39 protein-coding genes are annotated in these 50,406 nt (G+C 56.3%); 21 read left to right on the forward strand and 18 right to left on the reverse strand.

Going from position 1 to position 50,406, the window contains the following annotated elements; translation table 11 throughout:
• The first annotated feature begins 255 nt into the window (after window positions 1-255).
• The 3 genes from PKC81_RS07830 to PKC81_RS07840 all read left to right on the forward strand — a co-directional run bounded on the left by PKC81_RS07830 (window position 256) and on the right by PKC81_RS07840 (window position 7,692).
• Entirely contained in the window at window positions 256-3,489 is a 3,234-nt protein-coding gene (locus PKC81_RS07830) for a DNA methyltransferase (RefSeq protein ID WP_324334802.1), read from the forward strand.
• A complete protein-coding gene (locus PKC81_RS07835; RefSeq protein ID WP_324334804.1) occupies window positions 3,489-4,100 on the forward strand; it encodes a hypothetical protein in 612 nt (203 codons plus the stop codon). The genes PKC81_RS07830 and PKC81_RS07835 overlap by 1 nt, the downstream gene beginning before the upstream one ends.
• 640 nt (window positions 4,101-4,740) lie before the next feature.
• Complete coding sequence (locus PKC81_RS07840) at window positions 4,741-7,692, forward strand: TonB-dependent receptor (RefSeq protein ID WP_324334806.1); 2,952 nt, start codon at window positions 4,741-4,743, stop codon at window positions 7,690-7,692.
• Window positions 7,693-7,712: 20 nt separating this feature from the next.
• On the opposite strand, the gene PKC81_RS07845 is transcribed toward PKC81_RS07840, so the two are convergent.
• From PKC81_RS07845 to PKC81_RS07865, 5 genes are all read right to left on the reverse strand, one after another.
• Complete coding sequence (locus tag PKC81_RS07845; protein WP_324334808.1) at window positions 7,713-8,624, reverse strand: glutathione S-transferase family protein; 912 nt, start codon at window positions 8,622-8,624, stop codon at window positions 7,713-7,715.
• 90 nt (window positions 8,625-8,714) lie between these two features.
• The gene (locus tag PKC81_RS07850) at window positions 8,715-9,833 is read right to left on the reverse strand and encodes a putative sulfate exporter family transporter (RefSeq protein WP_324334810.1); all 1,119 of its coding nucleotides are present in this window, start codon (window positions 9,831-9,833) and stop codon (window positions 8,715-8,717) included.
• Between the two features lie 11 nt (window positions 9,834-9,844).
• The gene (locus tag PKC81_RS07855) at window positions 9,845-11,068 is read right to left on the reverse strand and encodes an MFS transporter (protein WP_324334812.1); all 1,224 of its coding nucleotides are present in this window, start codon (window positions 11,066-11,068) and stop codon (window positions 9,845-9,847) included.
• 114 nt (window positions 11,069-11,182) lie between these two features.
• Entirely contained in the window at window positions 11,183-13,540 is a 2,358-nt protein-coding gene (locus PKC81_RS07860) for a TonB-dependent receptor (RefSeq protein WP_324334814.1), read from the reverse strand.
• Window positions 13,541-13,576: 36 nt separating this feature from the next.
• Window positions 13,577-14,665, reverse strand: coding sequence for a Gfo/Idh/MocA family oxidoreductase (locus PKC81_RS07865; protein ID WP_324334816.1), 1,089 nt, complete (start codon window positions 14,663-14,665; stop codon window positions 13,577-13,579).
• A gap of 117 nt (window positions 14,666-14,782) precedes the next feature.
• Here PKC81_RS07865 and PKC81_RS07870 point away from each other — a divergent pair, with 117 nt between their 5' ends.
• The 6 genes from PKC81_RS07870 (at window position 14,783) to ribB (ending at window position 20,663) form a co-directional block, all read left to right on the forward strand.
• Window positions 14,783-15,787: a LacI family DNA-binding transcriptional regulator gene (locus PKC81_RS07870; protein WP_324334818.1), complete on the forward strand. Its 1,005-nt coding sequence runs from the start codon at window positions 14,783-14,785 to the stop codon at window positions 15,785-15,787.
• A 161-nt stretch (window positions 15,788-15,948) separates the two neighbouring features.
• Entirely contained in the window at window positions 15,949-16,785 is an 837-nt protein-coding gene (locus PKC81_RS07875; RefSeq protein WP_324334877.1) for an aldo/keto reductase, read from the forward strand.
• Window positions 16,786-16,886: 101 nt separating this feature from the next.
• Entirely contained in the window at window positions 16,887-17,975 is a 1,089-nt protein-coding gene (locus PKC81_RS07880; RefSeq protein ID WP_324334820.1) for an LLM class flavin-dependent oxidoreductase, read from the forward strand.
• Between the two features lie 23 nt (window positions 17,976-17,998).
• A complete protein-coding gene (gene glpD / locus PKC81_RS07885) occupies window positions 17,999-19,480 on the forward strand; it encodes a glycerol-3-phosphate dehydrogenase (RefSeq protein ID WP_324334822.1) in 1,482 nt (493 codons plus the stop codon).
• A complete protein-coding gene (locus PKC81_RS07890) occupies window positions 19,477-20,055 on the forward strand; it encodes an NAD(P)H-dependent oxidoreductase (protein ID WP_324334824.1) in 579 nt (192 codons plus the stop codon). The genes glpD and PKC81_RS07890 overlap by 4 nt, the downstream gene beginning before the upstream one ends.
• Window positions 20,052-20,663, forward strand: a complete 612-nt coding sequence (gene ribB, locus PKC81_RS07895; protein WP_324334826.1) for a 3,4-dihydroxy-2-butanone-4-phosphate synthase — start codon at window positions 20,052-20,054, stop codon at window positions 20,661-20,663. The genes PKC81_RS07890 and ribB overlap by 4 nt, the downstream gene beginning before the upstream one ends.
• Window positions 20,664-20,798: 135 nt before the next feature.
• Here ribB and PKC81_RS07900 read toward each other — a convergent pair whose 3' ends face one another.
• Together PKC81_RS07900 and PKC81_RS07905 are read right to left on the reverse strand one after the other, a co-directional pair.
• Window positions 20,799-21,098: a hypothetical protein gene (locus tag PKC81_RS07900; protein WP_324334829.1), complete on the reverse strand. Its 300-nt coding sequence runs from the start codon at window positions 21,096-21,098 to the stop codon at window positions 20,799-20,801.
• A gap of 43 nt (window positions 21,099-21,141) precedes the next feature.
• A complete protein-coding gene (locus PKC81_RS07905) occupies window positions 21,142-28,737 on the reverse strand; it encodes a putative Ig domain-containing protein (protein ID WP_324334831.1) in 7,596 nt (2,531 codons plus the stop codon).
• A gap of 254 nt (window positions 28,738-28,991) precedes the next feature.
• On the opposite strand from PKC81_RS07905, the gene PKC81_RS07910 reads away from it, so the two are divergent.
• From PKC81_RS07910 to PKC81_RS07935, 6 genes are all read left to right on the forward strand, one after another.
• Window positions 28,992-30,026, forward strand: coding sequence for a DUF1176 domain-containing protein (locus tag PKC81_RS07910; protein ID WP_324334833.1), 1,035 nt, complete (start codon window positions 28,992-28,994; stop codon window positions 30,024-30,026).
• Between the two features lie 106 nt (window positions 30,027-30,132).
• A complete protein-coding gene (locus tag PKC81_RS07915; protein WP_324334835.1) occupies window positions 30,133-30,714 on the forward strand; it encodes a hypothetical protein in 582 nt (193 codons plus the stop codon).
• A 156-nt stretch (window positions 30,715-30,870) separates the two neighbouring features.
• Window positions 30,871-31,551 (forward strand): hypothetical protein, encoded by a 681-nt coding sequence (locus PKC81_RS07920; RefSeq protein WP_324334837.1) that lies wholly within the window; start codon window positions 30,871-30,873, stop codon window positions 31,549-31,551.
• Window positions 31,552-31,560: 9 nt separating this feature from the next.
• Entirely contained in the window at window positions 31,561-31,986 is a 426-nt protein-coding gene (locus tag PKC81_RS07925; protein ID WP_324334839.1) for a DoxX family protein, read from the forward strand.
• A gap of 13 nt (window positions 31,987-31,999) precedes the next feature.
• Window positions 32,000-32,524: a hypothetical protein gene (locus PKC81_RS07930; RefSeq protein WP_324334841.1), complete on the forward strand. Its 525-nt coding sequence runs from the start codon at window positions 32,000-32,002 to the stop codon at window positions 32,522-32,524.
• A 199-nt stretch (window positions 32,525-32,723) separates the two neighbouring features.
• Window positions 32,724-33,785 carry a hypothetical protein gene (locus tag PKC81_RS07935; protein ID WP_324334842.1) on the forward strand — a complete coding sequence of 354 codons (1,062 nt, stop codon included), beginning with the start codon at window positions 32,724-32,726 and terminating at the stop codon, window positions 33,783-33,785.
• Window positions 33,786-33,915: 130 nt separating this feature from the next.
• On the opposite strand, the gene PKC81_RS07940 is transcribed toward PKC81_RS07935, so the two are convergent.
• Window positions 33,916-34,614, reverse strand: a complete 699-nt coding sequence (locus PKC81_RS07940; RefSeq protein ID WP_324334844.1) for a hypothetical protein — start codon at window positions 34,612-34,614, stop codon at window positions 33,916-33,918.
• Between the two features lie 172 nt (window positions 34,615-34,786).
• Here PKC81_RS07940 and PKC81_RS07945 point away from each other — a divergent pair, with 172 nt between their 5' ends.
• Entirely contained in the window at window positions 34,787-35,464 is a 678-nt protein-coding gene (locus PKC81_RS07945) for a response regulator transcription factor (RefSeq protein ID WP_324334845.1), read from the forward strand.
• On the opposite strand, the gene PKC81_RS07950 is transcribed toward PKC81_RS07945, so the two are convergent.
• From PKC81_RS07950 to PKC81_RS07965, 4 genes are all read right to left on the reverse strand, one after another.
• The gene (locus PKC81_RS07950; protein ID WP_324334848.1) at window positions 35,430-37,103 is read right to left on the reverse strand and encodes an ATP-binding protein; all 1,674 of its coding nucleotides are present in this window, start codon (window positions 37,101-37,103) and stop codon (window positions 35,430-35,432) included. The genes PKC81_RS07945 and PKC81_RS07950 overlap by 35 nt on opposite strands.
• A 61-nt stretch (window positions 37,104-37,164) precedes the next feature.
• Entirely contained in the window at window positions 37,165-37,665 is a 501-nt protein-coding gene (locus PKC81_RS07955; protein WP_324334850.1) for a hypothetical protein, read from the reverse strand.
• 52 nt (window positions 37,666-37,717) lie between these two features.
• Window positions 37,718-38,491 carry a hypothetical protein gene (locus tag PKC81_RS07960; protein WP_324334852.1) on the reverse strand — a complete coding sequence of 258 codons (774 nt, stop codon included), beginning with the start codon at window positions 38,489-38,491 and terminating at the stop codon, window positions 37,718-37,720.
• A gap of 85 nt (window positions 38,492-38,576) precedes the next feature.
• Entirely contained in the window at window positions 38,577-39,389 is an 813-nt protein-coding gene (locus tag PKC81_RS07965; protein WP_324334854.1) for a hypothetical protein, read from the reverse strand.
• Between the two features lie 235 nt (window positions 39,390-39,624).
• Between PKC81_RS07965 and PKC81_RS07970 the strand changes: the two genes are divergently transcribed.
• Entirely contained in the window at window positions 39,625-40,458 is an 834-nt protein-coding gene (locus PKC81_RS07970; protein ID WP_324334856.1) for a DUF4189 domain-containing protein, read from the forward strand.
• Between the two features lie 15 nt (window positions 40,459-40,473).
• On the opposite strand, the gene PKC81_RS07975 is transcribed toward PKC81_RS07970, so the two are convergent.
• The gene (locus PKC81_RS07975; protein WP_324334858.1) at window positions 40,474-41,007 is read right to left on the reverse strand and encodes an ankyrin repeat domain-containing protein; all 534 of its coding nucleotides are present in this window, start codon (window positions 41,005-41,007) and stop codon (window positions 40,474-40,476) included.
• Between the two features lie 105 nt (window positions 41,008-41,112).
• Here PKC81_RS07975 and PKC81_RS07980 point away from each other — a divergent pair, with 105 nt between their 5' ends.
• Complete coding sequence (locus PKC81_RS07980) at window positions 41,113-41,598, forward strand: DUF4189 domain-containing protein (RefSeq protein ID WP_324334860.1); 486 nt, start codon at window positions 41,113-41,115, stop codon at window positions 41,596-41,598.
• A 27-nt stretch (window positions 41,599-41,625) separates the two neighbouring features.
• Here the strand turns inward: PKC81_RS07980 and PKC81_RS07985 are convergent, their stop codons facing one another.
• From PKC81_RS07985 to PKC81_RS07995, 3 genes are all read right to left on the reverse strand, one after another.
• Window positions 41,626-42,363 carry a DUF4189 domain-containing protein gene (locus PKC81_RS07985; protein ID WP_324334862.1) on the reverse strand — a complete coding sequence of 246 codons (738 nt, stop codon included), beginning with the start codon at window positions 42,361-42,363 and terminating at the stop codon, window positions 41,626-41,628.
• Window positions 42,364-42,552: 189 nt separating this feature from the next.
• Window positions 42,553-43,821 (reverse strand): hypothetical protein, encoded by a 1,269-nt coding sequence (locus PKC81_RS07990; RefSeq protein ID WP_324334864.1) that lies wholly within the window; start codon window positions 43,819-43,821, stop codon window positions 42,553-42,555.
• The gene (locus PKC81_RS07995; RefSeq protein WP_324334866.1) at window positions 43,781-44,359 is read right to left on the reverse strand and encodes a hypothetical protein; all 579 of its coding nucleotides are present in this window, start codon (window positions 44,357-44,359) and stop codon (window positions 43,781-43,783) included. Before PKC81_RS07995 ends, PKC81_RS07990 begins: the two co-directional genes overlap by 41 nt.
• Window positions 44,360-44,927: 568 nt before the next feature.
• On the opposite strand from PKC81_RS07995, the gene PKC81_RS08000 reads away from it, so the two are divergent.
• Together PKC81_RS08000 and PKC81_RS08005 are read left to right on the forward strand one after the other, a co-directional pair.
• Entirely contained in the window at window positions 44,928-46,322 is a 1,395-nt protein-coding gene (locus PKC81_RS08000) for a hybrid sensor histidine kinase/response regulator (protein ID WP_324334867.1), read from the forward strand.
• A gap of 181 nt (window positions 46,323-46,503) precedes the next feature.
• The gene (locus PKC81_RS08005; RefSeq protein ID WP_324334869.1) at window positions 46,504-48,204 is read left to right on the forward strand and encodes a hybrid sensor histidine kinase/response regulator; all 1,701 of its coding nucleotides are present in this window, start codon (window positions 46,504-46,506) and stop codon (window positions 48,202-48,204) included.
• Window positions 48,205-48,214: 10 nt separating this feature from the next.
• Here PKC81_RS08005 and PKC81_RS08010 read toward each other — a convergent pair whose 3' ends face one another.
• Complete coding sequence (locus PKC81_RS08010) at window positions 48,215-48,841, reverse strand: hypothetical protein (protein ID WP_324334871.1); 627 nt, start codon at window positions 48,839-48,841, stop codon at window positions 48,215-48,217.
• A gap of 192 nt (window positions 48,842-49,033) precedes the next feature.
• Here PKC81_RS08010 and PKC81_RS08015 point away from each other — a divergent pair, with 192 nt between their 5' ends.
• Window positions 49,034-49,519, forward strand: coding sequence for a DUF3703 domain-containing protein (locus PKC81_RS08015; RefSeq protein WP_324334873.1), 486 nt, complete (start codon window positions 49,034-49,036; stop codon window positions 49,517-49,519).
• Between the two features lie 36 nt (window positions 49,520-49,555).
• On the opposite strand, the gene PKC81_RS08020 is transcribed toward PKC81_RS08015, so the two are convergent.
• A complete protein-coding gene (locus PKC81_RS08020) occupies window positions 49,556-50,095 on the reverse strand; it encodes a DUF4189 domain-containing protein (RefSeq protein ID WP_324334875.1) in 540 nt (179 codons plus the stop codon).
• Window positions 50,096-50,406 lie beyond the last annotated feature (311 nt).

Consider the following 50,406-nt stretch of genomic DNA (forward strand, 5'->3'; position numbering starts at 1 on the left):
AAATGTTCGCGAATTGCATGGGAACAAGAGCTGGGGATGGCAGGATGTGGACCCAAGCCGTGGGGCAAAGTTGTGAGACATTCGGAAAGCGGCTGGCACTGTGGCAGGGATGGCGATTACTAAAATAGGCGCAAATAGAAAGCCGATTGTTCCCTGATGTCCCAAACAGCCAAATTGCCTGATGATTTAGGAAAATATTTGGCGCGGCTCGAATCGAAACCTAAAGCGTAAATAGGGAAGTATTGGAGTATCCAATTGCAACTGTTCAATTCCAAGACGGTTAAGCGTCATATCGACCGTGCTGCTGCACCCGATCCCGCAAAGTTGGAAATCTTGCGCCGGTGGGGCGATACTATTCGCGACCGCTCAATTGAAACCCAGTCGGAAACTGAAATTGAAGACCAGTTCAAACAGCGGATTGTGTGTGATGTTCTAGGCTTTACGCCTTTCAACGGCGGGGGCGAATGGACCGTTGCCTCTAAAGCAAGCATCGGGGCGGGGGCAGTGGACCTTGCGCTTGGTTACTTCAAGCCGGACAATCGCCGAATTATCGCCCCTTTCGAGTTGAAGGGCGCGAAGACAAAGAACCTTGATGCAATCATGCCGGGCCGCGCCAAGACCCCGGTCCAACAGGCATGGGAATACGCCAGCGACAACGTGGGCACCAAATGGGTATTGGTATCCAACTATCTGGAAATCCGCCTCTACAGCTATGCGGACGGGCGACAATTTCATGACAGCTTCGATCTGGCGAAGCTCCATGATCCAGCCGAATATCAGCGGTTCATGCTGCTTTTGTCAGCAGACAACCTGCTGTCCGGCCAGACCTTGGCGATTCTGGAGGAAAGCCGGAAGGAAGACCGCGACATTACCGCGCGGCTATATGCCGACTATCGCACCCTGCGCAGCGATCTGATTGGGGCGGTGCGCACTGCCCTGCCTGAAGGCGACCCGCTGGAGGCTATCCGACTGGGCCAGACCATTCTGGACCGGGTGCTGTTCATCGCCTTTGCCGAAGACAATGGCCTGTTGCCCGATGACAGCCTGTTGAACGCCTTCCAGCACCACGACCCCTACAATCCCAAGCCCGTCTGGCAGACGTTCCTGGGCCTGTTCAACGCGATTGATCGGGGCAACGACCAGCTCCAAATTCCGCGCTACAATGGCGGCCTGTTCCAGCCGAACGCCACCATTGATGCGCTGGCCGTGCCGGACCATATCTGCGAGGGCTTCAAGCGGCTGGCGGAATATGACTTTGCTAGCGAAATTTCCGTCACCGTGCTGGGCCACATATTTGAGCAGTCGATTGCCGACGTGGAACAGCTTCAGGCCGAAGCGCTGGGCGAAGCGCCGGTGGAAAAGAAAGTCAGCGGCACCAGCGGACGGCGCAAGCGTGATGGCGTGGTCTACACTCCGGACTATGTGGCGCGCTTCATTGTCGATCAGACGCTGGGCACGCACTGCAGGGAGATATTTGCCGAAATCCTAGGCCGATATGCCGCCAAGGGAGCGAAGGCCGATGACGAGGCGATTGCGTGGAAATCGGCCAAGGCCGAACGGCAGGCTTGGGCTGAATACCGCGACCGGTTAACCGCGCTGCGCATTGTCGATCCGGCCTGCGGATCGGGCGTGTTCCTGATCATGGCTTTCGACTACCTGAAGGCTGAACTTGGGCAGGTGAACACCAAGCTGGCCGAACTGTCCGGCACCGGCATGGCGGGCGATCTGCTGGACCCTGATAGCGAAATCCTGACACACAACCTGTTCGGCGTGGACGTTAACAGCGAAAGCGTGGAAATCGCCAAGCTGAGCCTGTGGATCAAGACCGCGCGGCGCGGCAAGGTGCTGGACAGTCTGGACGCCAATTTGCGCGTTGGTGACAGCCTGATCGAAGATTCCAGCTTTGCCTATCGCAGCCACGGCTTCGAATGGAAAACTGCCTTCCCGGATATTTTTGCGGCGGGCGGCTTCGACGTGGTGCTGGGCAATCCGCCCTATGTGCGGCAGGAATTGTTAAAAGACTTGAAGCCGTATCTAGAGAAGCGCTTTGCAGTCTACCATGGGGTAGCTGACCTTTATGCCTACTTCTTCGAGCGTGGATTGCGCATTTTGAAACCCGGTGGACGGCTGGGCTATATCAGCAACTGCACTTTCTTTAAGATTGCATCGGGTGCGCCGTTACGGGATTTCCTGCGCGCGAACGCCACTTTTGAAACGATTGTAGATTTCGGCGACAACCAGATTTTTGAGGGCGTTACCACCTATCCCGCAATTCTAACAATGCAGGCAGGAAGTCCGCCTCCGGGCCATGACCTGCAAATCTGGAAGATTGGCGAAATGCCAAGCGGCAGTTTTTCAGATGCCTTTGGCGACCTCGCCAAACCGTTCCCGCAAGAAGCGCTTGGGTCCGGGTTATGGGAGTTGGAGGGCGAAAGTTTGCGCGCTCTAAGGGCCAAAATCGCAGAGAAAAAGATTCAATTGCGCACCGTGTATGGGAAGGCCTTTAGAGGGGTAACGACTGGTAGGAATGATGCCTTTGTCATCGATCAGGCTACCCGCGACCGACTGGTCGCGCAGGACGGTGCGTCTGATAACCTGTTAAAGCCATGGCTTGAGGGCAAAGACCTTGAGCGATGGCATCAGGTTTGGCCAAACCAATGGATAATCTTTGCGCGCCAAGGTCTGGATTTGTCGGATTATCCGGCGATAGTCGAATACCTGTCAGCGTATCGAGAAAAGTTAGAACCTAGGCCAGACGGCTGGAGGCCATCACGCCCCGATGAAAAATGGCCGGGTCGAAAGCCCGGAACTTACCGTTGGTCAGAAATTCAGGACAAAACCGCATACTGGAACAATTTTTCAAACGAAAAGGTTGTCTCCACTAAAATATCATCCCGCCCAACTTTCTCCGTTGACCAGTCTGGCTCCATACTGAGCAATACAGCCTACATGATTGATGCGGGTTCCGACAATTACTTCGTCAGTGCTTTGCTCAATTCGAATCTGGCAAGTTTTTTGTTTAAGAGCATATTTGCTGTCAAAGCAGGGGGGTTCTTCGAAATTCAGCCTGAGGGGCTTGGTGCTTTCCCGATACCGTCCGCTAACCCTGCACAGAAGGATGAAGTTAGCAGCCTCGCGCGGGCGGCGCAGTTGACAGCGCAAAAGCGCCATGGCGTGCAACAGGCGATCATCCGACGCATTCCAGACCTTGCCACCAATCCGGCCAGCGCCAAGCTCACCACCCGGCTTAAGGAATGGTGGAACCTGCCCGACTTTGCCGCTTTCCAGAAGGAAGTGGAAAAGGCGCTGAAAGCCAAAATTCCGCTTCAGGAACGCAACGATTGGGAGAACTGGATTGCCGCCAGCCGCGCCGAAATCCACGCCCTGACAGCCGAAATCGCTCGGCTGGAAGCCGAGATCAATGCCAAGGTCTATGCGCTGTTCGATCTGACCGCCGATGAAATCGCCTTGCTGGAGGCCAATGTCTAATGGGCGGCTGGGGATCAGGACGGCAATATGGCGGGCCGGTCGCAGAGGAATGCCTTCGCGTCGATCTGCCATGGATGTTGCGCCGCCAATTAGCTGTCCCTTTCGCCAATAGGGTTGGAACACTTAGCTGGAGTAGTGGTGGGCAGCCTTCCGGCTGGATCAGCTATCAGGCGAATATGGCTGACCCGGACAATTCTTGGCTGATTCTGACATACACACTTGGCACGGGGGCGGACGCTGAAAAGGTTCGTCAGGAAATTCGCCTCACCTATACCAAGCCTCATTATGGCGGGCGGCGATGGTGGATGATCTGCCCCTTTCGCGGTCACCGTGTTTCGATCTTGTATAAGCCGGGAAATGGAGACCGCTTCGCTTCTCGCAAGGCATGGCGCGTCCATTACAAAAGCCAGCGCGTAGCAGACCGCGACAAGCCCTTTGAGGCGCTGTTCAAAATCCAAAAGCGTCTTGGGTGCGAAGAGGGATGGGAAATGCCCATACGCCGCCCCAAGGGCATGTGGCACCGAACCTATCAACGGCTGGAGGATCGATACCATAGGTTGAATGACGAATGTGCCATCCAAATGATGGCGCTAGTCGGCCTGTTTCGATAGCACCGCCATAGGAAAATTTAGGGGGTAGCTAGCTGGTCTGGGGGTATTTTTGGGGGTATTATTAGGAGTCAGCTTAATAAAATACTGATATAATAATGCATTATATCAAATATGCGGTGCACGTAAGCGGCACCAGTCCTTTCAGTAGGGAAATCCGAAACATACGGCGGAATGGCCTTTTAAAGGGCAGTGCCTTTGGATTGTGTTTTTAAGCTTTGAAAGCGCCGAAAATAGTATTTTACATTTCAGGCCTTTTGAACAGCCGCGATTTTTGGGCAAGTCCCACTGATAGCGCTATTGAAGCGCAAGCGTTGCAGCTCGCCGTGGTCGTACTTGGCAGGCGGACCTTTGAGCGACATGCTGCGCACCAAGTGCTGCTCTAAAAAGCTCTGAAAAACGGTTTATTGAAAGACTGTTTGCGCGTAGCGGTGGCCGACGATTGGCTGCGCAAGCGAACTTCCACGATCTGGCTAACAGGCACGATCTGGAGCAAGCAGATTAGCGCCGCGAACCCAGTAACAACAGGCCCGACACTTATCCGGAGACAAAAGTGCGCCCCCCCTCCTCTCAATCAATATGTATTGGATTGGCCGCGGCATTATGTGCTGTTTCAACGCCGGCCGGGGCGCAACAGGCCGGGTTGCAGATCGCATTGCTAGACGCCACGACCGGCGAACCGATAGTCGACAGCGAAGTCCTCGTCGAAAATAGCGACATCGGCTATTCGCGGACAGTTCGCTCCGATTCAAATGGCTTCGTCAGGGTCGAGGGCCTGACAACCGCAGGGCGGTATAGGGTTTCGGCTCGTGGCTCAGGCTCCTCTGCGGACGAATCGCAGGCAATTGTCACTCTGCGATCATATTTCACCAGCAGCATTACCTTAAGGCTCAATCCTGTTGGTGCCGATGGCATCATAGTGACAGGAAGCCGCGGCATCACCGCGTTGAATCCGGTCAATGCAGAAGTATCGAGCTCGCTTGGTGCGCAAGAGTTGGCAGGTCTTCCAATCGAGGGACGTGATGTCCTGGGCGCCTTGATCCGCCTGCCCAATGTGGTTCCGTCAACCGGCTTCTTTCCGGAATCGCCATCGATATCGATCAATGGTTCAAACGGCCTTGATACAAATTACCTTATCGACGGCCTCGACAATAACGAGAATTTTCTGGGTGGCATCAAATTTCCCGTTCCGCTCGGATTCACCCGTGAAGTGACCGTTCTCGCCAACTCTTATTCAGCGGCCTATGGTCGCACGGCCAATGGCATCGTCAATTACACCTCTCCTTCGGGCAGCAATGACTATCATGGCGAAGTTTACGCGCTGATGCGCCCGGGGCGTCCGCTCGATTCAAAGTCGCCCTTCCCTCGCCGTGACCTGTCGGGAAATGCCGTCGGCGAAAGTTTCGAGCGATATCAGGCAGGCGCGAGCCTTGGCGGACCGATTACCCGCGACACAACCTTTTTCTACGCCAATTTGGAATATACGCGCGACCGCAATATCAAGATTGTCGATGCGCCGGCATTGGGCGTGGTTGATACCGTTACCGGTCGTAGCGAATTTTATCTGGGATCTGTCCGACTCGATCACCGATTGACCGACGACTGGACACTTGGGCTGCGCGGTAATTTTGGACGTGTCACGATTGATCGGCCCGGTGGCGGCCTTGGCGGCGGCAATGTTACCTTTCCGTCAGCGGGATCGGATCAGGACCGCTTTTCGACACTGGTCGCGGCAACCGCCAGTTATTCTGGCGACGAGTGGAGCTACGATGGCGCACTCCAGTTCAGCCGGTTTCGCTGGAATTATGGCCAGCCAAAGGGTCCCGCAGGCCCACAGGTCGTCATACGCGACCCCAGCGGACTGACGGCAGCGATTGTCGGCCACCCCGGCTTCATATTCAATGACCTTGAGAAAAGCTGGCAGACCAGCCACAGGTTGCAGCGCAAACTGGGTAACCACAAACTCAGCTTCGGAGCCGATATTATCAGGTCGGATTTTGCCTTGTTAGGGGGCGGAAATCCGGATGGCAATTTTACCGTCGACCTGACTTCGGCGCAGATCGCGTCTCTGGCAGCGAGCGGCATTGGCCTCAGCCTTGGTGCACAAGACATTCTCGGCCTTAACCCAAGCGTTGCCAACTACTCGGTCGAACTGCGTCCCCAGGCATTCGGCACCGAACAAACCCAGGCCACCCTCTACGTCGAAGATGAATGGCAATTGAGCCCGAAATTGACCGCAACGCTGGGCGTGCGTTGGGACTCTGACAGTCTTACCGCCAAGGGCGGACAGGGCGGAGACTATGATAATTTTGCCCCGCGTTTCTCGCTTAACTACCGACCGGACGCACGCTCGACGCTGCGCTTTGGGGCAGGTCTGTTCTACGGCAAGCTATCCTATGCGGTGATCTCCGACGCGCTTCAACGCAACAGCAGAGCGCCCGGATTTCTTGCCCAATTGGGACAGTTGCAATCGCTCGGCCTGATTCCTTCGGGAACCGACTTGTCTAAAATCACATTCGAAGGAAACCTTACCGTCTCGCCGCTTTGCACCGCCGTCACGAGCTGCCCTGCGCCTTCGCAGGCGCAAGGCTTGCGCGATACTGCGACGGTCAATGAAGCCCGGATTCTGAATCCCGATGGCTACCAAAGCCCATGGAGCTTGCAGTTGAGCGGTGGGTATCAGTTTCAGGTGACTGATTTGGTCAGCCTGAGCGCGGATTTGATCTACAGCCGTTCGCACAATTTGGTGCGTTTGCTTGACCTGAATGCACCTGCGCCATTCACCCCCAATCGCGCCAACCTCACCGATTCAAATATCGCGATACTGCGCAGCCTGCCCGACAATGCGGCACGGCTGGCATTGGCCCAATCGCTGGGACTGGTAAGAACGCAAGCAGCAGCGGACGCGACACGTCCGGTAGCACTGGTGCCCGGCGGGGCGCGACAAATTACGGTTTCGGAAACCGAGGGCGAGTCAGAGTATAAGGCCGTCATCCTGCAAGCGCAAAAGATGCGCGGAAATGATGGTTACGCATTCCGCCTTTCCTACACCTTCTCCAAGCTGACCAACGACACCGACGATATCAATTTTCGTGCTGCCAATAGCAATGATTTTAGTACTGAATGGGGGCCTTCGGCCAATGATCGGCGCCATGTAATTTCGGCAATTGGCTATCTCTATCCGTTTGACGGGGCCAGCCTGAGCATTGCCGGGCTTTTCCAGTCGGGTCAGCCAGTCAATCTTGTACCCGACGCGCGGATTTTCGGCACGCAGGACCTGAATGGCGATGGCGCCTCCTTCGGCGAAAATTTTGTTGGCAATTCGGATCGCTACCCTGGCGCTGCACGCAACTCGGCCAGACTGCCTTGGTCGGCGACTGTCGATCTGGGCGCGCGCTATGCGATTCCCGGATTTGGCGGTAGATTTGAATTGAGTGCCGACATATTCAACCTGTTCAATTCAAATAATGAATCCGGCTTCGCTAACGCTGCTACAACCTCCAACCAGATCCAGTTCGGCGGTAGTGCGCCATTTGTGCAGCGCAATGCCGGACCCCCGCGACAGTTCCAGTTCGGTGCCGCGTACAAATTCTGATACCCGATGCGGTGAGGCGGCTAAACCGCGGTTATAGAATAGCCGAGCCGCGGCACATGGACACCGATTTTGCCCAGTTCCGGATCATCGCGCAGCACCGAAAGGCTGTAAGGGGTAGAGCCCGCAAATATGCCGATAATTGGATCGCGGCCATAGTCCGCCGCTGCCAGCATCACATTCTTGCCCAGCATTTGTGCGTCGCCGGGCAAACAGTCGACCGTATCGGGCATCGCAGCCTTCGCAATTGTCAACGCATCAGCCGGCTGAAGGTTGGATCGCACGCCATGGCCGATCGCTGCAACGCGATCATACCAGCCGTCAAGCCCTGCAACGTCTGGCAGCCGGTCGATCAGACCTGCGCAAAATGTGCGGATGAACCAGAAATTATAATAGGCTGCGGCGTCTGCCAGCCCCGGATTTTCGCCTTCCAGAAAGGCCCGGCCATCTGCAAGCTGCTCCGCAAGAAGCGTAGCCTGCGCCTTGATCTGGGTGAGCGCAAATGGTGCCAGAGCCTTCATCGCGGCGACATTGAACGGCTGGCCGCTTAGAGCCTCACGATCCTTGATGAAGGCCGGATCAACGCCATCACCCAGGGTGCCGAAAATAGCCATGACGGCTGACTGGAACAGCACCTTGTCACCCCAGATTTCAAAAGCATTGGCCACACCCCGAATGCCCGTCGGGTATAAAGAAGGCTGCTCAAAGCGGCGGTCGATTTCACGTACTATAAGCGCGCTGTCGCAATAAATGTCAGCACCAATTTGAAGCACGGGGATGCGCCGATAGCCCCCGGTTAGAGGAACCAGGTCAGGCTTTGGCATGATCACCGGCTGGTCGACCGCCTGCCAGGACAGGCCCTTTATCCCAAGACAGACGCGCACTTTTTCAGAAAAGGGGGAGGAATCATATTGGTGGAGAATGATTTCTGACATTGCCTTGGGTTCCTTGCATGCCTTGATATACCGATTATGCGACCACAGGGTTGCAGTGCCCCACGCCGCAAGTCAATCGCACGGCAATGCTCACATGAAGAGCAGCACAAAGAGCAGGGCTGACAGGAAGCTGACCACGGTGGCGCTGAGCACCGGTATCGTTGCGCGCCAACCCATATCGAGCAAGAGGTCCATCCGGCTCCGCATTGCGGTAGCGGTGACCGCGAGCAGCAGCAGCCCCTTCGAAGCCGAAAGGGCTGTTTCGGCGAATTGGGATGGAACCTGGACCAATGAGTTGAATGCTACTGCCGCCAGAAAGGCGGTGATAAACCAGGGCAAGGCAAGGCGACGCCACTGTGCCTGTCCTGTCGGTGCGCCCGACGCGCCAATCGCCAAAGTAACCAGCGCCACAATCGGGGCGAGCAAAGCAACACGTGCCAGTTTGACGATCGTTGCATGGCTGCCTGCGGGATCGGAAAAGGCATAGCCGCCGCCAATCGCCTGCGCGACGTCGTGGATCGAGGCGCCGATCAGGAAGCCTGCCTGCCTGTCGCTGAGGGCAAAATAGGACGCAAGTATCGGATAGACCGACATGGCCAGCGCGCTGGCTAGCGCTATGCCGACAAGTGTGAGCGCAAATTGCGCCTGCGACAGCCGGTCCTTGCCGATTACGCCATAAAGGGCCAACGCCGCACTCGCCCCGCAAATCGCCGTCGCACCACCTGCAAGCAGGCCCGCGTAGCTCGACTGACCGAACAGGCGGGCACTCGCGATGCCAGTGAACAAGGTCAGGCCCATAACCACAACGAGTGCGAGGAACGGAATGATTCCCAGCGCACCGATCTGCATGAAGGTGACTTGCAAGCCGAGGATCACAATACCCCAGCGCAGGCAGGTACGAGAGGCGAAATCCAGCCCCTTATGCGTGCGTGCGTCGCGGGCGATGAAGCTCAACGACAGGCCAACCAGAAGGCCAAGCAAGATGATCGGGAAGTGGTAATGCTCAGAAAGCCAGGCCGCAGCAGCGGATGCCACACCGCAGATTGCAAGGCCAGGGAACAGGCTGTCCTTGGCCGCTTGTTCAGCTTCATACTTGTTGGTTTCCGCCAGATGGATCTCGCCAAACAAATCACCGCCATAGGGGAGCGCATCCCATGCGGGGCGTTGCTTGGGTGCTTGGTCGGGGTTGATGAAGGAGGGATCGCTCATTGCTGTGCGGTTTAGCTTCTCTGAATATTGGGCAAAAGCATATGCAGCCATGCGAGTGCCAGCAGGTAGGACGATGCGGCGAAAATGAATAGCGGCATGAATCCTAGCCCCGCTGTCAACACCGCACCGGTGACCGGTTGGATCAAGGCGCCGCCGATATTACCCATGAAAGCTCCAAAGGCAGTTACCCGACCCACCTTTGTACGCGGGACCACGTCGGTGATGGTGGAAAAGATCGACAGTGAAAAACCTTGATGCCCCGCCATTACCACACCCATCATGATGGCAACCGGCCAGAAGCTGTTGAGTTGCAGCACGAAGGGCAAAGGCGTGACGATCAGCGCGGAGACCAGCATCACCGTCTTGCGCACGCGATTGACGCTCCACCCGCTTTCGAGCAGCCGGGTTGAAATCCAGCCTGCGAACAACGCGCCCGCGCCTGACCCGAGAAAAGCGATCGCCAATGGCACTGCGAGTTCTTCAGTGGTGAGGTTGAAGGTCTTGCGATAGAAATCGGCAAGCCAGAAACCCATAAGCCACCAGGTTGAATCGGAAATCGCCTTGGCAACTACAATCGCCCAGGTGCGGCGTTCCATGAGGATTGGTCCGTAGGGAGCGCCGTCGTCGGAAAAGTCGCGCTGTCCATCTTCTGCGCCGTCATCAAAACGGATGCCGCGTGCGAACCACAGCCACAGCGCCAGCGTTACAAAACCCGCCACGCCGCCGAAAACCAGTGCCCCGCGCCAACCCATTTCGGCAGCAAGGATCGGGATGAAAAAGGGCATGCCGATGGTACCTAGGCCCGCAATTGCGGTGCCGACGCCAAAGGCGAAGCTGCGTTTGTCGGGCGGGAATAGCGTGGCGACCGTCTTGATCGTCAGCGGCGTCTGCACCGCTTCGGTTGCCCCCAGCCCGATACGCGCGCCAACGACCTGCCAGGCGGTAATCGCCCAGCCGTGCGCCATCGCGGCGAAACTCCAAGTCGTGACACCCGCAATCATCGAGCGCCGCACGCCAAGTTTATCAACCAGCCAGCCAGTAAAAAGGAAGGAAAATGCTGCGGCCATCTGGGTGACGAAAGCGAGATTGCCGAAATCCTCGTCGGTCCAGCCAAAATCGGCCGACATATCGGGCTTCAAGATTGCGATGATCGGTCGGTCCATCGCGTTGAAGATGCCCGCGACACAGAGCAGCCCGAACAGGGTCCAGCGCAATTGCGGCGTGATGACTTTCATGCGCGTGTCTCCCCCTTGTCCGGTATAATCATGTACAGCAGTTTATAGGCTGTGAAAGCAATAAGGGCCGGGAATTGCTGCCCGGCCCTTTCATTCGTTGCGACCCGGTCGGGCTCAGTTTGCGCCGAAATTGATACGGGCGGTGATGCCGAAATAGCGGTCGGCTTCACGCGGAATGATGTATCGGAATGCGCCACCCGGCCCACCGGAGACGATCGACGATGCGAAGCTCTTGTCGAACAGGTTCTTCACCTGCAGCGCAACGCGCCAGCCGTCATTCTGGTCGACCAGAGCAGCGGACAGATCAACGATCGCATAACCATCCACGGTCGAACCGCGACGTACAGCAGCGCTGGCTGACAGCTCGTAGATCTGATCGGATTGCATCGTCAACTGACCGTTCAGTTCAACATTTGCAAAACCGCCTGTTTCGATGGTCCAGTCAAAGCCTGTGGCGAATTTCCACTCCGGCGCATTAGCCAAAGGCGTACCCGACGGAATCAGATCAGCTGCATTTGCGCCTGGGGGCAAACGGAACTGTTCGACCTTCGCCTTGTTATAAGCAAGACCGGCGTTGACTGAAAAATTGCTCGCCGGATTGGCAACCAGTTCGAGCTCAAAACCCTGCGTCGATACGGTACCGGCATTGATCAATCGGGTCGTGCGAACGCCGTTGACGAAGTCCGGGCTGTTTGCCTGATAGTTCTTATACTTGGCGTAGTAGCCGGCCAGATTGACGATCAGGGCGCCGTCGAGGAAGGTGTTCTTGAGGCCCGCTTCGAATGCATTGACGGTTTCAGGTTCGATGACGTTGGTGTGCACCGTCGCCATGTTGTAGAACACGTTGTACGCTGGGCCCTTATAGCCACGCGTGTAGCTTAAATAGGCCATATTGTCGTCTGATAGGTCAACCTGCACTGCAGCCTTGCCCGACACATTGTCGTTCTTGGTATTGGCTGTGAATGGAATCCCGTTCGGTGCGCCAGCCAGGAAGCCAGTACCCGGAGGCGGAACAAGGGCGCCATTGTTGTAGACGCCTGAGTCAAAGCTGCCGCCGACGCCGGGGCCAGCAAGTGTGGTGCGGCGAATGTGGTAGATGTTGAGCTTGTCCTGCGTCCAGCGAAGCCCACCGATGAAGCGGATATCGTCGGACAGATTCAATGTCGCTTGCCCGAAAACGGCGAAATTCTTGAACACCGATCCGAAGTCAGCGATGCCGTAAGGCGTTGTAATGGTCGAAACGCCGGGGGCAGTCGAACAAGGGGTCAGGCCCGGCGCTACTGCCGGAAGCGTCGAGGCCGAACAGGTGATGACCGAACGCGCAAAGGTGCGATCCGAGTCAGCCTTGGAGTAATAGGCACCAAGCACATATTCGAGGAAGTTGCCGGTCGGCGATGCAATCCGCAGTTCCTGCGACAAGGTGTTCGAGGTCTGCGGGCCATCGTCATGCAATTGGTTCAAACCGACATAGGGTTGGTCCAGCCAGTCGCCGTCACGGATTTCCTGATTGTCCCAGCCGCGATAGCTGGTGATTGAGGTCAGCACATGCTCGCCCAGTTCGATATCGGCCTGCAGCGAAACGCCCCAGCTTTCTTCATTTGTAGCGGTCATCAGGTTTTGCGCGACGCGGTGGGTGCGGTCGCCCGCTATGCCCGTAGCGGCCAGCGCGGTGGCGGCAGCGTTTGTCGGTGTCGTGCCGATGATTTCGGCGCAACAATCGTCCTTTGCCTTGCGCCAGTCACCGCGCAGCAGCAGCGTTACGGTGTCGCCCAAATCGGCTTCGATGGCACCGCGGAAGCCATAATGCTTATAGCCATTGACCTTGCGATTCAGCGTGATGTTCTGGATATTGCCATCATATTCGCTGTAATAGCCGGTGAAGCGCGAGCGGATATTTTCGCCCAATGGCAGGTTAAGTGTGGCGCGACCGCGATATTCTTCCTTGGTGAAGTACGAAGCTTCGACGGTGCCTTCAAAGTCGTTTGAAGGTCGTTTGGTTACAATCGAGACGACACCGGCAGAGGCATTTTTCCCGAACAATGTGCCCTGTGGACCGCGCAGCACTTCGATACGCTCGACATCAGCGAGATCGGTAAATCCCTCACCAGCGCGGCTCAGCACCACGCCGTCAAGAACGGCGGCGACCGAAGGCTCGGCTGCGATCGAGAAGTTGATCGTACCGACACCGCGCAAGAATAGCGCCTGATTAAGCGTGGTCCCTGATTTGCGGAAGTTCAGGCTGGGAACCAGATATTGCGCATTTTCCAGCGTTACCGCACCCGAATTGGCAATCGCGTCGCCACCGATCACGGAAATTGCGAGCGGAACTTCTTGCAGATTTTCCTCACGCTTTTGCGCGGTGACGATGATTTCAGCACCTTTGCCGCCTTCATCTTCAGCCTCTTGTGCAAAAGCGGGGGCGGATGTTGCGATCAGCGCGAGTGCGCTGCCGGCCAATAATAATGTCTTCATGTCCTCGTCCTCCTAATTCGCCCTGTTGCCGGGCGTTCAAAAACCCAATTCGCTCATCTCGACGACACGCTTCTCGCGCGCGCTGATCTCTGCGGCCATGCCGATGGCGACGGCGCGCATGCCGTCTTCTGCCGTCACCTCCACTGGGCCTTCGCCGCGCACGGCAGCGTTGAATTTCTGATGTTCATAATAAGTTGAGCCGTGATGGCTGCCGGCCTTCAGCGCGGCTTCGTCGACTTCGATGACAGTGCGCTCGACAGCCTTTGGCTGGCGGAAACCGACGCGTGGTGAATAGACCAGGCTGCCTTCGGGAATAAGGCAATCGAGCCGGGCCTTGTCACCAACCGCAGTGATCTCTTCCTGATTTTCGGCGCCGTCGGCAAACATTGAAAGGTCGAGCATCGCACGCACACCATTGGCGAAATCGACCGTGGTGTAGCTGTTGTCGATAATGTCAGGACGACGGCCATCATAGCTTTCGTCGAGATGGTTCACGTCCATCGCGCCCGAACAATATACCCGCACCGCTTCTGACTGGGTGATCAGCCGCATCAGATCGAAGAAATGGCAGCATTTCTCGACCATCGTACCGCCAGTATTTTCGGAGAAGCGGTTCCAGTCGGCGACCTTGGGCAGGAAGGGGAAGCGGTGCTCGCGGATTGAAAGCATCTGCAATTTGCCGGTGCGGCCGTCATGCACCTGACGGATGAATTCGGCTGCCGGCGGCATGTAGCGATATTCCATCGCCGTCCAGAATATGCCTGGCGATTGTGCCGCACGCTCGACAATCCAGCGCGCATCTTCGATTTTGGTGGCGAGCGGTTTCTCGCACAGGATGTGAAGACCCGCGTCGAAAAGCGGAACGAGTACGTCGCGGTGTGTGTAGTTGGGGCTGGCGACAATAACCGCATCGCACAGGTCGGAAGCGGCAAGTTCAGCCGAGCTGGAAAAGGTCTGGACGCCATCCGTCGCTTCGCCGAGCGCATTCTTCGCCCAGCCGAGTGAACTTTCGGTGGGATCGGCCAATGCCGTGACAACAGCACCGGGGGTGATCGCCAGGTTTTGGATATGCTCCACACCCATCATGCCCGAGCCGACAAGGCCGTAGCGAACCGTATTCGTCAAATGTCCTCTCCCGTCTGACAACGGTGTCTATGACAGCCTTGTCACAAAATATCGGCAGCTTGGCAAGAGGGCAGATTCCACGCTTGCAGATTTTGGCCTGACTGTTACCGAAATGCCATGCGCGTCACGATAAAAGATGTCTCCCGCATTGCGGGTGTTTCGATCAAAACGGTTTCGCGCGTCCTGAACAAGGAAAAATATGTCAGCGACGAAACCCGTCGCAAGGTTGAGGAAGCAGTCGCCGCGCTGAACTTCAGCCCGAGCCTTGCGGCGCGGACTTTGGCTGGTTCGCGTTCGTTTCAAATTGCGCTGATCTACGATAATCACAGCCCCTATTATATCCATGCCGTGCAGGAAGGCGTGTGGAACCGGTGCCGTGAAGAAGGCGTCCGGATGCTTGCGCAACCGGTCGACATCGACTCGCCGACGTTGGCACAGGAAATTGGCGGGTTGATCGATGAAACCCACGTCGACGGGGTGATTTTGTCTTCGCCTGTAACCGATGCCCCGGCCGCGCTTGCCGAACTGGAGCGGCGCCGGATCCGCTTCGTCCGCATTTCGCCCGGTACCAATCATGCGCTGACAAGCTCGGTTTTCATGGATGATGCGCAGGCCGCGGACGACATGACGACGCACCTGATCAACCAGGGGCACCGCCGTATCGGCTTTGTCATCGGTCACCCCAATCATATGGCGAGCGACCAGCGCCATTTCGGCTATCGCCGCGCGCTCGACCGGGCGGGAATTGCTTATGAGCCGGAACTGGTGCGTCCCGGAACCTTCGATTTTGAAAGCGGCATGGCCGCGGCGGAAGCCCTTCTGAAACTAACCAACAAGCCGACCGCCATTTTTGCAAGCAACGACGACATGGCGGCGGGGGTTCTCTCTTACGCGCACCGTGTCGGCCTTGATGTACCGCAGGATCTATCAGTCGCAGGCTTTGACGATACCCCGCTCGCGCAATTGGTCTGGCCGCCTTTGACCACGATCCGGCAACCTGTGCGGGAGCTGGCCTATGCTGCCACCAATCAGTTGTTTTGTCCCGATCCGGCTATCGTGCACCAGCGGCTGCAACACGAAGTGATGGTTAGAGGGTCGACCGCGCCTTTGCGCAAACCCTGATTTTACCGGCTTGACGATCGGTCGTTTGAAGGTTCAATAAGACACCGTTGTCATATCGGGGAGACGGAGCGTCCATGAGCGCGAACCAGACATTGCCAGCGCCCGCAAAGATGCGGCGCTTGGGGAACAGCGAGATTGAAGTCAGCACCATCGCCTGGGGCATGTGGCGGCTTGCGGAGAATGGCCGCACCGCGGCGGACGCAGCGAAACTGGTTCATACCGTGCTTGATGCAGGCATGAATTTCCTTGATACGGCAGATATTTACGGATTTGACGGAAGCGATGGCTTTGGCGACGCCGAAGCCCTGCTCGGGGAAGTATTGGCTGCCGAGCCGGGTCTGCGCGCACGGATGGTGCTCGCCAGCAAGGGCGGAATCATGCCGCCTTTGCCTTACGACCAGAGCACCGCCTATCTTTCGTCGGCGCTCGACGCCTCGCTCAAGCGGCTCCGAACCGAGACAATCGATCTCTACCAGATCCACCGCCCCGATATACTTGCGCACCCGCAGGAAGTCGCCAAGACTCTCGATGACGCGGTCAAAGCGGGCAAGATCCGGACTATTGGCGTTTCAAACTTTACGATCCACCAGACAGCGGCGCTCAACCAGTTCCTCGGAAACAAGCTGGTGGCGACGCAGCCGGAAATCAGCCCGCTGCGCATCACCTGCTTTGAAAATGGCGAGCTTGATCAGGCGATGATGATGGGCCTGACTCCGCTGGCGTGGTCGCCGCTCGGTGGTGGCCGCCTCGCCAATCCAGAAAGCGAGCGCGACACAGCCGTGGCGGCGGAACTGGATCGCGTTGCTGACGAACAGGGCGTATCGAGGACCGTCGCCGCCTATAGCTGGCTGATGGCGCATCCGGCGGGCATCATTCCGATTGTCGGTTCGCAGCAGCGGGGTCGTATCGCCGAGGCTGCCGAAGCCTACAAGGTCCGCTGGTCAAGGCAGGACTGGTATGCCGTGCTTGTCGCGGCACGAGGAGAAAGGCTGCCCTGAGCTGCCATATGAAGCGAACCGGCCAGTTCGGACCGGATCACCGTTGAAACTGCACGTCGAACCGGTTTGCCGTTAGCACCGGTCGGCAAAGGAGAGTGAGTATGAGCGGCCAACAATGCGAGATCGCCTGGTTTTCGGCGCTATGCGACGATGATTATGAGTTTCTGGGGGTTCCCGATCCCTATCTGCAATCGAGCTGGGAGCATTGCCGCAACATCGTGCTCCGTGCCGAAGAGGGCGGATTCGACAATATTCTCCTCCCCTCGGGTTACCAGCTCGGCCTTGATACCACAGCCTTCGCCGCCGCCGTCGCAACGCAGGTCAAGCGGACGAAGCTGCTTTGGGCGACGCGCATGGGCGAGGACTGGCCGCCGCAACTCGCGCGCCGTATCGCCACGCTCGACCGCATTCTTGGGCCCAATGCTGCCGGAACCGGCGGGCGGCTGAACGTCAACATCATCTCGTCAGACATGCCAGGCGAAAAGATCGAAAGCGGCCCGCGCTATCGCCGTGCCACCGAGATCATGAAGATTGTTCGGACATTGCTCAACGGCGAGTCGCTCGATTTCCAAGGCGAGTTCTACAACCTCCAGCTTGATCCGGCGCGCATCACAACCCTGTCGGGCAAATGCCCGGCGTTCTATTTTGGCGGCCTCAGCCACGAGGCGCGCGAATGCGCCGCAGAGGGCTGCGACGTCTATCTGATGTGGCCCGACACAATGGACAAGGTGCGCGAAACGATCACCGACATGAAGCAGCGCGCCGCCGCCAAAGGACGTAGCCTTAAGTTCGGCTATCGCGTCCATGTCGTGGTGCGCGAGACCGAGGAGGAAGCCCGCGCCTATGCTGACAGACTGCTGTCCAAGCTGGACGAGGAAGCAGGCAAGGCGATCCGCGAAAAGTCACTCGATGCCAAAAATTACGGCGTGCAGCGCCAGCAGGAATTGCGCGGAGCAGCGGGCGGTGACGGCTTTGTCGAGGACAATCTGTGGACCGGCATCGGTCGGGCCCGTTCGGGCTGCGGTGCGGCGATCGTCGGCACACCCGATCAGGTGCTCGCTAAATTGCGTGCCTATCAAGCGGAAGGCATTGAGGCCTTCATTCTCTCCGGTTATCCGCATATGCAGGAAGCGGACATGTTCGCGCGTTACGTCTTGCCGCATATCCAGCATGGGCCGCTGGCGCTATAACACCGCCGATACAGGGAGCAGTGATGGAGATTTATGATGTCGCGGTCATTGGCGGTGGGGTCAATGGATGCGGCATCGCGCGCGATGCTGCAGGGCGCGGCGTCCGCGTTTTGCTGCTCGAGGCAAAGGATCTGGCAAGCGGAACCTCCTCGGCTTCGAGCAAGCTGATCCACGGTGGCCTGCGCTATCTCGAGCATTATGAATTCGCTCTGGTGCGCGAATCGCTGACCGAACGCGAGGCATTGTGGGCCATTGCGCCGCACATCATTTGGCCGATGCGTTTCGTACTGCCGCATGTGAAAGGCCTGCGCCCCCGCTGGCTGCTGCGGTTAGGTCTGTATCTCTACGACCATCTGAGCGCGCGCAAACGGCTGCCTGCGACCGAAAGCATCCGGCTGTCACAGCATCCGGCGGGTGCCCCGCTCAAGCCCGAATTCACCAACGGCTTCATCTATTCCGATTGCTGGGTGGACGATGCCCGGCTGGTTGTGCTCAACGCCCGCGACGCCGCCAATCATGGCGCGGATGTCGTAACACACTGCCCCGTCACCCGGCTCGAGCGCAAGGATGGCATCTGGCATATCGACGCAGGCGGGCGGGCGTTTCAGGCGCGTTCCATCGTCAACGCTGCGGGTCCCTCGGTGCTGCACGTGCTGAACCACAGCCCTGACAAGGCCGATTATGCGATGCGGCTGGTGCGCGGGTCGCATATTGTCGTGCCCAAATTGTTTGACCATCCCTATCCCTATTTCTTCCAGCTTCCCGATGGCCGGATTTTCTTTGCCATACCCTATGAGCATGATTTCACCCTGATCGGCACCACAGATGCCGATCACAAAAGCGGCCTCGACCATATCGAGGCCAGCAAAGACGAGATTGCCTATCTGTGCGAAGGTGCCAGCCACTTCTTCCGCGCGCCGGTTCGGCCCGAAGATGTTGTCTGGTCCTATTCGGGGGTGCGGCCATTGGTTGACGATGGTTCGGGAAAACCTGAGGCGGCAACGCGTGGCTATCGGCTGGATTTGAGTGATGCCGAAGACGGCGCACCCATTCTCAACATTTTCGGAGGCAAGATCACAACCTACCGCCACCTTGCTGAGGAAGCGGTCGATCTGCTTGCCACACGATTACCGCTGCCGCAGAACAGGCATTGGACCGGAACCGAGGCGTTGCCGGGGGGTGGTTTTGATGTCGACGCGACGGCAGAAGAGCGGCAGAAGCTCGAACAACGCTACCCCTTCCTCGAACCCGATTGGACGGACCGTCTGTTCAAAAGCTATGGTCTGGACAGCTATGCCATCCTCGGCGACGCAAAAACCCTATCCGATTGCGGCCAGCATTTCGGCCATGGCCTTACCGAACGTGAAATCGAACATTTGACCGGCAAAGAATGGGCTCGCACGTCCGACGACATATTGTGGCGGCGCACAAAACTGGGCCTGCGGATGAATCAGCAAGAGCAGCTACAGCTAGAAAATTATCTCAGAAAGGCGGTGGCCACATGAGCCCCAAAATTGTCGCCATCGGCGGAACGATTAACCCCGGCAGTTCGACGGAAATGGCGTTGCGCACCGCGTTGGCTGTGGCCGAAGCACAGGGTGCCGAAGTCAAATTATTCGGCGGCGAGTATCTTGCGGCCCTCCCCCATTATCGCAGCAAGGCACACAGCGCAGCAGACGGGGCCGAAATGGTCGAGGCGGTTCGCGCTGCCGACGGCATCATCATTGCAGCCCCCGGTTATCATGGCACAATTTCAGGGCTGGTGAAAAACGCGCTCGACTATCTAGAAGACCTGTCAAAAGACGACCGGCCCTATCTCGATGGTCGCGCCGTCGGCCTGATTGCAACCGCTTTTGGCGATCAGGCCAGCATGAGCACGATGCAGACTTTACGCAGTATCGTCCACGCCCTGCGCGGCTGGCCGACGCCGATGGGAGCGACCGTCCGCACCTATCCCGACCTGTTCTCACCTGATGGGGAGTGCCTTGACGACCGGGTTTCGATGCAGCTCGATATTGTAGGAAAACAGGTTGTGCAGGGCGCACGCAGCTTTGCCGCAACCTCGGGGGGGCACGCATGAACGATCTGAACGCAGCGATCGAGGCGCTGGGCAAAGGTGAAATCATCGTCATCACCGGCGACCGGTTCCGGCGCGGCGACATCGATTTCGCAATTGCGGCCAAGCATATCACAGCCGATGCGATCAACTTCATGGCGCGCCATGGCCGTGGCCTTATCTGCCTGTCGCTGACGCCAGCAAGGGCAGTAAAATTGGGCATCAGCCTAATCAATCCCGGCAGCGAGCGTCAGTCAGGTCGCCCTTTCGGTCGATCGATTGAGGCGCGCGCCGATGTAACGACCGGCATTTCTGCTGCGGACCGGGCGAAGACAGTCGAAGTGGCTGTGGCTGAAGGGGCCAATAGCGACGATCTCGTCTCCCCCGGGCATGTCTTCCCGCTGATCGCATCCGAAGGTGGCACAGCCGAGCGACCGGCAGCCGCCGAAGCCTCGATCGATCTGTGCCGCCTTGCGGGATGCGGTGACGCAGCAGTGATCTGTTCGATCATGCGCGACGACGGCGAAATGGCACGCCTGAATGACATAGGCGAACTGATCGAAAGCCATGCCCTGAAGGTTGCCGACATTGATGACCTTCTGCAGCGCCTCGGCATTGCGCCAGAAGCCTAGCCTTCCCGCGATAGGGCCAAGCTGAAATCGGAGCGCACGCTTCGGCTAGTTATGCATGCGATACCCGCCAAATCTAGTGACCAAGAGATTGCGTTGTTGGTGCAGACGATCGAAGTTGATCGACTGCCATTAGCCTTAGGGTGCCAGCAGCCGTTTCAACAGTTTTCCGATACCAATAAAAATCAATGCCCCGGCAATTGCCCCTATCATCGGAAAATAGGCGTGATTGCGTACACTGTCGATTGCAACTTCACCAAAGCCATCGGCCTTAAGTTCGGCCACCCGCATTTCGGTTTCAGCGATCTGGAACACAGTAAATGCTATGGCGGCGGCGAGCGCCACCCAGCGGAGTTTGGACTTTCCATTCCCCGCTGCCTCATTCTGTGCGCCGTCAAGCATCGGCTGATGGCTTTCGAACTCATTCGTTTCGGTCACAAAACTCTCTTCCTCAGGTGGTACCCTGCTTGTCGAAAACGCATCAGAACTTGACGCTGACGCCCATTTGCACGGCTTGGTCGGAACCCGAGCCTGAGGCGACACGGTTGAGATATTCAACTTCGAACGAGAAAGCGTCGCCCAACTGGAGTTCGGTTCCCAACCCCAACATCAGCTGTTCGCGAGCAAGGCCAGCGAGCGGGATGCTCGAGAATGGACCCGATACGAGATCGCGATAGGCCACAAGCGCATTTCCGCTGCGTTCGGCATCGTAAAGATATTCGAGCCGCAGGCGAGGGAGCAGCGCACCACCGCTAAAGCGATGCTCGTAGTTCAGCTTTGTACCAAGGCCGAGCGATGTGAAATCAACATCCTGATCGAGGAAACGCAAGTCGAACAAGGTACCGCTATTTTCGGTATAGCCATTCAAGCGACCGCGGGTGAGGTCGATCCGGACATAGGGCGTGATCATCCAGTTTCCGGTTTCAATGTCGGCACCGGCTGAACCGGTTACAAACCATTGGCGTCCGCTGCGGTTCGAGTTGATCAGCGCACCGGTCGTCGTGACATAGCGCCGCAGATCGAAATTAAGCCATTGATAGCCACCAAGCCAGTCGACATAGATACCGCTGCCCAACTGGTGGCTGCCGTAAATGGCGATGGTCTTGGCCTCACCCCGGCTGCGTGAGCCATTGTCGCCAATGTCCACGGTATCGCGGCCGAGGCCGACGCCGATACCTGCGGCGAATGACGGGCTGAACCGGCGGTCGGCACCAAAGCTGATGCCTTCGCTCTCAAACTCTTGGCTGAGCCTGCCCGTGGCCGGATCGCGATCGCCGAAGCGGATGGTACCGCCTGCCCAGATCGTCCAGGGCAGCTCGCCGCGCGCGCTGCCGCCGCCTGTGCCGCTGCCATCGCCGGCATCATCGCCGCCAGCCGCCGCGACCGGGGCCAGCTTGCTCTCGCCCTTGGCGCACAGACCATTGGTCCATGCGGTCAGCGAATCCTCGCAATAGCCGCGTGAAGAAATGCGCAGGCCATTTTGGAAGCCACCGCTGCCTGATTGCCCATGCAGGCTCTCCAGTCGGCGCATGAAGTTGTTGACTTGCGCGTCGGCAAAACGACGGCTCGCCTGCACCTGCGCCTGCACCAGCCCGCGCACTTCGCGGTCGGTCGCCGGATCAGGACGCGCGACAATGTCGAGGGCATAAGTGATGGTTGCCGTGGCCTGCGTACCCGCCGTGCTGTCGGTGACGGTAATCGCAAAATTGGCGACCCCCGAGCCTGTCGGTGTGCCAGTGATCGCTCCGCTTGTCGCATTGAGCGCAAGGCCTGCGGGTAGGGTGCCCGAGCTGACGGTAAAGCTGTAGGGCGCAATACCACCGCTGACCGATACCGTCTGGTTATAGGCCACACCCTGTGTCGCAGCCGGCAGCGTTGCCGGGGTGATCGTCAGGCTGGGTATATTGACGACAAGCGTGAGGCTGGCAGCACCCGTCTGGCCGTTCGCATCGCGCACCGCCACCGTGAAGGGGAAGCTGCCCGATGCAGTCGGAGTGCCTGACAACTGTCCGGTGCCCGAAAGTGTCACTCCTGCGGGAAGCGTTCCACTTGTCAGAGTGAAGCCATAAGGCGCAACCGCTCCCGCACCGGCAAGCGTTGCCGAATAGGCAGTGCCTGCGGTCGCATTGGGAAGGCTTGCCGGCGTTACCACTATGGTCGGCGCTGCAATCGCCAGCGTGTAGCTGCCCTGCACCGTGAACGGTGCGCCCGCACCGGTCGATCCGGTATCGGTGGCTGTCACTGTGAAGGCAAAGTAACCTGCAACCGTCGGTGTACCCGACACAATCCCGGTTGCTGCGTTGAGCGAAAGCCCCGCAGGTAGGGTGCCACCAAGGGTGTAAGTGTAACCACCGATACCGCCATTGGCATTGAAGGCCTGGCTGAACGGCGTAGCATAACTTGCAGTGAAGTTGCCCGTAGCAGGTGTCAGAACAAGCATCGGCGCGTCCACCGCCAGCACAAAATTCTGGCTGGCCGTAAACGGTCCATTCCCTGTGCTGTTGTCACTGGCGCTCACTGAAAGCGTAAACGTGCCCTGCGCTCGTGGTGTGCCCGAGATTGTGACACTGTTCGATGTTGTAGCTGTGAGCGCCAGACCGGCAGGCAGGCCAGTGACCTGGTGCGACCCGAAAGGCCCCGTTCCGCCTGCAAATGTGAAGGTCTGGCTGTAGGGCACGCCAACTTGCGCGCTGAGCGGCCCCGATGCCGTTACTGTAAGAACCGGAGCACCGACTGTTATGGATACCGTTGCCGGGGCAGATGTTCCGCCACCATTGGTTGCCGTGTAGGTGAAGCTGTCCGCGCCCGAGAAGCTTGCATTGGGCTGATAGCTTATGCTGGTGCCGCTGACCGTTGCAGTGCCGTTTGCGGGCGCCGAGACAATTGCGACAGAGAGCGCATTACCGCCTGAAAGGTTGAGTGCAACAGGTGATGCTGGCGCGCCATAAGCGAGGCTGACGGACACGCCTCCAGCTACAGGAGGCTGGTCGACAATCGACAAGATATAGTTCTGGTTTGCACTATAAGGTCCGCTACCTGTGCTGCTGTCGGTTGCCGTGACAGTGAATGCGAAGCTGCCAAATTCGGTCGGTGTGCCGGAAACTGTGCCACTATTTGAAAGCGTGATGCCAGCGGGGAGGGCTCCTGCAGAAACGGTATAGCTGAACGGTGCCGTACCGCCGCTGGCCGGATTCAGGCTTGCCGTATAAGGAATGTCTCGTTGGCCGCCCGAAAGCGCAGTTGGCGGCAGAGTTATGACAGGAACGGCCACAGCCAGATTATAGCTTTGCGAAGCGTTGAACGGACCGGGCGCGGGGCTGTTATCACTTGCTGTAACAGTGAAGGTGAAGTTGCCACCCGCAGTTGGTGTTCCCGAAATGGTGCCGGCTGACGACAGAGTCAGACCTGCAGGCAATGCGCCGCTTGTCACGGCAAAGCTATAGGGTGCGGCGCCTCCAGAAGCGGAAAGCGATGCGGTATAGCTGCTGGCGACCATTGCCCCTGGCAGGCTTGCCGGGGTGAGGGCAATGACAGGGGGCGCTACGCTGAAGGTGTAATTACCCGCCACTGTAAAGGGTGCGCCAACACCGCTTGTGCCAGTATCGGTGGCGGTGACCGTGAAATTATAGTTGCCCACAGCGATTGTGCGTCCCGAAAGCACACCTGTCGTTGTATCGAGAGTAATACCGCTCGGAAGGCTACCGCTCACAGCATAGCTATAAGGGCCATTGCCCCCGCTCGCGGTTACAGCCTGCGAAGCGCTACCATCATAGGCGACATTGAATGTACCCGAAGCCGGGGTCAATGCGAGCGCCGGTGCCGCAATATTCAGGGTGTAACCGCGGCTTCCCGACTGCCCATTGGCGTCAGCAGCCGCAATGGTGAAGTTGAAGCTGCCCACCTCGGTTGGCGTACCCGATAGGGTACCCGTATTCGACAGGGCAAGTCCTGCAGGAAGCGAACCACTACTCACCGCAAAGGTGAATGGTGCCACCGCACCTGTTGCCGTTATTGTCTGTGTATAGGGGATCGCCGCGGTGCCGTTGGCAAGCGACAGTGGTGCCAAAACAATCGTCGGGGCAGGTACATTGATGGTGTAATTTTGCGCGACGGTGAAGGGCGCTCCCGCACCAGTCGACCCGGTATCGGTGGCGGTCACGGTGACAGGGTAGCTACCGGGTGCGGTTGGTGTACCAGACAGCGTCGAACCGCTGAAGCTCAGGCCTGCGGGCAACGAGCCCGTCAGGGCATAGCTATAGGGCCCGGTCCCTCCGGATGCGGTGAAATCCTGGCTGAAGGCAGCTGCATAGGGCGCGTTCAGCGTACCCGATCCGGGAACCAGCGCCAGACCGGGCCCAGCAACGTTAAGGGTGAACGCCTGACCGACGGTGAAGGGGCCATTGCCGCTGCTGCTGTCGGTCGCAGAGACATTGAGATTGAACGCACCAGCCGCTGTCGGTGTGCCCGAAACCGTCACGCTGTTCGCGGTGGTGCCCGAAATGGAAAGTCCGGCTGGCAGGTTGGTGACCTGATACCCCGACCAGGGCTGTGCACCGCCATTGAAAGTGAAGGTCTGGCTATACGGGGTCGCAACACTGGTGTTCAGACTGCCTGCGGCCGTGATTGTAACCACTGGATCCTGCACCGTAATCGTCACCAATGCAGCCGAGGAAGTACCACCGCTATTGGTTGCGCTGTAGGTAAAGCTGTCGGGTCCGGCATAGCCCGGATTGGGCTGATAGGTGATGGTTGTGCCGCTGGCGATCACAGTGCCGTGCAGTGAAGGGGTGACTTCGTTCACGGTGGTCGGTGCGCCGCCGGTTATCGCGAGCGTCACATTGGTAGCGGCAGCGTCATAAGGCACGGTTAGAGTCACCGGACCAGCTACCGGCGGGATGTCGATCACCGTCAGGGTTGCCACCGCCGATGCGCAATTGGTCGGGTTGAGCTGATCACAAATCGTATAATTGACGGACTGCGAGCCGACCGCTGTGCCAGCGGCAACGGAGATCTGACCGGTTGCGGGGTTAAGCGTCACGCCAGCATTGGATGAAGTCGACGAAGTCACAACGACATTGGCAAAGGTCGCCGCAACACCGTTCAGCGTATCTGGGCCATTGCCATTATTGGCAAGAATATTGGCATAGGCTGTGCCGCCCGTCACCGTGCTGATGTCGGGCGCATTGACGTCGTCGAGCGCAGCAATGGCGGCTGCCGATACAATAGCCTCGGCAGAGGCAGCAGCGCAATTGGCCGGATCAAGCGTCTGACAGATTTCGTACACTACCGTATAGGTGCCCGCCGGAGTGGCCGGTGCAACAAGGACCGCGCCGGTCGCCGGATTGAGTGTAACGTTCGGGTTAGTCGTCGCCAATTGGCTAAGCGTTACAGTGGCGAGCGTAGCGGGAACGCCGCCAAGCGTGTCGGTCCCATTGCCGTTATTGGCGAGGACATCGGCATAGGCCGTGCCCCCTGTAAAGCCGTTGACCGCTGCCGCGCCCGTATCATCATTTGCTAGAATCGGGGGCGATGCGATGGTCAACGCATAAGCCTGGTTACCGCTGAATGGCCCGGGGAAGGGGCTGGAATCGGTCGCCGTTACAGTGAAGTTGAACACGCCCGATGCTGTCGGCGTACCCGAAAGCGTGCCGCCGCCGGTCAGGGTCAGTCCGGTTGGTAGAGCCCCTGCGGTTACGGCAAAGCTATAGGGCGCTACCCCAGCTGATGCGGTGAGCGTCTGGCTGTAAGTTGTCCCCGCCGTTCCATTGGGCAGCGACGCCGGCGAAACCGTTACGGGCACATCATCATTGTTGATCGTACCCAGTCCCTGATTGTCGGAGAGCGTAGCGTTCGTGGCGCCGCTGAGATTGACGAAGAATGTCTCGTTCGCTTCCGGCACGGCTTCGCCGATTACGGGTACGGTGATCGTGCGACTGGTCTGGCCAGGAGTGAAGGTCAGCGTTCCGCTTGTAGTGGTATAGTCCGCCGGCTGCGTCGCCGTTCCATTGGCTGTTGCATAATTGACCGAGACCGTCTGGCCACTTGCAGCCGACAGGTTGACTGTGAAAACTGCATTGATGGTGCCGGCATTGCCTTCGGTCACGGTCACATCGTTTATCGATAGTGAAGGTAGCGGATCATCGTTGACGATCGTTCCGACACCCTGGCCGTCGACGACCACCGCATTGACCACATTGGTGATGTTGACGAAGAATGTCTCGCTTGGTTCATTCAGAACATCGCCATTTACTTGGACGGTGAAGGTATAGGTGCTGCTGCCGGTGGGGATGGTCTGTCCGGTCAGCGCATTGGTAACATAATCGACACCGCCGGTTGAGGTGCCATTGGCAGTCGCAATGTCGAAGGTCACCCCACCCGGGCCTGCGGGAGCCGACAGGCTGGCGGTGAAGGTGTAGTTGGTCGTACCAGCATTGCCTTCATTGGCCGTGACATCATTGATTGCAAGGTTTGGCAGATCATCATTGAGGATCGTGCCAGTCGCCGAGTTGGGAACGCCAACGGTATATCCCGCGCCTGCATTGAGGGTGAGGGTCACGGTCTCGTTCGTCTCAATGGTCGCATCTGCGGTCGGGTTGACCGTGATGGTCCCGGTCGTACTACCCGCTGGAATGACAAGCGGCGAGGCAATCGTCGCATAGTCGGTGCCGTTGGTCGCAGTACCGCCGATCGTGTAGTTGATCGACGTCGCACTCGACGGATTGGCCTGATTCAACGTGACCGTGTAGATAAGGTTCGGCGCACCGTCTTCGGCCACAGAGGTCGGCGAAACGGCAATGGTTGCCGCGGGCACATCGTCATTAAGGATTGTCCCGGTCGCACTGGAAGGAGCACCAACGGTATATCCGGTTCCCGCAGCAACGGTCAGGGTGACGGTTTCATCAGGCTCGACAGCGCCATCAACCGATGGGTTGATTGTGATGGTGGCGGTCGTCGCATTGGCGGGAATGATGACTGTAGCAACGCCACCAGTGTAATCCGAACCGGACGTCGCCGTTCCTGCGGTTGTTATGTTGACCGTCGTCGGCGTGGCAAGCGCAGTGCTCCGCGTGACAGTGTAGGTCAGATTGGTAGCGCCGTCCTCACTGACCGAAGCAGGCGACACGGCGATGGAAACGGTGGGTGCTGCGACAACGTTGACGGTCAGCGTTTCGACTTCGAAATGTTGCCCCGGGCCGGTACTCGCATCTGTTACACGGATTGTCTGCGTTGTTGACCCGGCCGTTGTTGGGGTTCCGCTTATTACACCGGCAGCACTCATAGTGAGCCCCGGGGCTGGCGGATTACCTACAAAAGGCTCGGTCTGGTAACTATATGGCGAAACACCACCGGTCGTGGAAAGCGAAAAGGATGTCGGCACACCTTGCACCACATTATATGTCGATGGAGACAAAGTGAGTGTCGGCTGCTGGACAGTGCCCGCATAGGCCTTGTCAGTGAACTGTCCGATATTGTCTGTCGAGCGCACGCTGAAGCTATAGCCACCCCGCTGGGTCGGCGCTCCACTGAGTACCCCGCCGCTGGATAGAGTGGTGCCCACCGGAAGCGCACCACTTTGCAATGTATAGGTGTAAGGCGCATTACCACCGGTTGATGTCAGAGTTTGCGAAAACGACGTGCCAGCCACCAAAGTCGGTAATGTAGCCGGTGAGACTGTAATCGGGGAAGTCGGGGGTGTGATTGTAATCGTAACCCGTACAATACTTATAGCAGTATCGTTACCCGACGCGTCGGTGAATTCGAAAGCATCACTGGTCGCACTATTGCCATTGTGTGTATAGTCGACAACCCATTGATCACCTTGATACCGGAGTATCGCTGTCCCATGTGTCGGGAAAAGCGGGCCATCAACCGTGCCAATCCCCCCAAAACTGAACGGGTCACAATCATCGACATTTATGGTCACCAGCCCACCAGTTGCAACCGTGGCAGACTTGGCTGTGCAGGTAGTCGACGTATGGGCGGCCTGCGCCTCAGGCAGCAGGGCAATCTGCGCCAGCATCAGCACGAACACTGTCGCAAACAGCTTCGTCCATGACCGCACCAAAGCCTTACCCATAACTGCCCCCGTTTTTGCCTGCCCTGTTGTCGGCCAGACACAATTGTCACATTCTGTAACGCGGTTAGCAGCAACTGCGCGGGTGGCATTGGGCCGAAATGCACCGGTACATATTTGCGCGAACCCTTTAGCCGGTCCAACTGGCTATACCGTTCCGGATGGAAGCCTGCCCCGCACATATATGGAACGGCCCGCTCAGACCCTTGCTGCGATTGGTCGCGTCCAGTATTGCGTTTGCGACGCTGTGTCTGGCTTTGCCGGCCACTGCTTCATCAGGGCAGACAGGCCATGCGCTGACTTTCGGAGACTGGGCAGCGGCTTGCGACAATGGCTGGCGCTGCGAGGCGCTTTTGGTCAATCCACTGGCCCATCAAAATCCCTCTGAACCCATGCGGATTGTGCGCCTGGCTGGTCCAGACGGCCTGTTGCAGCTTTCTTTTTTCTCTGGAGCGGCGGAACCTGATGGAAAAAGCTTTCAGCCTGACATGGTGGAAATTGGCGGGGGCGGTTTCGATTATCTGAATAGCCTGCCCGATCCGGCCGGTTTCAATGGAGACCAGTTGGATTTTGAAGGCGAAGCCGCGATGTCCCTGCTTAGGAACATGGCGCAGGGCGATACTGTCAGGCTGATTAAGAAAAATGGTCCATCGGTGACACTATCGACACGTGGGCTAATGGGCGTCCTCGTCTATTTCGATACGGTTCAGCAGCGGATCGGCAATGAAAGCGCAGCGTACGCAAAGGGCCCGTCCCCTGCCACTACCACTCCGCCGCCACCCGAACTTCCCGTTATAAAGCTGGCAAATGCATCGGCAAAGCCACCCCGCATGTTGCGCAAGGCGCAAATCATAAAAGAGCGCGCAACCTTCGGCTGTGGCGAGCACACCCCTTTTGCCAAAACGACGGACGGCGTGGACTATTATCGGTTGGACGAGAATACCACTCTCGCGCAGGTGATACCCCTATGCTCGCTCAGCAATTACAACAGTTTCGTGCGTGTTTTACTGATCGACGAGAAAGGTAAGCATCGCATAGCCCCGATTGAGGGCGACAATTCCGATGCCGGGAATTTGGGCGAAAATTTGGTCGGCGGCTATTGGGATGCAGAGCGGCGCAGGCTGGTGAGCTTTGGCTTTTGGAGAGCCGGTTGCGGCAGCGGCACCGAATATGGCTGGGATGGTGAACGATTTCGCATAGTGGAAGAGCGGAGAACGGCGAGCTGCGATCTCGAAATTTTCAGTCAACTTGCGGTTTGGCGGGCGATGACGGTCGTATCGGACAATCGTTAGTGTAATTGGCCCGATGTACCGGTTCCCTGCCAGGCTTGGCGGTCAGGGCAGGATCGGCAAGTTTGTTCATAGTCCGTAAGTCGCTACCTTAAGGATTTGTCTATATATGATTCTCGCGGTCCAGATGCTTTTGGCAATTGCCTTAGCCCAGCATGCAATGCCAGCTGCGCCATTGTCACCCGTCACGGACGAGAGTGTCATCAAGCTGCATGGTAATTGCCAATATGAGGCAGCAAGTGGTTCCGACACTGTATCCAAGGTAAGAGACGTCGTCCGGCGCTTCAACGCTGCCATAATCTGCAAGGACGGAACCACTGCCGAACTTTTTGTGGACGAGGGCGGAGCAGTTGCCGAAATCGAAGAGCGAACAGGAGACGACGGTGAACCAGGAAAATGGGTCCGAAGCGGCCCCTGGCCTGAACAGCTTTTCCTGTTTACGCGGCCCGATTCCGAGCCATCGACCGAGCAGCAGGAAAGGTTGGTTCAAGGAAACCCGACAGTGATCATCGATGGGTCATCCGCGTTTGTCCGCCAACCGCTGTGGACGGAGACAGTCGGCGGCGCACCTGTCAATGACTGCCTGATCGAACATCTGATGCTGGTAAAGATTGGGGTGGATTGGAAAATCCGCCATATGATGTTGGTTCATGATGCGGAATCTTGCGAGATCCCGGAGCCAAAACCTTGACCACCCATATTCTTTGCAAAACGCAAACCGATTGGAGCTGAACAGAGAGCCACTCGGGCGTTGATCCCGGTTTGCACCGGTACATGGCAGAGCTGGAACGTTTGGGCTCAGCCAGATAGCCTGATTTCCCAACCGTTTTGTCTTGGGGGAGGGAAAATGACCTATTGGCGTTGGACAGCATTATTGGCGGGCGCCGTCATCGCAATCATGCTTGGATTCGGATTTATCGACGGAATGAAGGCGTGCGGTGGTGGCGATCCCATTTTCGTGTTCGAGATGGTTCGCTCACCAGCGGATGTAGAGGCGTTGTTCCAGGAACATTGTCGTGCAGCGCATAGCGTTGCCCAGCACAAAGGGCTGTGGCTAGACATTGCGCTGTTCGTGTGGATCTACTCCGCATTCCTGATTGTCGGTCTGCTCGCCCTGAAACAAGATATCGGCCCGAGTAGCAGGGCTATTGTACATATTGCCATGGCTTTGGCCGTTGCTGCTGCGCTCGCAGACCAGTTTGAAAATTTCATGCTTTTGCGCATTCTCGATAGCCTGCCTGGCCGCCAGACGGATATCGATTTGCTCTATTTTGCACCGAGGATCAAATTTGCATTGTTGGGACTTGTCACGGTGCTGGCAGGGTGGCTGCATTTGAAAATACCGGGATGGCGGAAACTGGCCGGCGCGGTGGCTATCGGTGGCGGCTTATGGTCGGCAGCGGGCGTGTTTATTCATCATGACTGGGTGCTGAAGGGCATGACACTGGGCTGGGGGGCGCTGGCGGTCGCAGCACTCGCGCTCTCGGTTGCGCGACCAAACGCCACATTGGCTGTCGCAAACAAGTAAGGGAAGAAGATGGCTGCAAGATCGCTCCTCGAACGATTTCCGTTTTTAAGCCTGCGCCAGACGATTATTCTGGCGCGGGTTGCGTCTGCACTGTTCTTCATGGCGCATGCCGTTGCGCGCATTGTGCTTGGCACGATCCCCCAATTTGGAAAATTCATGGAAGCGGTCGGGTTTCCTGACGGTGTGGCCATTGTTTGGGTTATCACGGTCAGCGAAATCCTGTGCGGTCTTTTGCTAATTTTCGGTCGTTTCGTCCGCATCGCTGTTATCCCACTGTTGTCGATTGCTTTTGGCGGGATTGTGTTGATCCATGCACATATTGGATGGTTCGTCGGCGAGCATGGAACCGGAGGCAGCGAGTATAGCGTTGCCCTGATCGTCCTGCTTCTTGTTGTCGCCGCGGCTGACAGAGATTCTTCGTCCAAAAGCAAATAAGGAGGCCGCGCGCATGCGATTTGCATCGATAGTAATGATCTTGATCGGTCTGCTCGAAACGAGTGTTCTGGCTGCATCGCCGACGCGCGTATGCGGCAAATATTCCACCGTCCTGTTATCCGAAGGTGAGGCGGCCGAGGTAAATGGCGCAGGCCAGTACAGTCTGTTCCTCCTCATCCGCGGACCACGCGGCAACTGGATATTCTTCGATTCGATGTCCGAGCCCGCCGACGCCGACAGTGCTGGAATGCTTGTCCTGACCAGACCGGACAAGACGGTATATCGGCGCAGTCATGAACCCCGCATCTACGCCATTCACCCATCGCAGCCTGACCTTGCCGACGGCAAGATGGTGAAGACCGGAGTAATGGGGGTCGATGCCATGCTCCAACCGCTCGATAATCCTGCCATCGTTGGCGACAATTCCGATTTCGATGTCATCGAGAGAGTGTTGCCGGGCGTGACAGACCGGTGCGACCTGCGCTTTGTCGCCGGTCAGGGCCTGGTCAGCCCAGCTTCGCGGTCAGTCGCGCAGTAGCAGCTGGGAGCCAATCTTGAATTTGAGTATGGTCAGGGTACCCGGCCTGATGGGAAGCGGTTTAGCGCTGTAAGCCGCAGTGCACCGGTGCGCCGCGGCGACAGCCATTGTCGCCAGGCGATGCTATGAAGTAGCATTGACCATATCATGACGTGTGGGGCGGGGCAGGATGCAAGGCACAGACAAGGCAAAGCAACTGTTGGCCGCCGGCGCGATAAGCACGATGCTTTTGCCGCAACCTGCATCAGCCACCCTGCCGCGCGCTGAACCGCCAAGTTATTCGGCCTATGGACCGTTCCAGCTGTGCACCGATCGCTTCGTGATCGATGTGGGCAAGGATGAGGCACTGCATATCGTCGGCGATATCACTCGCATCATTAACGACCGCGAATTGATTGCCATCAAGTCCGGTAACTCGCCCGACTATCTGCCCGCCAGCCTACTGGACACGGTTTTCAACCGACCAGCGCCGGAGTGGCGCAATGCAGGTCCGGCAAAATTGTCGCCAAAGCGGTTTAAGGGAAAAACACCCGACGCCGGACAAACGGTCCGATACGCACCACAAGGTTTGCGCGACGAGGATGTGCGATACATTTTGGCACCGGACGAACAGTCAGAAGACGCCTTGATCATAGGCGCAGCCAGTTTCGATGGATCCGCCAACGACCGCCGTCTCCTTTCGCGCATCAAGCCTGCATCGGCAAAAAGCCCCGAATGCCTGCCGCTTTCCGCGCTCTTCAATCGCGACCTCGACGATAAGGATGCGAAACGGGCCTATGATCTGTCCAATTTTCTGGCTGATATTTATCCGTCCAGCCCAGAAACGGGGCCTTTGTTTCATTGCGTCTCCGGGATAGGATTTGCCCTGGAGGCTGGGGAAACGCTGCTTAGACCCTGGCGGCCTTTGGGGGACGCGGGCGATTTCCATATCGGCACTGGAGGTTCGCGCATAACAATCGAACGTCGTTTTTATCAGAACGAGATGCTTCGCCCTGGCGACCCTTCAAATTTCGACGAACATCCAATGAGCCTGCTGCGGAAGACCGAGGTCATCTACTATCCCAGCCGGGGCATTGGCCCGCCATATGCCGAACCTGGCGAACGGGAAGCAGGCAGCTGGGAAGTGAAACTTATCGAAAGCCATCATTATGGCGTGACGTTCAGATTCCCTGCCTCGCAACACACAGCCGCCGGTTTTCGATTCCTCGAGCGACTGCAGTTTGTAAAAGACGATGATCCTCGATGCCAGAAATCACCTTGAACTTCACAAAACCGATCCGAACCTGGTTGCAGCAAAGCTGTTCAAAAGATGCGGCATACTCGCCTTATCCATCAACGGCGGGACTGGCCATTGTAGCGTAAAACTGTCCCTTTCAACCTGCCCGTAAAGTTCATTTTGCCGCGTAACTTCGATGATGGCGGGTGTCGGTCGAAAGTTGCCAGCATCCATTTGCAGTCTCAAAAAACAGACTGCCGTCTGTGCCGGACTCCCCTTTCCTATATGGTTGTCCGTCTAGCGTGAAGGCCGTGCCAAGGTCGTCACCCCCGTCGGATTTCCCGTCATAGATGACGCGTGTCCATTCAACGACAAAGGCTTCATTCTGGCCTTGGTTCAGCTCGATCACCACATGCTCGTCATCTCCCGCGCGAACCGGTCGGGTGGATTTTCGATAGTAGTCGACCATCATCATCGGGAAATCTGCATAATCCGCTGCCTTGATCTCTTCCCAGCGATTGACCGTGAAATCCGGACGCAGAAGAACATATTCAATTGCAGGAGCAGTATATTTCTTCTGCACAGCCTTGGATTGGATAAAGGCGTCGAAAAAGGCGTTCGGGTCGCCCCTTTTGCACGCTGCATCGGCCGTTTGCAGCGAAAGTCGATCAGATTCGGTTATCGCGGTATCAGCGTTTTCTTGCGCGTGCACCCTCGGTACAATTGCTGCACTTGCAGCGGGCTTATCCCGCAAATCATCTATTACGCCATTGTCACTTGCTGCTTCACCACTGCACCCCAAGGCCAAGAGCGAAAGTGCCCCAAGCGGTGCCAGCTTGTTCCAGGCCGATTTCGCATGCAACCTCCGCGCCAATGGAAAACTCCTCGCAATTATTTGGTATCTGTTTGTCTTCCGTTCAGGTTAGAGGGTGAACTGTAACTAACGAAATATGTTTTTAATACTGGTGCATCGGTTGGTTCCTGAACCGCGCCCTGCATCGGTTGCTTGCATTATTGGTATTTTTCATGCTCTTATGTGAATTGAAATGTCTGAACTCATCATTATAGCCGACGATCATCCGGTATTCCGCGACGGGATGTGCCGATTGATTTCTGCGGCTCTACCCGATGCGCGATTGCTCGAAGCGGGGACTATGGACGAAGTGATGGCTCTCGCCGAGTCGGGAGACGAACCGGATCTGTTTTTGCTCGACCTTTTGTTTCCAGGTATGGAACCACGAGAAACGCTTCCCCGGCTTCGGCAGCGTTTTCCAAAATCATCGATCGCTATTGTATCGATGCTCGACGACGACCGTACAATTAACCGGATTATGGATGAAGGTGCGGACGCATTTATCGTCAAATCGATCCCGGCAGGTGAAATGGTCGACGCCGTAATGGCGGTGCGGGCCGGGCAATATGTAGTCGCAAAGCCCAGCATTGTTTCTCTGACCGATGCCGTCCCGACGTCAGCAAATGTAATGTGCCTGACGCAGCGCCAACTGGAGATATTGAGGCTGATCAGCGTCGGCGAATCGAACAAGCAGATTGCCCGTAAACTGGGCCTTTCTCCATTTACGGTGCGCAATCACATCTCGCTGCTTTTGCGAACGCTTCACGTTCATTCCCGTTCCGAACTGGCGTTAAAGGCCGAAAGCCTGGGTTGCCTGCAACAAAGTGCAGGGGCGATCAGCCTGAATGGAGTCTCGCACGCACGGAACTGATCGTCGACCGCAGTTCAGCGGGGCGTAAAGGCTTTTTAAGAACGAGAACGTTCGGATCACCGATTTCTGCGGTAATTCGGTTGTCATCATGCGCGGTGATAATGATGGCCGGCACATCGACACCCAGCAACTTGCGGACGGATTTTATGCAATCTTCCCCTGTTTGGCCGCCACCAAGATCAAAGTCGGTGACAATCATGTCGCAGCCTTCAATAGTTGCGGGAATGGAGGTGGTGGCAACCACATGACATCCCCATGACGACAGCAGCCCGGCGGTCGCTTCAAGTATATCGGTGTCATCTTCAACCAGAAGGACGGACCAATCTCGCAGCGGTGATCGGTCATTTCCGGATGGCGCCAGGGTGACCGTCACTTTTGCATCCTGGACAATCGGCAAGCCCGATACAGTAAAGCGGGAGCCCCTGCCAATTCGGGAGGCCACATCTACCTTCAAGCCCAGAATTGCAGCCATTCTGGCCACAATTGAAAGTCCCAAGCCTACACCCTGCCGGTCTCGGTCGCCACGCTGCCTGATCTGGAAAAACTCGTCAAAAATCAGGGAGAAATACTCTTCCTCTATGCCGTTTCCCTGATCCCAGACCTCTACAGCGATTGATGAACCCCGGCGCCGACAGCCGAGGATCACGCCGCGACCCGTAGAAAATTTCAGCGCGTTGGAAACCAGATTCTGGATCATCGTCAACAGCAGAACGCGGTCGGTCAGCACGACATAGCGGGTATCGACCATGCGCAATTCGCTGTTATCCCATTCGGCGAGCTGCACATTTTGCAGCACGATTTCCTGGAACAACTCACCGAGCGATACCGGTTCGAGCTTTGGTGCCACTGTTCCGCTGTCGAGAGTGGAAAGATCGAGCAGCGACCGAAACAGGCGGGCCAGCGATTGCAGCGCGCGGTCTATCCGTTCGACGATTTGGCGTTGCCGGTTGTTCAAGCCGGTATTCTGCAGGCTGTTTGTGAACAAGTTGATCGCATGCAGCGGCTGCCTCAGGTCATGGCTCGCCTGTGCGAGAAAGCGCGATTTTGCGAGATTGGCTTCGTCCGCCTCACGCCGCGCTTGCTCTATGCGTCCCAGCAGCGCAGACGCATAATGTGGAATCACGACCGCGGAGAGCAGCAGCATCACCATCATATATGGCGCATTCTGACCCTGCGGAATGCTGAAGCCCACTATCAAAACGGTACAGACAGCAAAACCAGTTGCGATCCGCAAATAGGTTTTCCCGAAACGCAGGCCATTCCCCAGCGTGACCCACAAGATTATGGTATGTAAAGGCATCATCACCATAGGTTCGACAACAATGCTGCAGCCCAGCGAAACATAGTCGAGAACCATCGAGAGCAATCGCCGGACCGGATAATGCCCCGGCATATGGCGCGCCCACAGGAAAATGGCGAACGCCGCTGGAGCATATAGAATATGATAAACAAGGATTGTTATCGCCCATGGCGCGATGAATTCGTCCTCGGCCAGCAATACGCCCAATATTGCGGTATAGACAGCGATGATCGACAGAGCCGCAAGCCGAACCTTGGTTTGTCCTGCTTCAGCCAGTTCTTCGTCGAGATGCTTTTGAGGTTGTCGACAAAAAAGTCGAGCGCCCAAATTCCATATCATTCATGCCTACTATCTACAGAAGCCGGGCGAACAATGATCATGAATACACCGGAATAATATTTTAAACCATGGGAAGCGAAGAAACGCTGAGGGTTTCCAGTTTGCCTTTATGAAAAAATATACGGAGATTGTAGATATTTTTACGGCAGTTGATGTCAGTCGACTGATAATAGGTACCTTCTGCATCCTGATCATCCGCCCATCTTTCGAAAGCTAGTCCAGTTGCTCTTCGAACCTTTGCCATCGCGATATTGTCGCTATCACCCCGCTTCAGCCCGAATGGACCAACGAATGCGGCATGATTTCCGAATTCAATCCATTTACTGACCACTATTCCATCATCGACGAGATATTTGATCGGCAACTTGTCTGCCGACAATGTGAAACTGCACTGACGCAATGGATTGCGTTGGTTGCACTCTATTGCCTTATATCGCGTCGGCATTTTGCCGAGACTGGCGCAAATCGCAAGTGAACCAAAATCAGGTTTCGACTGGGCGTTGGCGGCTATTGGAATGCTGGCCAGCAGCGCAAGACTGACGGCCTTTGTGGAGATCATCATATTACGGCCTTTCCACGATTGTCAAAAGCACAGAGTTGCAACGCGCCGATGGTCAGCATGTCGGCACCGAATCGTCATTTTCTTCCAACGCATATTTGCCATCGGGCCTTCGGACATAGCGATGCGTGAAAGAGCGCGTGCCCTCATAACCGACCTCGAAACGCACATTTTTGACAGGATTTTGCAGCCTGCCTTCAATTCCGGTTACTGGCTGGTTACCGCCTTTTGCGCCGCTGTCATTATATTGCGACGGGAATTCAGCAATTTGGCGTGGGCCTTCGGAACCGAGTTCGATCAGCGCCATATTTGCGCAGGAATAGCCTTGCCAGACTCCCCCGGCCGTCGAAACGACAACCGGATGATCGGACACATCGTTCCGCACTTCCCATTCGGGGGGATTTCCCATGATCGAACCGCTGACAAAATCGGGCCACCGCCCCTTAACCGCAAATTTGCCCTCGCTCTCGGCAAGATAAAATATACCGAGCGCCCCCAGATTGACCGGATAGGCCTCCAGATGATTGGCCGGCGCGAGCAGGATCCACCGTCCCCCACCCATCTGCAGCAACTTTCCGCCCGAATAGCTGTAGTCGCCGCTTTTGACATCTTCGGTCCGGCTTGTGTCGAACAGGGCGACATAGGCGCGGGTCAGTTGCTCGCTCGGGTCGAGTTCGGACAACGGGCGCACCAGCGGCGGCGTTTCGGACCTTGAATCCGTCCGCGATGCGGTCTGCATTTTATGCCCGGATACGCTATTGCTCGCATCATCCTGACTGATTGCAAGGGCGCCAAGGGCACTACCCGCTGCAATAATCAGTACAACCACAACCCCCAGTTTCCTGTCCCTTGTTTTTCCAGCCTTCGGATTGTGCAATGGCTTCATATCGAACTCCAATCTTGTCGATCCATCGTCACGGCCACTCGCTCCAGCGGATTTCGTCAGACACCAGTTTCCAGCAGCCATTTGACCAAGCGAACGAAAGGCGCCCGCGAATGCCGGCGGTATAGCGGTAATCAGATCCATCATTATTGATCCGATTCTCCACGACGTTCGGATCTTCTTTCCATTCGATGTGAAAGCCGCGGTCAGCATCGGAAACAGGCTCAAAAATTATCGGCACACTCCGCTCCGTACCATATTCATAATAGACGGCATGCGGTGCGAATTTTATCGGCGGCAACCGGTAATAGCGGCGCGGCCATCGCTTGGGCAGCGCGTCTCCGCGAATGATGGAAATTTGCTTCGAAAGCGCAAAATAGCGCGTGGCCGGTGACGAGAAGAAGGCTTCGATAAAACCGTCCCTGTCGCGTATCGCGCAAAAATCATTCAGACGCTTGCGCTCCACCGTTCCCGCTCGCTTTACGACGGCAGATGTGGGGCAACGTCTCAATAAACTGGTCTTGCCACCGCCATCCCGGCGCAGCCTCAACCAAAGCTCGTCGTGGGAAATATCGAGGTGCAGACGATCGCTCCGACCGCCTTCTGCGCCTTTCGGCGTCGCGAGAATGATGGCGGGATAATCGCTATAAGCCCAAACCGAACGGATCGGTGCGCCATTGAAACGCATGGTTTCGATTACGACGGAGTGGCCTGGAGGCACCGGCTTTCCACAGGCCGATAGCTTTTCGGCCCATTCGCCAAGATACACTTCCGGAATATAGCTATGTTCCGTCTCGAAGGGCGCCCCCCGCAGCGCCGGATCATCAAACTGGGGCGCTGCCATGACCGAAAGGAGGGCGAGGGAGAGGATTGTGGCCACTGCAGTCTGTTATGCCTGTCTGGCTTGCCGTTGAGAAAAGCAAATTCGCACTGGTACATTTTCGGCATTGGCTAAAAGCAGGCCGGGTCTGTTTGCTGGCGCAATTAGCGGCGCTGCACCGGTATCCCGAAATTGTAGATCGTCGAGTTGGTTCCGCCTACGCACTCGATGGTCATCATATGGATAGGTTGTTTTATTTGTGTCACGATCCAGCCCGTTTTCACACGCGTTAAAGATTGGCGTCCTGTTGATTTCGGTTGCACCAATTGGTGCAGAAGCCGCTACGCGTCAAAGTACAGGGCAGGATTCGTTCGCAGCCGTTGCCTGGGCCGAGGGATATCGCAACCTGATATGGAGTTCAGGCTATCCATCAAAGGAAACAGCAGAATCAGCTGCCCTGAAATTCTGCAACGAGCGGATCGGCAAGGATTGCACTATCGCAGCACATTCAAGGAACGGCTTTATTGTTGTTGGCATTGCCGACGATGGCGGCAGGATTGTCCAGTCGGGACGCACCAGGGTAGAGGCTGCTGACATTGCTATCAATCGCTGCCGCTCGGAAGGCTCAGGAGCTCGATGCACCATTCAGTATCTGGATCTGATGCAGGGATCACCGCAGGTCAAGGATATGCAGATTTCAGCACGCTTACCCGACCAATGGGCCACATTTGCCTATCGAAGCAATGCTTATCCTGGCGATGTGAGACGTGTTTGGCCTGTCGCGCAACAGCCAAGCCAGGAAGAGGCCATCAGGAAAGCACTCTTATTATGTACCCGCGAAGAAAAGCGGGAATGCACCGCAAAGGCAGGTGTCCGCAATGTGCGCATCGCAGTCTACACCGCTCTCAACGAGCCTGGCACGCCCATGATAGAATCAGATATTGACGATGCGCGCCTTGAAGCGGCGGTGGAAGCAAGATGTAAATTGATGGCGGCCAACTGCATCACTTTTGGTACGTTCAGTGCCAGCGAACCCGTCTGGCAGGCTATCAATCTTGCGGCGCCCGCTCCGGCAGCACCTCCTTCGCGCTAGTTGATATATTTTGCACTATCGCGCCGGAGATGTTTCAACCTCTAGGCTGTTCAATGTCAGCCATTTCTTGACTTCCTCGATACCTTTCCGGGTTTTCGCGTTCAGCAGCTTTTCCGGAGTCATGTACAGATAGCGCTGGAATGTCTGGCCTTGTGCATTGCGCAACGATGGATCGGCTCCGGCCTTCAGAAGGGCAAGCACATGCCAAGGCTCATTGATCTGGGCAGCGACATGCAGCGCGCTGTTGCCGACAGCATCGGTCAGATCAAGTTTCGCTCCTGCTGCCAACAAAACCCGAAAATGCTTTGGTCTTTCTGCAATCAGAGCCGTCATCAACGGGGTGCGACCGCTTTCGGGATCAATCGCGTCGAGCATCTCATATTCCGAGGCCAGCCATCGTTTCAGGGAACTCGCGCCCTGCTTGCGAATGATGATGTGCACCTCTTCCGGCAAGGGACGCGTGTAAACGCAGCCGCTTGCGGCGCTATGTGGTGCAGCAAGCGCAACAGTGGCGAGCAAAAGGGACAGCAGATGGATATTTGGCCTCATCAGTTAATAGTAATATCACTACGCATCAGATGACGACATTCTCCGTACACCGGTACATTTTTGACAATTGTTCTGGGCGGCGTAGGTTTTAGAAACTACGCGACAATGCGTATAATCCTTCTCTTTTTGTCGACATTCTTGGCAGCTGCCGGTGCCCATGCGCAATGCCGCATAGGTTCAGGGCCTGACCATGGTGACGGCATACCCTATTGTGATGAACTATCGCCTCCGCCGCAGTCGAGTGTACCGCCAACGCCGCCGCAATGGCAGGATTTCGCCGCAGCGGTTGTTTGGGCAGACAGCGACGAAGGTGACCAGTTTGATGGGGTAGGCAAATATTTCGATGAACAAATGGCGATTGAGCAAGCCATGGAGAAATGCCGTGCCAAAACATCTTGGCGTAACTGCGAGATTGCGGTTTCAACCACGAATGGGGTGATCGCGGTGGGTCGTGACCAAAATGGCAAGCTTAGGGTGCGAAGCAGTCCGGCCAAAGAAGATGCGGAAAATGGCCTGATTGAAAAGTGCGTCGAGGACGGATCGCGTTGTAAAGTAGTCGCGATTTTTGATGGGCGCGGCGAGTATTTTTAGCCGTCCAAGTAAATATTTGCCGACAGCTTAATTGCGGACATTCGGTGTCGGCCGAAAGCGGATTAAGCCACTCTTCCAAGGGTTGTATAGCGCAACAAGTTTGCACTGGGCGGACTTGCCGCAATTCGCCCGCATTATGCTCTGCGCCATCTTTTCGGTCGGGCTGGAACCCAAGCGGATTTCGCCATCTTTGGTTTGTGCAATATATAGAAATACACTGGCGACGGTGCGTGCTGCGACGCATGAATGACCGCTATCATGCATGCAGCTTTGGAGGGCGGCGTTCTCCGCCTCCTGCGCACTGCGATAGCCGGTGGCGATCCAGACGTCGTTTGAGCCACCTTGATCATTGGGTTCAACCCATGCCGCTGAAGCAAATTGGTGGCGAAAATTGCCTGTGGGGCGCCAGATTTCCCGGTTGTGGTTAGATGCCGAGCCAGCGATCTTACGCCCGGGACTGGCTGTGCCATGGCTCGTTTCTACACACATATCTCCAATTTTTCGGCATTCTGCCAGCATGCGTTTTTTCGCCTTGGCGGCTGTGGAATCCCAATTGGTGTAAACGCGACCCGTTGCGCCAATACCAATCGAATAAGAGCTGTTATAGGATGTGATCATGAACTGGCATCCGGTGCCCATATCTTGGTTGCATGCTGCAACAGCTGCTTGCTGTGCTGAAGCTCCATTGGGATAGCCAATTGCAACCCACATATCGGCTGCATCCGGATGCGCCGCAATTGCAAAATGATTATCGACCCAAGCCATTTGGGGCGGTGGAGGCGCATTTGGATCTCCCCTCTGCTCACAAAGTGGCGTGCCCCTGTCATCACCGACCTGCACTTCACCTGGAGCCCAAGTGCATGGAAATGCGGCTTGGGCCTCTCCGGCCCAAGCGAAAACCCAGAAGGCAATCGCTGTATGGAGTACCCATTTGAAAGAAGTGTGCCACACTGGTCAGCGAACCAGCCGACCTAAGGTGTCCACACGGCAGTTGGTCCCATTCAATTTGTAATCGACCAATCGATGGCCGGGCTTCGATCCGCCTTGCTCAAGAAATAAGGTCAGGTCGCACTCGCTGAGTTCGCCCTCAACCCTTTCGGCCTGGTTCATGCCGACCACACCGCCCCTGCCGTCGTAGACCGGGATATTGTCGACCACGACCTGTCGCGTATCGACGCGAGAAATATACCGCAACGATTTGGTGCCGGCCAGTTCACTGATGCCATTGGGAGCACCCCAGAAATCCACGATTTCCTTCTCGGTCCAGCCCTGCATGCTGTAGAATCTTTCCCGTTGCGCATCATTCTTCTTGCGAAAATTGGCTGCGGTCTTTTCCATAAACAGCCGTTCGGCCTCCATGCCCGCAATCTGCTGCTCGACCTGACCGGCCTTGCTCGACAATGCAGCCATACGCGCTTCAAGTTCGGCGCGGTCCTTCTCGATTTCTTCGCGACTTTTTGTTGTTGTGTAAGGTGGCCGCTTTCCCTCAGGCCACAGATGCGACCATGAGTAGTCGGATAGACGGATGTAGCTGATCAGGGGAATCTCGGTCGCGTAGATCATTCCCAGGTCAGCCAGCGGTTGCATGGCGGCCGCTTTGTCTTCCATCGTGGCGTTGGGGTTTTTCTGGATTTTCTTAGACGCATCGTAGAATTTCTGAATCGCAGGCGCGACTTTATCCTGCATCTTGCAGGCCACCAGATAGGCGCGGTTGACCCAGTTGTCAGGTATCGGAGCCCATTCGGGCGAGTTCATTTTTTCCGATTCATTGTTTCGGTACAGGGCGTATGCACTGGTGATACGGAATTGTTTCGGATTGCACCGGATGTCCACGGTGTACTGGATGGTATCCGGGTCCGACATGCCCTCCATGACCTGCACGACAAAAGCCGTATGGACCTGGCTATCCTCCATATACTTCGCCATGTCCGGCGCCTTCATAGCCAGCGCTTTGGACTGGTCAAAAATCTCAAGATCCAGTGTCGATTTGACTTCGTCTAGCGCCAGATAGTGCACGCTGCGTTGCGGCTTTTCGCCTTCTCGCGCAATCATCACCCAATGGGCTGCGTCGGCGGAAACGGCACTTCCCAAAATTCCACAAGTGACGGCTGCGGCAACGAATGGATTTGATATTTCCAAGATGCTCAACGCTGGTTTCCTCATCTCGTGTTTCGGCTCGTTATTAACCCGCAAGGCAGGCGCGCATCTTGTCCCGCGCTTCATGCCCTTTCGTCCAAGCCGATGCGAATATCTGACTTCCGGCCATGCTGACGCGGACGCCCTCTTCGTTTTGCATCACATCCAGCGCCGCATCGATTGAAGGTAGCAGGAAAATGACGAGGCCATTCTGTTCGCCATCTATGCCAATTTGCGTCGCGGTCACTGTGCGGTCCGGCTCGCCGTCTGTAGAAAGTGTCACCTTCACGCTTTTGGCTTTTGCTGGAACGGGCACATCCGGTCCACTGACCAGGAAAAACGACTCTTTCCAGTCATCCGAAGGCCCCAAATACCCCATCGCGGAATCGCCGTCAGCAAATGTGATGGTACAGCCCTTGCCCGATAGCTTTCCATTCTTTTTCGCATACCATTGTGGCGGCTTGGGCCTACCTGATTTGGTTACCCCATCCTCCTTGCTCTCCATGGCACCCGCCAGTTGGCGCTGCAGTGGCGATTGGGCAGCAACTGGATACAGCCCAAGAGATATCAATCCAAAAGCGATGCTGACCATTCTGGTCCGGTGCTTTACAAATGCCATGTTCATGTGCGTTCGTTACTCAATCAAACTCGGTCGCGGCTTCGGTCGATTTGACCACAAATAAGTCCTTTTGCAGCAATGATAGTCCGTCGAGTTGATGCAAGTATATGTGGATCGCTGTACTAGTGCTTCTTTTCAGCTGGGGATACGTTGCGGGTTCAGCCAACTGTATATACCCATGGGCTGAACAGCGGCTTTGGGGAAGACCGGTTTCCGCATCAAAGCGCTGACCTTGATTCTTCTTGTAGTATAAAATCTTATGGCACCACTTTTACCCAAAACGTCATTGGCCGGGCATGTTGGCAAAATGGCGGCATCCGGTACTGAAACAATCGGGCAATTGTCTGCGGAGAGTTTGGAAATTACCGCCGAGTATCGGCAGGCCCGATCAAGGCTTTGGAATGTTTCGATCGGCGCTCTGTATCTCTACTTGAGTGGGATACTCACCGGAATTTCGGATGATATCTCCGAAGCGCTGCTAATATATGTTGCCTGCTTTTCAGCCTTTGTAGTCCTTATATTCATACATACTCGCCTGCGACCGGGGGTTATACCCGCACGACGATTGATCGCCATGCTCGGAGATTTTTGTTCGCTCACCTTCGTCATGCTGGTGGGCAAAACACTGGGCCTGCCTCTATATGTTTTCATCGTCTGGGTCACATTGGGTAACGGTATGCGCTTTGGTCAGCGCTATCTTGTAATTGCATCGGTTATGGCACAGCTGTCGTTGATCACGCTCTTCCTGCTCAGCGACTATTGGCGGCAACAGCCTTATCTGCTGGGCACTTTTTCGATGGTGGCGCTGGTTTTGCCTGCTTATGCCTACGTGCTTCTGGGTCAGACCGCGCAGGCACGCGACGAGGCACTTGTCGCCATGCAAGCCAAAAGCCGTTTTCTGGCCCATGCCAGCCACGATTTGCGCCAGCCTATTCATTCGATCGGCTATTATCTCAGCCTGCTACGAACCGCCCGCAGCGCTGCAGATCGCGAAAAACTGATCGAACGGATCGAGCGGGCACTGGGATCGGTGTCACGGCTGTTCAAATCGCTGCTTGATATTGCACGGCTCGACAGCGGAACCATCGAGGTTAACAGTGAAGTCGTTGCGCTGCATCCATTGCTGTCCGATCTGGTCCAACAAAATGAGCAAAGTGCACAATGGCATGACGTCAATGTAAGATATGTTCGCACAACTATTTCCGTTTCAGCCGATCCCGCACTTCTGTCCACCATGGTCCAGAATTTGCTGTCGAACGCGATCAAATATGCGCGGGGGAGCGGCGTTGTACTCGGCGTACGCCGCAAGGGTGGAGTGGTGGCGATAGAGGTGCATGACGCAGGCATCGGCATCGATGCGGCCCATATACCCCATATCTTCGACGAATTTTACCGTGCCCATGTCGAAGGAGACCGCGATTCCGAGGGGGTCGGTTTAGGCCTCGCCATCGTCAACAGGTTGGCTCAATTATCAGGATTCACATTATCGATACGGTCACGACGCGGCATAGGCACCACAGCAGGCATTTACGACATTCCTGTCAATTACGAGAAGCGGACACCCAAACAGGCTGCAATGCACGATGCGGCAAAGCCATTGGCGGGGTATCGCGTTATCCTGATTGAGGACAATCCGGATGTTCTTGACGCTACTTGCGCGCTGCTTGAGCAATGGGGGTGCGCTGTCCAGCCTCACCCTACCATCCCGGCTCATTTCGAGCCAGCAGACCTGATCATTGCTGATTATGATTTGGGAGATCGGACCTTGGGAACATCCGCCATACTTGTGATCCGGGAGAAACTGGGGTCGATCTTGCCTGCAATCCTGATGACGGGCCACGCTGAGGCCATAGCCAATCAGCAAAATTTCGATGAAGGGATCCAGATACTTGCCAAGCCTGTACAGCCGGCGATGTTGCGATCGATACTATCGACATTTCGCGCAGCCAGTCACAACCGGTCCCTGTAAGTCGTGGCAAAACAGGTCTTGGTATTGCATCGTGCACAGGCCGAAGGTCAGCAATGCCGGGGCAGCTATCGCCCTCTCCATCACACCAGGTTTATTAACTGGACGCCTGAAGATGGCCGCCTTGTCTCGTGGAACGCATCCATGCTTATTGGCAACATATGTCCAGGAATGATGAAGTAATATGGCTCCCCAGCATAAAAGAATTATTGAGCTTCCCGGTGTTTTCGACGAGCATTGGGCAGAATATGATCAGGCGCGAATTCGCTTATGGATGATAGCGGCGTCCGCCCTTTATATTATCCTTCGCTGGATCGCTGGTGGATCAACAATTCCTGGTCCCGCAGACAGTTATATCTTGATTTTACCGCTACCTGAAGGCGCGGCAAAACATCTGCTCCTGCTATGTCTTGGTTATGCAGCATTAGGCATCGCGTTGCTCGCCATCATTCAGAAATTTCCCGGCAGCTTCACCTTGCGCCGACTCTTCACCCTGATCTGCGATTTCGGAGCCTTAACCTATCTACTGTTGGTCGGCGAAGGCCCAATGATGATATTCCTCGCAATGATCCTGTGGGTCGCGGTCGGGAACGGTATGCGGTTTGGCCGCTGGAATCTGATATTTGCACCAATATTGGCACTGTTATCATTGTTCAGTTTGTTTGCGATGAGCCCGTTCTGGCAAAGCCGTTTCGATGTGCTTCTCACCTTCGCCATTTGTTTTCTGATATTGTCCGCCTATTCGATAGTGGTGTTGCGGCAGATATCGCAAGCACGTGAGACCGCATTGGAGGCGATGCAATCAAAGAGCCGGTTTCTAGCCCAAGCGAGCCATGATTTGCGCCAACCCATCCATTCGATCGGCTATTATCTCGACATTTTGCGGGCAACAAAAGAGAGCGCCGATCGGAATCAATTGCTTGATCGTATCGAAAAAGCGCTTGGTTCTGTTTCAAGACTGTTCAAGTCGTTGCTGGACATCTCCCGGATCGACAGCAGAGCAATCGAAGTCCGCATCGAAACCATCGAGTTACAATCGCTGCTGGCAGATATCGTGCAACAAAATGAACAGCTTGCTATAGGGAATAACGTCGATCTTCGCTGCATGCCGACGAGTCTGAAAGTACGTGCCGATCCGACATTGCTGGCGATGATGATACAAAATCTGTTGTCAAACGCGATCAAATACGCACCTGGCGCGAGAGTATTGATAGGAGCGCGCAGGCAGGGAAAGCGGGTCGCAGTCGAAGTGTACGATCAGGGCATCGGCATCAAGGTCGAGCATCTCCCTTTCATATTTGACGAATTTTACCGGGCACATGAAGCTGGTGATCGCGATGCCGAAGGTGTTGGCCTTGGACTGGCAATAGTCAATAGATTGGCAGACCTCTGTGGTTTCAATCTTACGGTGAAATCAGAAAGAGGCCGGGGAACTGTCGCACGCATTTCCGATATCCAGATGAGTTTTGAGAAAGTTGTTCGCACACCTTTGGTCAGCAATGAGCCTTTGCGTCTGCAGAGCAATTTCCGCGTTATTCTGGTAGAAGACGATCTTGATGTTTTGGACGCAACAGCAGCTATGCTGAGGCATTGGGGATGCGACGTTCAGGCCTATGCTGAACCACCAGTCAGTTTTCAGGCAGCCGACGTCATTATTGCCGACTTTGATTTGGGCAACAGGCGATTGGGAACAGAAGCAATTCGCGTTATCCGCGAGGGCCTTGGGTCGACTGTGCCGGCAATCCTGTTGACGGGACACGCTGAGGCCATCGCCAATCAGCAAAATTTCGATGAAGGGATCCAGATACTTGCCAAGCCTGTGCAACCGGCAATGTTGCGATCGATACTTTCGACATTTCGCGCCGCCGGTCGTAACAAGATATGATCATTGTCGGCTATGTGTGCCGCGATTCTGCGTCAAGCATTGCGCGGAGATAGGCGGCGAAGCGGGAAAGCTGCTCCACACCGCCATCAACATGCGCATCGCTGATGCGCAGGCTATCCAAGGCACCGGACGTAGTGATATAATCAATAAGCAGGACATGCCGCATACGGGCACCGACTTTAAACCCCAGCCTGTTTGACCAGGAAATTCCGGCCTGTAGATCGTCCCAGAATCCCGGGCGGATCCGATCGCCACGGTCGAGCGTGACCAAATGAATGCTGCTGACCGCTATTGTCTGCGGAGCCGAGAGAAAACTGCTGTGAATCCTCAGCTCCCGGTTTTGCACCTGCAGAGCCGGGGAAGGCGTTAACAGGCGCCACAAGTCCATCCCACCTTCCCAAAATGCCAGGGCAAGGCACGCAATCAGCAATATTATGCTGAACCAGCCACCGGTCAGCTGGTCCAAGCCGTGACGCTCGGGTGGTTGTGACGCCCGCACAGCTTCCAAATAGGCAAGATGATCTTCAAATGTCATGCTATCGGTCGGCGACGGAGGTGGAGGCAGTGGAGGCGGGGGCGGAGCAAAAACGTCATGGCCCGCCAGCAGCCATATGACGACCGCGCACACTGTCGCCATCAGAGTTACTCTAGTGAAGCTGCCCTTCTTCGAAAAGCAGAGCGCTGCCGGATTCATATCAACTTCCTACCGATCCGTTTGCCGGTTAATTTCCACAAAAGACCGGAACCTTCAAAACACGGCTTTGTCGCCATGAACCGTGGCTGGAGTATAGTCTGTGATTTGTACCGGTGCACTGGGTCAATTCGGCAAATGCCCATCATTGCCGGGCGTAGTAAGCCTCAATCGACAATCCAAATCCGGGGGTTTGCAATGGCAACCGAAGTAAAAGCGGCATTTCGCAAGGAAATGGGGCTGGCTAAATCGGCGATACGCAACGGAGCACTGGCCGATGCGAAGTTTCACCTGGAGCGCGCCCACATTTTGGGTCAGCGCTGGTATGCTGCCCATGTGATAAGTCATTATCATATGCTGCGTGTTGCAATGATAGAATCGGATTGGCGAGAAGCGCGAGGGCAGATCATCCGGCTTATTGGCGCAGGTCCATTCCACCTTGTTGGTTGGCTGCCTGTCGGCAATACTGGAGGGGCCGATGTATCGCCAACTTTGCCAATGCCAATTCCCCCGGATCTTCGTCCCTATTTTGAAGGCTATTCGTTGCGGAACGGATTTCTGATCCGTGGTTTAGTTTTTGCTCCGATAGCTCTCGTCTCTATCCTGTTTTACGGCCTTCAATGATCGAGTTAGTTACAGCACTTGCAGGTTGCGGCGGCACTACCTGACCCGGACGGGATAGCTGCAGCTGGTGTAGTATACCTTACAGTTGGAAGTCAGCTCCGCGCATCCGGCCAATGCAATTTCTTCAGCCCTGCTCACCGTCGCTGCGCGCGCAGCGTAACTATACCCATCACCCCAAACGATAGTCCCGCATTGATTGTAGAACACGATTTCCACGTCGCAATCAAAACCGCCCTGGGATTGGCATTGACGGAGTGCATCCACTTCAGCTTCGTGCTTACTTATTGCAGCTTCACTGATACCGACGACCGTTCCGACTTTAGACTTTCCTGTTACAATGGCTCCCCATCTGCTCTGCCAGATACTTTCGTCTTGAGGAACGGGGACTTCAGCCCCTTCAGCATCCTGCCCATAGTCGGGGATCGCCATACAGTCGTTTATAGTCTCGACAGGAATCTTCCAAGGCTCATACCCCGCCGGACACCCATTTTCTGCTTGCCCAGCGCTGACATTCAGAAACAAAAGTGCAGTAACAACCGCGAAGGCGCCTCGCATTTTACGCAACGAGTTATGCATATTGCAATTCAGCTTGGTTGTTGCAGATAACTACAAATGAGCCGTTTCGGTGCGAAAAAACAGAGTTTCGATGTACCGGTATACCCTCCCTCAGGGAGGGCCGTTCTTGAAAGCGGCGCGATCTGGTAGAACGAGCAGGTCTAAACTGCTAATCCTCTGCTTATTGTCATAGCGAGCGTGGCAGATCGCAGTCTTCGGTCTTACAATATGAGGCTATTACAAATCAGACTCGACAGGAACCCAAGGGATGACCGAGAGTTCAGGGCCGGACGTGAAGTTCCGTCTGTCTGGTGCGGTCAAGAAGACTCGAA

The sequence above is a fragment of the Sphingorhabdus sp. genome, assembly GCF_035329025.1.
Lineage (GTDB): Bacteria > Pseudomonadota > Alphaproteobacteria > Sphingomonadales > Sphingomonadaceae > Sphingorhabdus_B.

Excerpts from the sequence above, each read along its gene's own strand:
- PKC81_RS07870 (WP_324334818.1), top strand. The coding sequence starts at position 14,783 with ATGCGCGTCACGATAAAAGATGTCTCCCGCATTGCGGGTGTTTCGATC.
- PKC81_RS07930 (WP_324334841.1), top strand. The coding sequence starts at position 32,000 with ATGCGATTTGCATCGATAGTAATGATCTTGATCGGTCTGCTCGAAACG.
- PKC81_RS07975 (WP_324334858.1), bottom strand. The coding sequence starts at position 41,007 with ATGAGGCCAAATATCCATCTGCTGTCCCTTTTGCTCGCCACTGTTGCG.
- PKC81_RS07990 (WP_324334864.1), bottom strand. The coding sequence starts at position 43,821 with ATGAAGCGCGGGACAAGATGCGCGCCTGCCTTGCGGGTTAATAACGAG.
- PKC81_RS08010 (WP_324334871.1), bottom strand. The coding sequence starts at position 48,841 with ATGGCGACAGTGTGCGCGGTCGTCATATGGCTGCTGGCGGGCCATGAC.
- PKC81_RS07925 (WP_324334839.1), top strand. The coding sequence starts at position 31,561 with ATGGCTGCAAGATCGCTCCTCGAACGATTTCCGTTTTTAAGCCTGCGC.
- PKC81_RS07965 (WP_324334854.1), bottom strand. The coding sequence starts at position 39,389 with ATGGCAGCGCCCCAGTTTGATGATCCGGCGCTGCGGGGGGCGCCCTTC.
- PKC81_RS07890 (WP_324334824.1), top strand. The coding sequence starts at position 19,477 with ATGAGCCCCAAAATTGTCGCCATCGGCGGAACGATTAACCCCGGCAGT.
- PKC81_RS08015 (WP_324334873.1), top strand. The coding sequence starts at position 49,034 with ATGCCCATCATTGCCGGGCGTAGTAAGCCTCAATCGACAATCCAAATC.
- PKC81_RS07915 (WP_324334835.1), top strand. The coding sequence starts at position 30,133 with ATGATTCTCGCGGTCCAGATGCTTTTGGCAATTGCCTTAGCCCAGCAT.
- PKC81_RS07980 (WP_324334860.1), top strand. The coding sequence starts at position 41,113 with ATGCGTATAATCCTTCTCTTTTTGTCGACATTCTTGGCAGCTGCCGGT.
- PKC81_RS07920 (WP_324334837.1), top strand. The coding sequence starts at position 30,871 with ATGACCTATTGGCGTTGGACAGCATTATTGGCGGGCGCCGTCATCGCA.
- PKC81_RS07955 (WP_324334850.1), bottom strand. The coding sequence starts at position 37,665 with ATGATGATCTCCACAAAGGCCGTCAGTCTTGCGCTGCTGGCCAGCATT.
- PKC81_RS07950 (WP_324334848.1), bottom strand. The coding sequence starts at position 37,103 with ATGATATGGAATTTGGGCGCTCGACTTTTTTGTCGACAACCTCAAAAG.
- PKC81_RS07860 (WP_324334814.1), bottom strand. The coding sequence starts at position 13,540 with ATGAAGACATTATTATTGGCCGGCAGCGCACTCGCGCTGATCGCAACA.
- PKC81_RS07905 (WP_324334831.1), bottom strand. The coding sequence starts at position 28,737 with ATGGGTAAGGCTTTGGTGCGGTCATGGACGAAGCTGTTTGCGACAGTG.
- ribB (WP_324334826.1), top strand. The coding sequence starts at position 20,052 with ATGAACGATCTGAACGCAGCGATCGAGGCGCTGGGCAAAGGTGAAATC.
- PKC81_RS07850 (WP_324334810.1), bottom strand. The coding sequence starts at position 9,833 with ATGAGCGATCCCTCCTTCATCAACCCCGACCAAGCACCCAAGCAACGC.
- PKC81_RS07985 (WP_324334862.1), bottom strand. The coding sequence starts at position 42,363 with ATGGCTTGGGTCGATAATCATTTTGCAATTGCGGCGCATCCGGATGCA.
- glpD (WP_324334822.1), top strand. The coding sequence starts at position 17,999 with ATGGAGATTTATGATGTCGCGGTCATTGGCGGTGGGGTCAATGGATGC.
- PKC81_RS07995 (WP_324334866.1), bottom strand. The coding sequence starts at position 44,359 with ATGAACATGGCATTTGTAAAGCACCGGACCAGAATGGTCAGCATCGCT.
- PKC81_RS08000 (WP_324334867.1), top strand. The coding sequence starts at position 44,928 with ATGCTCGGAGATTTTTGTTCGCTCACCTTCGTCATGCTGGTGGGCAAA.
- PKC81_RS07875 (WP_324334877.1), top strand. The coding sequence starts at position 15,949 with ATGTGGCGGCTTGCGGAGAATGGCCGCACCGCGGCGGACGCAGCGAAA.
- PKC81_RS07880 (WP_324334820.1), top strand. The coding sequence starts at position 16,887 with ATGAGCGGCCAACAATGCGAGATCGCCTGGTTTTCGGCGCTATGCGAC.
- PKC81_RS07835 (WP_324334804.1), top strand. The coding sequence starts at position 3,489 with ATGGGCGGCTGGGGATCAGGACGGCAATATGGCGGGCCGGTCGCAGAG.
- PKC81_RS07845 (WP_324334808.1), bottom strand. The coding sequence starts at position 8,624 with ATGTCAGAAATCATTCTCCACCAATATGATTCCTCCCCCTTTTCTGAA.
- PKC81_RS07855 (WP_324334812.1), bottom strand. The coding sequence starts at position 11,068 with ATGAAAGTCATCACGCCGCAATTGCGCTGGACCCTGTTCGGGCTGCTC.
- PKC81_RS08020 (WP_324334875.1), bottom strand. The coding sequence starts at position 50,095 with ATGCATAACTCGTTGCGTAAAATGCGAGGCGCCTTCGCGGTTGTTACT.
- PKC81_RS08005 (WP_324334869.1), top strand. The coding sequence starts at position 46,504 with ATGGCTCCCCAGCATAAAAGAATTATTGAGCTTCCCGGTGTTTTCGAC.
- PKC81_RS07945 (WP_324334845.1), top strand. The coding sequence starts at position 34,787 with ATGTCTGAACTCATCATTATAGCCGACGATCATCCGGTATTCCGCGAC.